The 56,288-nt window shown below is 62.8% G+C and carries 51 protein-coding genes (2 of these 51 running past the window's edge); 37 read left to right on the top strand and 14 right to left on the bottom strand.

Annotated features, from left to right (window positions below; genetic code table 11):
• The 24 genes from FSY59_RS13175 to FSY59_RS13065 all read left to right on the top strand — a co-directional run.
• On the top strand, positions 1 to 700 hold the 3' portion of the coding sequence (locus FSY59_RS13175; RefSeq protein ID WP_043375167.1) for a GTP-binding protein. 422 nt of this gene lie to the left of the window's left edge; 700 of the gene's 1,122 nt are visible here — the last part of the coding sequence; the start codon falls outside the window, past its left edge; it ends in the stop codon at positions 698 to 700.
• A gap of 254 nt (positions 701 to 954) precedes the next feature.
• Positions 955 to 1,698, top strand: coding sequence for an RNA polymerase-binding protein DksA (dksA, locus tag FSY59_RS27370; protein WP_003051237.1), 744 nt, complete (start codon positions 955 to 957; stop codon positions 1,696 to 1,698).
• A 46-nt stretch (positions 1,699 to 1,744) separates the two neighbouring features.
• Positions 1,745 to 3,472: an STAS domain-containing protein gene (locus tag FSY59_RS13165; protein ID WP_148729094.1), complete on the top strand. Its 1,728-nt coding sequence runs from the start codon at positions 1,745 to 1,747 to the stop codon at positions 3,470 to 3,472.
• Positions 3,473 to 3,571: 99 nt separating this feature from the next.
• Positions 3,572 to 4,117, top strand: a complete 546-nt coding sequence (gene hslV, locus FSY59_RS13160; protein WP_003051248.1) for an ATP-dependent protease subunit HslV — start codon at positions 3,572 to 3,574, stop codon at positions 4,115 to 4,117.
• A 77-nt stretch (positions 4,118 to 4,194) separates the two neighbouring features.
• The gene (hslU, locus tag FSY59_RS13155; RefSeq protein WP_003051251.1) at positions 4,195 to 5,514 is read left to right on the top strand and encodes an ATP-dependent protease ATPase subunit HslU; all 1,320 of its coding nucleotides are present in this window, start codon (positions 4,195 to 4,197) and stop codon (positions 5,512 to 5,514) included.
• 354 nt (positions 5,515 to 5,868) lie between these two features.
• Positions 5,869 to 6,297 carry a division/cell wall cluster transcriptional repressor MraZ gene (gene mraZ / locus FSY59_RS13150; RefSeq protein ID WP_003051254.1) on the top strand — a complete coding sequence of 143 codons (429 nt, stop codon included), beginning with the start codon at positions 5,869 to 5,871 and terminating at the stop codon, positions 6,295 to 6,297.
• Between the two features lie 9 nt (positions 6,298 to 6,306).
• Positions 6,307 to 7,236 (top strand): 16S rRNA (cytosine(1402)-N(4))-methyltransferase RsmH, encoded by a 930-nt coding sequence (rsmH, locus tag FSY59_RS13145; protein WP_003051257.1) that lies wholly within the window; start codon positions 6,307 to 6,309, stop codon positions 7,234 to 7,236.
• 43 nt (positions 7,237 to 7,279) lie between these two features.
• Positions 7,280 to 7,561, top strand: coding sequence for a cell division protein FtsL (gene ftsL / locus FSY59_RS13140; RefSeq protein ID WP_003051263.1), 282 nt, complete (start codon positions 7,280 to 7,282; stop codon positions 7,559 to 7,561).
• The gene (locus FSY59_RS13135; RefSeq protein ID WP_003051266.1) at positions 7,558 to 9,306 is read left to right on the top strand and encodes a penicillin-binding protein 2; all 1,749 of its coding nucleotides are present in this window, start codon (positions 7,558 to 7,560) and stop codon (positions 9,304 to 9,306) included. The genes ftsL and FSY59_RS13135 overlap by 4 nt, the downstream gene beginning before the upstream one ends.
• Complete coding sequence (locus FSY59_RS13130) at positions 9,303 to 10,808, top strand: UDP-N-acetylmuramoyl-L-alanyl-D-glutamate--2,6-diaminopimelate ligase (protein WP_148729093.1); 1,506 nt, start codon at positions 9,303 to 9,305, stop codon at positions 10,806 to 10,808. The genes FSY59_RS13135 and FSY59_RS13130 overlap by 4 nt, the downstream gene beginning before the upstream one ends.
• Entirely contained in the window at positions 10,805 to 12,232 is a 1,428-nt protein-coding gene (murF, locus tag FSY59_RS13125) for a UDP-N-acetylmuramoyl-tripeptide--D-alanyl-D-alanine ligase (RefSeq protein WP_050873880.1), read from the top strand. Before FSY59_RS13130 ends, murF begins: the two co-directional genes overlap by 4 nt.
• Entirely contained in the window at positions 12,223 to 13,401 is a 1,179-nt protein-coding gene (gene mraY / locus FSY59_RS13120; RefSeq protein ID WP_043006060.1) for a phospho-N-acetylmuramoyl-pentapeptide-transferase, read from the top strand. Before murF ends, mraY begins: the two co-directional genes overlap by 10 nt.
• Before the next feature lie 5 nt (positions 13,402 to 13,406).
• Entirely contained in the window at positions 13,407 to 15,305 is a 1,899-nt protein-coding gene (gene murD, locus FSY59_RS13115; RefSeq protein WP_148729092.1) for a UDP-N-acetylmuramoyl-L-alanine--D-glutamate ligase, read from the top strand.
• The gene (gene ftsW / locus FSY59_RS13110; protein WP_003051279.1) at positions 15,302 to 16,573 is read left to right on the top strand and encodes a putative lipid II flippase FtsW; all 1,272 of its coding nucleotides are present in this window, start codon (positions 15,302 to 15,304) and stop codon (positions 16,571 to 16,573) included. The genes murD and ftsW overlap by 4 nt, the downstream gene beginning before the upstream one ends.
• On the top strand, positions 16,570 to 17,655 hold the full coding sequence (murG, locus tag FSY59_RS13105) for an undecaprenyldiphospho-muramoylpentapeptide beta-N-acetylglucosaminyltransferase (protein WP_148729091.1): 1,086 nt from the start codon (positions 16,570 to 16,572) through the stop codon (positions 17,653 to 17,655). The genes ftsW and murG overlap by 4 nt, the downstream gene beginning before the upstream one ends.
• Positions 17,652 to 19,085: a UDP-N-acetylmuramate--L-alanine ligase gene (gene murC / locus FSY59_RS13100; protein ID WP_148729090.1), complete on the top strand. Its 1,434-nt coding sequence runs from the start codon at positions 17,652 to 17,654 to the stop codon at positions 19,083 to 19,085. Before murG ends, murC begins: the two co-directional genes overlap by 4 nt.
• On the top strand, positions 19,082 to 20,053 hold the full coding sequence (locus FSY59_RS13095; RefSeq protein WP_003051287.1) for a D-alanine--D-alanine ligase: 972 nt from the start codon (positions 19,082 to 19,084) through the stop codon (positions 20,051 to 20,053). The genes murC and FSY59_RS13095 overlap by 4 nt, the downstream gene beginning before the upstream one ends.
• Positions 20,050 to 20,859 carry a cell division protein FtsQ/DivIB gene (locus FSY59_RS13090; protein WP_003051290.1) on the top strand — a complete coding sequence of 270 codons (810 nt, stop codon included), beginning with the start codon at positions 20,050 to 20,052 and terminating at the stop codon, positions 20,857 to 20,859. The genes FSY59_RS13095 and FSY59_RS13090 overlap by 4 nt, the downstream gene beginning before the upstream one ends.
• Positions 20,860 to 20,931: 72 nt before the next feature.
• The gene (gene ftsA / locus FSY59_RS13085) at positions 20,932 to 22,161 is read left to right on the top strand and encodes a cell division protein FtsA (protein ID WP_003051293.1); all 1,230 of its coding nucleotides are present in this window, start codon (positions 20,932 to 20,934) and stop codon (positions 22,159 to 22,161) included.
• 146 nt (positions 22,162 to 22,307) lie between these two features.
• Entirely contained in the window at positions 22,308 to 23,501 is a 1,194-nt protein-coding gene (gene ftsZ, locus FSY59_RS13080) for a cell division protein FtsZ (RefSeq protein ID WP_003051295.1), read from the top strand.
• 261 nt (positions 23,502 to 23,762) lie between these two features.
• Positions 23,763 to 24,686, top strand: a complete 924-nt coding sequence (gene lpxC / locus FSY59_RS13075; RefSeq protein WP_003051298.1) for a UDP-3-O-acyl-N-acetylglucosamine deacetylase — start codon at positions 23,763 to 23,765, stop codon at positions 24,684 to 24,686.
• 10 nt (positions 24,687 to 24,696) lie between these two features.
• Positions 24,697 to 24,873 (top strand): hypothetical protein, encoded by a 177-nt coding sequence (locus FSY59_RS27365; protein ID WP_003051301.1) that lies wholly within the window; start codon positions 24,697 to 24,699, stop codon positions 24,871 to 24,873.
• A gap of 202 nt (positions 24,874 to 25,075) precedes the next feature.
• Positions 25,076 to 25,504, top strand: coding sequence for an RcnB family protein (locus tag FSY59_RS13070; RefSeq protein ID WP_003051303.1), 429 nt, complete (start codon positions 25,076 to 25,078; stop codon positions 25,502 to 25,504).
• Between the two features lie 170 nt (positions 25,505 to 25,674).
• On the top strand, positions 25,675 to 26,526 hold the full coding sequence (locus tag FSY59_RS13065; RefSeq protein WP_148729089.1) for an alpha/beta fold hydrolase: 852 nt from the start codon (positions 25,675 to 25,677) through the stop codon (positions 26,524 to 26,526).
• On the opposite strand, the gene ruvC is transcribed toward FSY59_RS13065, so the two are convergent.
• The 6 genes from ruvC to FSY59_RS13035 form a co-directional block, all read right to left on the bottom strand.
• Positions 26,520 to 27,068, bottom strand: coding sequence for a crossover junction endodeoxyribonuclease RuvC (gene ruvC, locus FSY59_RS13060; protein ID WP_003051309.1), 549 nt, complete (start codon positions 27,066 to 27,068; stop codon positions 26,520 to 26,522). The genes FSY59_RS13065 and ruvC overlap by 7 nt on opposite strands.
• A 111-nt stretch (positions 27,069 to 27,179) precedes the next feature.
• A complete protein-coding gene (mtgA, locus tag FSY59_RS13055) occupies positions 27,180 to 27,893 on the bottom strand; it encodes a monofunctional biosynthetic peptidoglycan transglycosylase (protein ID WP_148729088.1) in 714 nt (237 codons plus the stop codon).
• Positions 27,890 to 28,759 carry a shikimate dehydrogenase gene (gene aroE, locus FSY59_RS13050; protein ID WP_148729087.1) on the bottom strand — a complete coding sequence of 290 codons (870 nt, stop codon included), beginning with the start codon at positions 28,757 to 28,759 and terminating at the stop codon, positions 27,890 to 27,892. The genes mtgA and aroE overlap by 4 nt, the downstream gene beginning before the upstream one ends.
• A gap of 165 nt (positions 28,760 to 28,924) precedes the next feature.
• Entirely contained in the window at positions 28,925 to 29,785 is an 861-nt protein-coding gene (locus tag FSY59_RS13045; protein WP_003051317.1) for an energy transducer TonB, read from the bottom strand.
• Positions 29,786 to 29,814: 29 nt separating this feature from the next.
• The gene (locus FSY59_RS13040) at positions 29,815 to 31,884 is read right to left on the bottom strand and encodes a ribonuclease catalytic domain-containing protein (protein ID WP_043375147.1); all 2,070 of its coding nucleotides are present in this window, start codon (positions 31,882 to 31,884) and stop codon (positions 29,815 to 29,817) included.
• A 159-nt stretch (positions 31,885 to 32,043) separates the two neighbouring features.
• Positions 32,044 to 32,628 (bottom strand): YqiA/YcfP family alpha/beta fold hydrolase, encoded by a 585-nt coding sequence (locus FSY59_RS13035; protein ID WP_003051324.1) that lies wholly within the window; start codon positions 32,626 to 32,628, stop codon positions 32,044 to 32,046.
• A 178-nt stretch (positions 32,629 to 32,806) separates the two neighbouring features.
• On the opposite strand from FSY59_RS13035, the gene rodA reads away from it, so the two are divergent.
• The 3 genes from rodA to FSY59_RS13020 all read left to right on the top strand — a co-directional run bounded on the left by rodA (position 32,807) and on the right by FSY59_RS13020 (position 37,528).
• Positions 32,807 to 33,988: a rod shape-determining protein RodA gene (gene rodA, locus FSY59_RS13030; protein ID WP_003051327.1), complete on the top strand. Its 1,182-nt coding sequence runs from the start codon at positions 32,807 to 32,809 to the stop codon at positions 33,986 to 33,988.
• 383 nt (positions 33,989 to 34,371) lie between these two features.
• Positions 34,372 to 35,832 (top strand): metalloprotease TldD, encoded by a 1,461-nt coding sequence (gene tldD, locus FSY59_RS13025; protein ID WP_003051333.1) that lies wholly within the window; start codon positions 34,372 to 34,374, stop codon positions 35,830 to 35,832.
• Positions 35,833 to 36,367: 535 nt separating this feature from the next.
• The gene (locus FSY59_RS13020; protein ID WP_148729086.1) at positions 36,368 to 37,528 is read left to right on the top strand and encodes a 3-deoxy-7-phosphoheptulonate synthase; all 1,161 of its coding nucleotides are present in this window, start codon (positions 36,368 to 36,370) and stop codon (positions 37,526 to 37,528) included.
• A 94-nt stretch (positions 37,529 to 37,622) separates the two neighbouring features.
• On the opposite strand, the gene FSY59_RS13015 is transcribed toward FSY59_RS13020, so the two are convergent.
• Entirely contained in the window at positions 37,623 to 37,994 is a 372-nt protein-coding gene (locus FSY59_RS13015) for a YqcC family protein (protein ID WP_003051340.1), read from the bottom strand.
• Positions 37,995 to 38,392: 398 nt separating this feature from the next.
• Between FSY59_RS13015 and FSY59_RS13010 the strand changes: the two genes are divergently transcribed.
• Positions 38,393 to 38,710 carry a hypothetical protein gene (locus FSY59_RS13010; protein WP_003051343.1) on the top strand — a complete coding sequence of 106 codons (318 nt, stop codon included), beginning with the start codon at positions 38,393 to 38,395 and terminating at the stop codon, positions 38,708 to 38,710.
• A gap of 143 nt (positions 38,711 to 38,853) precedes the next feature.
• On the opposite strand, the gene mpl is transcribed toward FSY59_RS13010, so the two are convergent.
• Entirely contained in the window at positions 38,854 to 40,272 is a 1,419-nt protein-coding gene (mpl, locus tag FSY59_RS13005; RefSeq protein ID WP_043376917.1) for a UDP-N-acetylmuramate:L-alanyl-gamma-D-glutamyl-meso-diaminopimelate ligase, read from the bottom strand.
• Positions 40,273 to 40,315: 43 nt separating this feature from the next.
• On the opposite strand from mpl, the gene FSY59_RS13000 reads away from it, so the two are divergent.
• From FSY59_RS13000 to FSY59_RS12965, 8 genes are all read left to right on the top strand, one after another.
• Positions 40,316 to 40,501: a hypothetical protein gene (locus FSY59_RS13000; protein ID WP_148729085.1), complete on the top strand. Its 186-nt coding sequence runs from the start codon at positions 40,316 to 40,318 to the stop codon at positions 40,499 to 40,501.
• Between the two features lie 44 nt (positions 40,502 to 40,545).
• Positions 40,546 to 41,148, top strand: coding sequence for a hypothetical protein (locus FSY59_RS12995; RefSeq protein WP_019043383.1), 603 nt, complete (start codon positions 40,546 to 40,548; stop codon positions 41,146 to 41,148).
• A complete protein-coding gene (locus FSY59_RS12990) occupies positions 41,141 to 41,692 on the top strand; it encodes a TlpA disulfide reductase family protein (RefSeq protein ID WP_003051354.1) in 552 nt (183 codons plus the stop codon). Before FSY59_RS12995 ends, FSY59_RS12990 begins: the two co-directional genes overlap by 8 nt.
• 147 nt (positions 41,693 to 41,839) lie before the next feature.
• The gene (gene accB, locus FSY59_RS12985; protein ID WP_003051356.1) at positions 41,840 to 42,289 is read left to right on the top strand and encodes an acetyl-CoA carboxylase biotin carboxyl carrier protein; all 450 of its coding nucleotides are present in this window, start codon (positions 41,840 to 41,842) and stop codon (positions 42,287 to 42,289) included.
• Positions 42,290 to 42,413: 124 nt separating this feature from the next.
• The gene (gene accC, locus FSY59_RS12980) at positions 42,414 to 43,772 is read left to right on the top strand and encodes an acetyl-CoA carboxylase biotin carboxylase subunit (RefSeq protein WP_003051359.1); all 1,359 of its coding nucleotides are present in this window, start codon (positions 42,414 to 42,416) and stop codon (positions 43,770 to 43,772) included.
• A gap of 144 nt (positions 43,773 to 43,916) precedes the next feature.
• Positions 43,917 to 44,807, top strand: a complete 891-nt coding sequence (gene prmA / locus FSY59_RS12975) for a 50S ribosomal protein L11 methyltransferase (RefSeq protein ID WP_003051362.1) — start codon at positions 43,917 to 43,919, stop codon at positions 44,805 to 44,807.
• 61 nt (positions 44,808 to 44,868) lie between these two features.
• Entirely contained in the window at positions 44,869 to 46,134 is a 1,266-nt protein-coding gene (locus FSY59_RS12970) for a zinc-ribbon and DUF3426 domain-containing protein (RefSeq protein ID WP_148729084.1), read from the top strand.
• 111 nt (positions 46,135 to 46,245) lie between these two features.
• Entirely contained in the window at positions 46,246 to 47,145 is a 900-nt protein-coding gene (locus FSY59_RS12965; RefSeq protein WP_003051368.1) for a carbohydrate kinase family protein, read from the top strand.
• A gap of 104 nt (positions 47,146 to 47,249) precedes the next feature.
• Here FSY59_RS12965 and FSY59_RS12960 read toward each other — a convergent pair whose 3' ends face one another.
• The 3 genes from FSY59_RS12960 to FSY59_RS12950 form a co-directional block, all read right to left on the bottom strand.
• Positions 47,250 to 48,029 carry a hypothetical protein gene (locus FSY59_RS12960; RefSeq protein WP_148729254.1) on the bottom strand — a complete coding sequence of 260 codons (780 nt, stop codon included), beginning with the start codon at positions 48,027 to 48,029 and terminating at the stop codon, positions 47,250 to 47,252.
• Positions 48,030 to 48,207: 178 nt separating this feature from the next.
• Complete coding sequence (locus FSY59_RS12955; protein WP_003051372.1) at positions 48,208 to 49,299, bottom strand: ribonucleotide-diphosphate reductase subunit beta; 1,092 nt, start codon at positions 49,297 to 49,299, stop codon at positions 48,208 to 48,210.
• Positions 49,300 to 49,514: 215 nt separating this feature from the next.
• A complete protein-coding gene (locus tag FSY59_RS12950; RefSeq protein WP_003051374.1) occupies positions 49,515 to 52,424 on the bottom strand; it encodes a ribonucleoside-diphosphate reductase subunit alpha in 2,910 nt (969 codons plus the stop codon).
• 243 nt (positions 52,425 to 52,667) lie between these two features.
• On the opposite strand from FSY59_RS12950, the gene FSY59_RS12945 reads away from it, so the two are divergent.
• A complete protein-coding gene (locus FSY59_RS12945) occupies positions 52,668 to 52,880 on the top strand; it encodes a hypothetical protein (RefSeq protein WP_148729083.1) in 213 nt (70 codons plus the stop codon).
• 47 nt (positions 52,881 to 52,927) lie between these two features.
• Here the strand turns inward: FSY59_RS12945 and ampD are convergent, their stop codons facing one another.
• The 3 genes in view from ampD to FSY59_RS12930 are tightly spaced (at most 47 nt apart) and all read right to left on the bottom strand, a layout consistent with a single transcriptional unit that may run on beyond the window.
• On the bottom strand, positions 52,928 to 53,557 hold the full coding sequence (ampD, locus tag FSY59_RS12940; RefSeq protein ID WP_003051377.1) for a 1,6-anhydro-N-acetylmuramyl-L-alanine amidase AmpD: 630 nt from the start codon (positions 53,555 to 53,557) through the stop codon (positions 52,928 to 52,930).
• Complete coding sequence (locus FSY59_RS12935; protein ID WP_187427924.1) at positions 53,550 to 55,007, bottom strand: sigma-54 dependent transcriptional regulator; 1,458 nt, start codon at positions 55,005 to 55,007, stop codon at positions 53,550 to 53,552. Before FSY59_RS12935 ends, ampD begins: the two co-directional genes overlap by 8 nt.
• 47 nt (positions 55,008 to 55,054) lie before the next feature.
• Positions 55,055 to 56,288, bottom strand: partial view of a PAS domain-containing sensor histidine kinase gene (locus FSY59_RS12930; RefSeq protein ID WP_003051382.1) — the 3' portion only. The gene runs 572 nt beyond the window's last position; the window shows 1,234 of its 1,806 coding nt (coding positions 573–1,806); its start codon lies off the right edge, out of view; the stop codon is at positions 55,055 to 55,057.

The raw sequence follows: 56,288 nt of genomic DNA, 5'->3' as shown, positions 1-56,288 counted from the left end.
CGATCGTCAGGAAGCGCGCCGCCAGGTGGGCTTTGCCGACCAGATGTTCCTGTCCAAGACCGATCTGGTGACGGACGCGGAAAAAGAGGCTCTGATCCATCGCCTCAAGCACATGAACCCGCGTGCGCCTATTCGCGCCGTACATTTTGGCGATGTGCCCCTGAGCGAAGTGTTCGACCTGCGTGGCTTCAACCTGAACGCCAAGCTGGATATCGACCCCGACTTTCTCAAGGAAGAGGGTCACGAGCACGATCATCATGACCACAGTGCCTGCGACCATGACCATGGCCAATGCGAGCACGATCACGACCATGGACACCAGCATGACGAGCATTGCGGCCACGACCACCATGACCACGAACATGGCGAACACTGCAATCACCCGCACCACCATCACCACGACGATGATGTGAAGAGCTTCGTCTACCGCGCCGATCGCGCGTTCGACCCCGCCAAGCTGGAAGACTTCCTGGGCGCCATCGTCAATATCTACGGCCCCAAGATGCTGCGCTACAAGGGCGTGCTTGACATGAAGGGCACCAGCCGCAAGGTCATCTTCCAGGGCGTGCACCAGCTCATGGGCAGCGATCTGGGCCCGGAGTGGGAAGCCGACGAAAAGCGTGTAAGCAAAATGGTCTTCATCGGTATCGATCTACCCCAGGACATCCTCCGCCAGGGACTGGACCAATGTCTGGTGTAAACCCTGAGTTTGCCTGCCGTTTTGGCGAAAGCTAACGGTTTGCTGACAATCACTGACGGCCTGCCAAGCAGGCCGTTTTTTTTGTCTGTTATTTCTCGCAAACTGCTCGAAACAGGCGCAGGCTTTGTTGCAAATTGTGGGGTATGTGCAACGGAGACGGGCAGGGGTGACTTGCGTGGCTACAATGCCGCCCCTAAAGAGGGTGTTGGAGCAATCCGGCCCGGCAAGGGCTCTGTACTGTAAGGAGACAGGACGTGACCGCTGTGAAAAGTAAACCGCCCAAGGCTGCAGTCAGGACTGCGGCAGAGGCTGTGCACACCCGCAGCGTCGAGACCTCTTTGGTGGACGCCGCGTTGGACAACCCGGTGCTGGCACCTGCAGCAACGGAAAACTCTTCCAAATCGTCCAGATCCAAGCGTTCTGCATCGCCTCCTGCGCGGCAGCCTGAAACAGATGTTCCGCTCGTGGCCGCTTCGGCAGCCAAGGCAGCGGCAACCATGAGAGATACGAAAGCAATGACCAACACAAAGCAAGCTGTGCCCAAGAAAGACCCCAAGCTGGCCAACGCCTGGAAGACCAAGTCGGTAGAGGAGCTGACCGATGCTGAAGTGCTGGCCATGTCCGATGACGATTACATGAACGACGCACAGCTGGCGTACTTCCGTCGCAAGCTGGTCGCGCTCAAGAACGACATGCATGTGAATGCCGGTGAAACCGCAGAAAACCTGCGTGAAGACACCGTGGTGGTGCCCGATCCCGCCGATCGCGCCACCATCGAGGAAGAGCATGCTCTCGAGCTGCGCACCCGCGACCGCGAGCGCAAGCTGCTCAAGAAGATCGACCAGTCCATCGCCCGCATTGATGCCGGCGACTACGGCTACTGCGATGAAACCGGCGAGCCCATCGGCGTCGGTCGACTGCTGGCGCGTCCCACGGCTACACTGTCGCTGGAAGCCCAGCAGCGCCGTGAGCTCAAGCAGAAGATGTACGGCGATTGATCTGCGTCAGGTGTTGGTGGGGCAGCAGGCAGCAAACTAGAGGACCATGGTGAAAGAAGAAAACAAATCGGGAGGGCTGCTGTCCAAGGTGGCGCGTTTTGTGCGTCACCCGACCGTGAACTGGTCCGATTTGGAGAATCTCAACCAGGACAGCGAGGAAAGCCAGTACAGCAAGCAGGCGCTCAAGGAAATGCTGGAGCGCAAGCGCCAGAACGACTTTGTGCGCAAGCGCGAGTTTGAGCAGCTGCGCAAGCTGCGTCAGGCCCAGTTGTCCAAGGCGGCGCTGAGCGCCAGGGCTCCCCTCGATACGCCCACGCCGCTGGCGGCGTCCTCTTTTTTGCATACTGCCCAAAGCTCCGTCCCCGGCGAGCGCGCGGAGACCATCAAGAAGATCGACGAGATCGAAGCGCAGATGGCCCAGCAATGGTGGCGCGGCAAGCAGGCTGCCGATGCCGCGACCATGCCGTTGCAGCTGCCCGAGGAGGGGAACACCATGCCTTCGGTGTTCAAAACCCAGCCGCCTTCGATCAGCACCCTGCCTTTGCTGCAGGATGTGTTGCCCAGCGACATCAAGCTGCCGCCGTCGGGCGGGCAGGGCCATCCGGTGGGCATGCCTGGCCTGCGTGGCGAGACGGATTTTTCCCCGGGGTTTGCGACGACCGAGGTTTCAGCCCCGACCGATATCAATATGGTGCCGCCATCCTTTGCGCGCTTCGAGCACGACGCCGCGCTGGAGGATGCCGCGATTGTGTTTGCCAGCGGTGATAACGCTGCGGCAGAGGCCTGTCTCAAGGCCTTGATTGCCGAGCGCGCCCAGGATACGCCAGCGCAGTTGCAGGTCTGGCTGGCCTTGCTGGATATGTACCGTGCGGCTGGCATGCAGGCCCATTTCGAAGACGCGGCCATGGACTTCGTGGCGCGCTTCGGGCGCTCGGCCCCGCAGTGGTTTGTGATGCCGCAGCAGGCCGGCCGACTCAGCGAAACCCCGTCGGATGCCGCTGCAGCGTCGACAGGCCTGCGCTGGCAGGCGCCGGTGCAGCTGGATGAATCCGGCTTCAAGGCCTTGCTGGCCAACAAGGCGCGCAGCGTCGGCGGTGCAGTCATGGACTGGAGCGCTCTGGAAGGCTTTGGCTCCGGCGTCCAGAAACCGCTGCTGGATGCGGCGCAGCGCTGGGCTGGCGAAAAAGGATCTCTGGTTTTTGCCGGTCACGAGAGATTGCTGGCGGTGCTCAGCAAGCACACCCCGTCCGGTGACCGCTCTGTCGATCAGGACTGGTGGTATTTGCGTCTGGCCATGCAGCGCCTGATGCATCTGCAGGACGAATTTGAGCTGACGGCGCTTGACTACTGCGTGACCTACGAGTTGTCGCCCCCCTCATGGGAAGATCCGCTGTGCGCGTATGCGAATGAAGGGCAGGCGCAGAACCAGCGCCCGCAGGACAGCCGGCTTCTGGGGCCGGATACGCTTCAGCCCGGCATGCTGTGGAAAGAGCACAAGCCACGTTTTGCGCTGCAGGGCGTGATCGACGGCGACGCCTTGCCCTGGCTGGCCGAAGTGCAGGAGAAGGCCAAGCTTGGCGAAGCCATCGCGATTGACTGTATGCGTCTGGTGCGCATGGACTTTGCGGCAGCCGGCTCGGTGCTGAACTGGTCGGCTCAGATGCAGGAGCTGGGTCATGTGCTGCAGTTCAGCCAGCTGCATCAGCTGCTGGCGGTGTTCTTCAATGTCGTGGGCATTCAGGAGCACGCCCAGGTACTTCCAAGGCGGGATTAGTCGGCTTGAGCCGCCTTGCAGCGCTCCGTGCTTGCGCGCCCTGCAATTTCTTTTGCTGACGCTCTTGAGGTTGCCGCAGGCAGCCCCCAACTGCGGCGGATGGAACAGTTTCACGGCACCACCATTTTGAGCGTGCGCCGCCAGACTCCCGAGGGCGTGCAAGTCGCCATCGGCGGTGATGGTCAGGTCACATTGGGCAACATCGTCATCAAGGGCACGGCGCGCAAGGTGCGCAAGCTCTATCACGGCAAGGTGCTGGCGGGTTTTGCGGGGGCCACCGCAGATGCCTTCACGCTGTTCGAGCGCTTCGAGGCCAAGCTGGAAAAGCACCAGGGCAATCTGACCCGCGCCGCGATCGAGCTGACCAAGGAGTGGCGTACCGACCGTGTGCTGCGCAAGCTAGAAGCCATGCTGGCAGTGGCCGATGCAACGACCTCGCTCATCATCACCGGCAATGGCGACGTTCTGGAGCCCGAGCAGGGCATCGTGGCCATCGGCTCCGGCGGTGCCTATGCGCATTCCGCCGCCAAGGCCTTGCTGAACAATACCGAGCTGTCGGCTGAGGATGTGGTGCGCAAATCCCTGGCGATTGCCGGCGAGCTGTGCATCTACACCAATATGAATCACACGATCGAGACGCTGTAAGCACCTCGACTATCCGAATTGATAGCTGCTGGCGCTTTATGGATGGGCGCTAGAGGCATATTTGACTGAGAATTCACATGTCTTCTGCCATGACTCCCCAGGAGATCGTCTCCGAGCTGGACAAGCACATCGTCGGCCAGCACGGTGCCAAGCGCGCGGTGTCGATTGCCTTGCGCAATCGCTGGCGCCGCCAGCAGGTGCCCGAGGGCCTGCGCCAGGAAATCACGCCCAAGAACATTCTGATGATCGGCCCCACGGGCGTCGGCAAGACGGAGATCGCCCGCCGCCTTGCAAAGCTCGCCGATGCGCCCTTCATCAAGGTCGAAGCAACCAAGTTCACCGAGGTGGGCTATGTGGGCAAGGATGTGGACGCGATCATCCGTGATCTGGCCGAGGTTGCCGTCAAGCAGACGCGCGAGTCGGACATGAAGAAGATGCGTGCCCGCGCTGAGGATGCCGCCGAGGAGCGCATTCTCGATGTGCTGATCCCGCAGGCCCGCACCGGCGAAGTGCCGGCCGACAACACGGCGCGCCAGGTTTTCCGCAAGAAGCTGCGCGAAGGTCAGCTTGACGACAAGGAAATCGAGATCGACATCGCCGAGCAGATGCCCCAGGTTCAGATCATGGGACCCCAGGGCATGGAGGAGATGGCCGAGCAGTTGCGCGGCATGTTCAGCCATATGGGCCAGGAAAAGCGCAAGACGCGCAAGCTCAAGATCGCCGAGGCCTTGAAGCTGCTGACCGATGAGGAGGCGGCCAAGATGGTCAACGAGGAAGACGTCAAGACCCGTGCCATCGCCAATGCCGAGCAAAACGGCATCGTCTTCATCGATGAAATCGACAAGGTGGCGACGCGCCAGGAAACCAGCGGCTCCGACGTCTCGCGCCAGGGCGTGCAGCGCGACCTGCTGCCGCTGGTCGAGGGCACCAGCGTCTCGACCAAGTACGGGGTGGTCAAGACAGACCACATTCTGTTCATCGCTTCGGGCGCTTTCCATCTGTCCAAGCCCAGCGACCTGATTCCCGAGCTGCAGGGACGCTTTCCCATTCGCGTGGAACTGGAATCTCTGTCGGTTCAGGACTTCGAGGCGATTCTCATGCAGACTCACGCCTCCCTGGTCAAGCAATACCAGGCGCTGCTGGCGACCGAAGGCGTGACCCTGGAGTTCAAGCCCGAGGGCATTACGCGTCTGGCGACGATTGCCTTTGACGTCAACGAGAGTACCGAGAACATCGGTGCGCGGCGCCTGTCGACCGTGATGGAGCGTCTGCTTGACGAAGTCAGCTTCGATGCGGCCAAGCTTTCGGGCCAGACCGTGGTCATCGATGCGGCCTATGTCGATCAGCGCCTGCAGGTGCTGAGCAAGGATGAGGATCTGTCGCGCTTCATTCTTTGAGGAGCGCAGCGCTTGAAACCAGCTGCCCGCCTGTGCGGGCAGTTTGCATTTGTAGGAGAAGGTCGAGACTTCAATCAGTTCTTTCCATTGAATTGAATGGTTGCAATTGACGCCACCTAATGAGAGTCCACTTGCATTGACTTTGCTAAGTGCTTGTAAAGGAAAGGTATTTTCGGAATAAGGCTTTTCTTTTTCTCTCTAAGTGCTTGATTTCATTGCAAATAATTGTTCCTCCGGGTTTGGAATCACCTGAAATTGCTGCTACAGTGCAAAAAAGTGCAATTAAGTGGTGAAAGCTGCCCTCGCGCCCTATTTTGGGGAGTGAGTGGCTCCAGATGACCGGAGTAACCAGCCGTGTTTCAAGGGGCGTCTTCGCTGAATCTCGATGGAAAGGGGCGGCTTTCAGTGCCGACCCGGCATCGTGACGCCCTTTTGTCCTTGGCTGAGGGGCAGGTCACTTTCACCAAGCATCCCGATGGCTGTCTGTTGCTGTTTCCGCGCCCCGAGTGGCTGCAGTTTCGCGAGCGTGTCGCGCAACTGCCCATTACGGCTCAGTGGTGGAAGCGGATTTTTCTGGGCAATGCCATGGATGCGGAGATGGATGCAACCGGTCGGCTGCTGATTTCGCCCGAGTTGCGTGAGGCCACAGGTCTGACCAAAGAGGTCTTGATGCTGGGCATGGGGGCGCATTTCGAGGTCTGGGACAAGGCCACTTATGAAATGCGCGAAGCGGAAGCGCGCCAGCAACCGATGCCGGCGGCTTTCCAGGATTTTGTTTTGTAGGAAGTGCTTGTGAATCAGCCGTTGCAACATATCACCGTCTTGCTGGACGAGGCCGTGGACGCCCTGCTGGGTGGTGCCGCTGAGCCGCCTGCCGGCCAGTGGGTCGATGCGACGTTCGGTCGGGGCGGTCATTCTCGGCTCATTTTGCGAAGGCTGGGGCCGGACGGGCGTCTGATTGCGTTCGACAAAGACCCGGACGCAATTGCTGAGGCGGCGCGCATCACCGATGCGCGTTTTTCGATTCGGCATGAAGGATTTCGCCATCTGAGCGAGCTGCCCGAAGGCAGTGTGCAAGGGGTGTTGATGGACCTGGGCGTGAGCTCGCCCCAGATCGACAACCCGGACCGGGGCTTCAGCTTCCGCTTTGATGGCCCCCTCGACATGCGCATGGACACCACGCGTGGTCAAAGCGTTGCCGAGTGGCTTGAAGACGCGGAAGTGCAGCAGATTGCGGAGGTGATACGTGACTACGGCGAAGAACGGTTTGCTGGCCCCATTGCAAAGGCGATTGTTGCTAGGCGCGAAAGCCAGGGCCCATTACGCACCACTGCCGAGCTGGCCCAACTCGTGGCTGGCGCGGTCAAGACCCGCGAGGCTGGGCAGAACCCGGCAACACGGACCTTCCAGGCTCTTCGGATTTTCATCAATGCCGAACTTCAGGAGCTTGAGCAGGCGCTAGAAGCCAGTCTGCGCGTGCTGGCGCCAGGCGGACGCTTGGCCGTGATCAGCTTCCACTCGCTGGAAGATCGCATCGTCAAGCAGTTCATTGCCAAGCATTCCAAGGAAGTCTACGACCGCCGTGCGCCGTTTGCTCCCCCTACACCGATGCGGCTGAAGGCGCTGGAGCGCATCAAGCCCAGTGCTGCCGAGGTGGCTGCCAATCCGCGCTCGCGCTCTGCTGTGATGCGCGTTGCCGAGCGCACCGAGGTGCCTGCATGATGCATCGCCATGCCGCCTCGAGCATGGCTGCGGGAGGGCTGCCATGCTGCGCATAAACCTGCTGCTGCTGCTGGCGGTCATGACCAGCGCCATTTTTCTGGTGCATACCCAGTATGAGTCGCGTCGCCTGTTCACCGAGCTGGACCGCGCCGAGGCAGAGGCGCGTCGTCTGGCGACCGACCAACTGCGCCTGCAGGTGGAAAAGCGTGCTCAGGCCACGCCTCAGCGCATCGAGACCTTGGCGCGCGAAAAGCTGCAGATGAAGCCCGCTTCGCCCGCGATCACCCAGTATGTGCAGGAATCTGCTGCGGGAGCGGCGCGATGACACGCAGCGTGCTCTACACCACCAGTCCACTGCTGGCCTCCAAGACGCCGCTGTGGCGCAGCAAGTTCATCGTGGCTGCGCTGGCGCTGGGCTTTGTGGGCCTGGGCGCGCGTGCCGCCTATGTGCAGGTGTTCGGCAACGACTTCTTCAAGCGCCAGGGTCTGGTGCGCTTTGCGCGTACCCTGGAGCTGCCGGCCAACCGTGGCCGTTTGCTGGATCGCAACGGCCTGATCCTGGCATCCAGCGTGCCGGCGGCCAGCATCTGGGCCATTCCGGAAGATGTGGATCTGAAGGATCCCGACGTGCAGCAAAAGCTCAAGGAGGTGGCGCGTCTCATGGACATGCCGCTGCGCTCCCTGATGGAGAAGCTGGATGTCGAGGACAAGACCTTCGTCTGGGTCAAGCGTCAGCTGGACTGGGACGTGGGCCAGAAGATCGTGGCGCTCAATATCAAGGGCATCTACAACCGCAAGGAATACAAGCGCCAGTATCCCGAAGGAGAGTCGGCTGCGCATATCGTGGGCTTCACCAATGTGGAAGACCATGGTCAGGAAGGCATGGAGCTGGCCTTTGACAAGGAACTGGCGGGGCGGCCCGGTTCGCGTCGCGTGATCAAGGACCGCCTGGGCCGTGTGGTCGAAGGCGTGGGCGAGGAGGTGCCGCCCCAGGATGGCCAGGACATTCAGCTGTCCATCGACAGCAAGGTGCAGTACTACGCCTACCAGAAGCTCAAGCAGCAGGTGGAGTCGCAAAAAGCCAAGGCTGGCAGCGTCGTGGTGATGGATGCGCACACCGGCGAGCTGCTGGCCCTGGCGAACTATCCCAGCTATGACCCCGGCCACCGCAAGAACCTGACGGGCGAGCAGCTGCGCAATCGCGCGCTGACCGACACCTTCGAGCCTGGCTCGACCATGAAGCCCATCACCATTGCCACGGCACTGGAGCTCAGGCGCGTCAAGCCGTCCACCATCATCGATACCTCACCCGGCCGCTATACGGTGACGGGTTCCACCATCACCGACACGCACAACTACGGCGCGCTGACGGTGGAGGGCGTGATCCAGAAGTCCAGCAACGTGGGTGCAACCAAGGTCGCGCAAAGGCTGTCGCCCCAGGAGATGTGGGAGTACTTCAGCGCTCTGGGCTTTGGCCAGAAGCCGCAGATTCAGTTTCCGGGCGCGGTCTCGGGGCGTCTGCGTGCCTGGAAGACCTGGAAGCCCATCGAGCAGGCCACCATGTCCTATGGCTATGGCCTGTCGGCCTCGCTGTTCCAGATGGCGCGCTCCTATACCGTGTTCTCCAACGAGGGCAATGTCATTCCCTCGACGATTCTGAAAACGACCGAGCCTCCCGTGGGCGTGCGCGTGATCTCCAAGGAAAACGCCGAGGCGGTGCTGCACATGCTGCGCATGGCTGCAGGCCCTGGCGGTACCGGCCAGAAGGCCCAGGCCGAGGGCTACACCATCGGCGGCAAATCGGGCACTGCCCGCAAGCAGGTCGGCAAGAGCTATGCCGCGGGCAAGTACCGCGCCTGGTTCACGGGCATCGCCCCCATCGACAAGCCGCGCATCATCGTGGCCGTGATGGTGGACGAGCCTACGGCCGGTTCCTACTACGGCGGCACGGTGGCCGGTCCCGTGTTTGCGGACGTAGTCCAGCAGACATTGCGTTTCATGGGCGTTCAGCCCGACAAGGAAGTCAAGCCTCAGATCGTGGCTGCACCCGCTGAGGAGCCTGTGCTATGAGCACCCCCATTCAAATCCTGAACAATGCAGCCGAGGCCGTCGCCTGGCTGCGCAGCCGCGTGCAGGGTGAGCTGCAGACCGATAGCCGCAAGGTCAAGGCCGGCGATGCCTTTGTCGCCTGGCCCGGTGCTGCCACCGATGGCCGGGCCTATGTGGGCCAGGCCCTGGCCCAGGGCGCCGCTGCCGTGCTGGTGGAGGCCGATGGCCTGCAGGCCTTTGATCTGAGTGGCGACCGCATTGCCTCGCTCAAGGGGCTGAAGGCCGCCACGGGCCTGATTGCCGACCAATGGTTTGCGCATCCCAGTGGCGAGCTCGACGTGCTGGCCGTGACCGGCACCAATGGCAAGACCACCACTGCCTGGTGGCTGGCACATGCGCTCTCGAAAGTGACGTTGAACACGCGCACCGGTTGTGCGTTGGTCGGCACCCTGGGTGTGGGCGTGCCGCCTGCATTGGAGTCGACGGGCATGACCACGCCGGATCCGGTGCTGCTGCAGCGCGTGTTCCGCAGCTACGCCGACCAGGGCCTCGCGGCCTGCGCCATCGAGGCTTCGTCCATCGGCATCGTCGAGCACCGCCTGGACGGCAGCAAGATTCGCGTGGCGCTGTTCACCAATTTCACGCAGGACCACCTGGACTACCACGGCAGCATGGATGCCTACTGGCAGGCCAAGGCCCAGCTGTTCGACTGGCCCGGCCTGCCGACGGCCGTGGTCAACATCGATGACGCACACGGTGCCAGGCTCTGGGCCAGGCTGCAAGGCCGCGCAATGGATGTGTGGAGTGTCTCCATCCAGGGGCCGGCGCGCCTGCAGGCCAAGGACATCGGTCTGGGCGACGAGGGTCTGAGCTTTACCGTGCTGGAAGCCGGGCACAGCCTGCGCATGAATACGCGTCTGGTCGGCCAGTACAACGTCTCCAACCTGCTCGGGGTACTGGCCGCCCTGCGTTGCCTGGGCCTGACGCTGGAAGAGGCTGTGGCTGCCTGCGCCCATCTGGAGCCCGTGCCCGGTCGCATGCAGCAGATCGTCAAGCCCGGCCAGCCTCTGGTGGCCGTGGACTATGCCCATACTCCCGATGCACTGGAGAAGGCCTTGCGCGCCCTGCAGCCCGCCGCCCGGCAGCGCCAGGGCAAGCTGTGGTGCGTGTTCGGCTGCGGCGGTGACAGGGACAACAGCAAGCGCCCGTTGATGGGACAAGCCGCCCAGGCGAATGCCGACGGCGTTTTCGTCACCAGCGACAACCCGCGCAGTGAAGTGCCCGAAAGCATCATCGACCAGATTCTGGCCGGCATGCAGGCGGGCGAGACATTGCATGTTCAGGCCGACCGCGCGGCGGCCATTGCCCAAGCCATTGCCCATGCCGATGCGCGCGATGTGGTGCTGATTGCCGGCAAGGGACATGAGGACTATCAGGAGACGAAGGGCGTGCGCCATCCGTTCTCCGACATGGCTGAGGCGCACAAGGCGCTCGCAGCCCGCGAAGGAAAGATTCGGTCATGATGACCCTGGCAAAAGCGCTGGAGCTGATCCAGACGCATATCCCCCAAGCCCGCCTGGTCGGCAACGGCCAGCTGGAGCTGGCACGCGTGCACACCGATACGCGCACGCTGCAGGACGGGGACTTGTTCGTGGCACTGAAGGGCGAGCGTTTTGACGCCCATGATTTTTTGTCCCAGGCGCAGGCCGCAGGTGCCGTGGCTGCTGTTGCCAGCCACGGACTGGAGACCGCAGGCATGGCCGGCATCGAAGTGCCGGACACCCTGCTGGCGCTGGGTGCGCTGGCGCGGGCCTGGCGTGCGCAGTTCGATCTGCCGCTGATTGCCGTGACCGGCAGCAATGGCAAGACCACGGTCACGCAGATGATTGCCTCCGTCCTGCGCGCGCACGTGGGCGCGCAGGGCGAGGCAGCGCTGGCCACGCGCGGCAATTTCAACAACTCCATCGGCATGCCGCTGAACCTGCTGCGCATGACGGGCGCGCATCGTATTGCGGTGCTGGAGATGGGCATGAACCACCCCGGTGAGATTGCCGAGCTGGCCGCCATCGGCCAGCCCACGGTGGCCCTGGTCAACAATGCCCAGCGCGAACACCAGGAGTTCATGGGTACGGTGGAAGCCGTGGCGCGTGAAAACGGCTCGGTGCTGGGCTTTCTGCCCCGGGACGGCGTGGCCATCTTTCCCGCTGGCGATACGTACACCCCGCTGTGGACGGAGCTGGCCGCCGGCCGCTCCTGCCTGATGTTTGGCGAGGCCGTTGCCGGTGCCCAGGTTTTTGCCAGCGATGTGGTCTGGGCCGACGGCGCCTGGAGCTTTGCACTGAACACGCCGCAAGGCGTGGCAGCCGTGCAGCTGCATATTGCCGGCCGCCACAACGTGCGCAACGCACTGGCCGCGGCTGCCTGCGCCCATGCCGCCGGTGTGTCTCTGGCGGCCATTGCGAAGGGACTGTCCGGCTTCGAGCCCGTGACCGGCCGTTCGCGCGCGCTGGCCGTGCAGGTCAATGGCCAAGGCGTCACGGTGGTTGATGACAGCTACAACGCCAACCCCGATTCGGTGGCCGCCGCCATTGCCGTGCTCGCCGAGCTGCCTGCGCCGCAGTTGCTGGTGCTGGGCGATATGGGCGAGGTCGGCGACAACGGCCCGCAGTTCCATGCCGAAGCCGGTGCACTGGCGCGGCAGTCCGGGATTGCCCAGGTCTTTGCTCTGGGCGAGCAAAGCGCGTTTGCGGCCTCTGCCTTCGGCAGTGGTGCTAGGCATTTTGATAGCATGGCCGCCCTTGAGCAGGCGGTGTGCGCAGTTTTACCCAAGGTAGGTAGCGTTTTGGTCAAGGGTTCGCGGTTCATGAAGATGGAGCAAGTGGTGCAGAGCATTGAAGCCTGCGCAGACAACAAGCAGGGCAACTGCGGGGAGGCCGCATGCTGCTGATGCTGGCTCAATGGCTGCAAGGGCTTTCGCCGGATTTCGGCTTTCTGCGCGTCTTTCAATACCTGACGCTGCGTGCCGTGCTGGCCGCCGTCACCGCCTTGCTGATCGGCCTGATCGTCGGCCCCAGGGCGATTCGCATGCTGACCGCACTCAAGATCGGTCAGCCCGTGCGCGGCTACGGCATGGAGACCCATCTGGTCAAAAGCGGCACGCCCACCATGGGCGGCGTGCTGATTCTGTTCTCGATTGCCGTTTCCACCCTGCTGTGGTTTGACCTGTCCAACCGCTTTGTCTGGATCGTGCTGCTGGTCACGCTGGGCTTCGGTGCGATTGGCTGGGTGGACGACTGGCGCAAGGTCGTCAACAAGGACCCCGAGGGCATGCGCTCGGGCGAGAAGTATTTCTGGCAGTCCGTCATCGGCCTGCTGGCCGCTCTGTATCTGGTGTTCTGCATTTCCGAGAACAACAACGCCGAGGTTTTCGGCCTGTTCATCTCCTGGGTGCAGTCTGGCTTTTCCATGGACCTGCCGCCCAAGGCCGGCCTGATGGTGCCCTTCTTCAAGGAGGTCAGCTACCCGCTGGGCGTGCTGGGCTTCATCGTCATGACCTATCTGGTCATCGTGGGCGCCAGCAATGCCGTGAACCTGACCGACGGCCTCGATGGCCTGGCCATCATGCCCGTCATCATGGTCGGCACGGCCCTGGGCATCTTTGCCTATGTGACCGGCAATGCCACCTATGCGCGCTATCTGCTGTTTCCCAGTATCCCCGGAACGGGCGAGCTGATGGTGTTCTGCGGCGCCATGGCGGGCGCCGGTCTGGCTTTTCTCTGGTTCAACGCACACCCTGCCCAGGTCTTCATGGGCGACGTGGGCGCGCTGGCGCTGGGCGCCGCACTGGGCACGATTGCCGTGATCGTGCGCCAGGAAATCGTGCTGGCCGTGATGGGCGGCATCTTTGTGGCGGAAGCCATCTCGGTGATGCTGCAGGTGACTTACTTCAAGTACACGAAGAAGCGCTATGGTGAGGGCCGTCGCCTGCTGAAGATGGCTCCGCTGCACCACCACTTTGAAAAGAGCGGCTGGAAGGAGACCCAGGTCGTGATCCGTTTCTGGATCATCACCATGCTGCTGTGCCTGCTGGGCCTGTCCACCCTGAAGCTGAGGTAGTCGCCATGCAAGACGAAGACCTCAAGCTCGACGATCAGGCTCTGCAGCCGGATGTGGATGCTATGCAAACGCAAGCGCCTATCGTTGATCTGCAAAGCATTTCAGATGAAAATATGTCTGAAATGATTCAGGAGCAAGCGCAAGAAGCTCCTGAAATAGAAGCGCCTGCCATCATCGCCAAGACGCTGGATGCCGAGCCGGTGCCCGATATCTCCACCTTGACGGCCGCCAGGGATGCGGCCGCCTTTGTGGCACAGATCTTTGCCGATCCCAGCATCTCCGACGCGGCCGACGCCGAAGTGACTGCCGCCGAGCCGCAGCCCGAAGCCGAGCAGCAGGAGGCGGTGGAACTGCCGCCTGTCCCCGTGCATTGGCCGCAAGGCGCGGCCCAGCATCTGCAGGGTCAGCGCGTGCTGATTCTGGGTCTGGGCATCTCGGGTATTGCGATGGCCCGCTGGTGCGTGCGTGCCGGTGCCGACGTCACGGTGGCAGACACGCGCGAAGTCCCGCCTTATCTGTCTGCGCTGCAGACCGAGCTGCCCGGCGTGCGCTTTGTCGCCGGCGCATTCACGGCGGCCCTGGTCGATGGCCAGAGCCTGAGCTCCGTCTATCGTTCGCCGGGCCTGAGCCCGGCCAGCGTGGCGCCGGTCTTCAATGCCGCGCGCAGCATCGGCCTGCCCACGGGCGGCGAACTCGATCTGTTTGCCTTTGCGCTCAAGGGCCTGCGCGAAGCCCATGGCTATGCGCCCAAGTTGCTGGGCATTACCGGCACCAACGGCAAGACCACGGTCACCTCGCTGACCGGTCAGCTGCTGGAGCATGGCGGATTGAGCGTGGGCGTGGCCGGAAATATCGGTCCCACGCTGCTCGACACCCTGTCCGGGCGCATCGATGCCGAGACGCTGCCCCAGGCCTGGGTGCTGGAGCTGTCCAGCTTCCAGCTCGATGACTGCCGCGGCTTCGAGCCCACGGCGGCCACGGTGCTCAATATCACCCAGGACCATCTCGACTGGCATGGAGGCATGCAGGCCTATGCCGACGCCAAGGCCCATGTCTTTGGCGAGCAGGCTCTGATGGTCCTCAACCGTGAAGATCCCGTCGTCATGGCCATGCTGCCCGCGCCTGTGGCGGTGCCCGGCAAGCGCGGCAAGACTTTCCAGCGCGCCCATGTCACCTTTGGCGGCGACATGCCGCGCCGCCCTGGCGACTTCGGTCTGGAGGTGGTCAACGGCATGACCTGGCTGGTGCGCGCCCACGAGGCCGACGAAACCAGCAAGGGCAAGAACGTCGACGATCTGCACATCGTGCGCCTGATGCCCGCCGATGCGCTGCGCATCCGCGGCCGCCACAACGCCATCAATGCGCTGTCGGCCCTGGCGCTGGCGACCGGCGCGGGATGCACGCTGGCACCGCTGCTCTACGGCCTGCGCGAATACCGGGGCGAGCCGCACCGCGTACAGCCCGTGGGCCGGGTGGGCGATGTCGAATACTTTGACGACAGCAAGGGCACGAATGTGGGTGCCACCGTGGCCGCCCTCATGGGCCTGGGGCCGGACCACCGCATCGTGGTGATTCTGGGCGGTCTGGGCAAGGGCCAGGACTTCACGCCGCTGGCTGCTCCCGTTTCGCGCTATGTGCGCGCGGCCGTGCTGATCGGCCAGGACGCGCCGCAGATTCGCGAGGCCCTGGGCGACACCGGCGTGACCCTGGTCGATGCCGCCACCATGCAGGACGCAGTGCAGCAGGCCGCGCGTCTGGCCCATGCGGGCGATGCAGTGCTGCTCTCGCCGGCCTGCGCAAGCATGGACATGTTCAAGGACTACGCGGACCGCGCCCACCAGTTTGTGGAAGCGGTGCGCGAGCTGGCGCTGGAAGCCGGCCAGCAACTGGAGGACGGCGCATGACAGCCGCCTTCATGACCAGCCTCTCCGGCCGCATGCGTTCGTGGTTTCGTACGGTCGGGGACAAGCCCATCGACGTGCTGCCGGTGCGCGTGGGCGGGCCCGTGTACGACCGTCCGACCCGCACGCCCGCCAGCGTCCTGGGGCTGGACCAGGCTCTGATCTGGGTCGTCATCGCCTTGCTGTCCTGGAGTCTGGTCATGGTGTATTCGGCATCGATTGCGATGCCCGACAACCCGCGCTTCGGCAAGATCGAGCCCTATCACTTCCTGCTGCGCCACACCATGTCGATAGGCATGGCCTTTGTGGCCGCGCTGCTGGCCTTCCAGGTACCCATGAATGTCTGGGAGAAGGTGGCACGCAAGCTGTTCCTGATCTCCATCGTGCTGCTGGTGGCGGTGCTGATTCCGCATGTGGGCACGGTGGTCAACGGCGCGCGGCGCTGGTTGTCGCTGGGCATCATGAACTTCCAGCCTTCGGAGCTCGCCAAGTTCTCCATCCTGATCTATGCGGCCGACTACATGGTGCGCAAGATGGAGGTCAAGGAGCGCTTCTTCCGCGCCGTGCTGCCCATGGGGCTGGCCGTGGTCGTGGTGGGTGTGCTGCTGCTGGCCGAGCCCGACATGGGGGCCTTCATGGTGATCGTCGTGATCTCCATGGGCATTCTGTTCCTGGGCGGCGTGAATGCGCGCATGTTCTTCATCATCGCGCTGCTGGTGGTGCTGGCCTTCGGCATGATCATCGCCACCTCGGAGTGGCGACGCGAACGTATTTTTGCCTACCTTGATCCCTGGGATGAAAAGCATGCGCTGGGCAAGGGCTATCAGCTCTCGCATGCGCTGATCGCCATCGGGCGGGGCGAGATCTTTGGCGTGGGCCTGGGCCGCAGCGTGGAAAAGCTGCACTGGCTGCCCGAAGCGCATACCGACTTCCTGCTGGCCGTGATCGGCGAGGAATTCGGTCTGGTCGGTCTGCTGCTGATTGCGGCAGTCTTCTTCTGGCTCACCCGCCGCATCATGCTGATCGGCCGTCAGGCCATCGCGCTGGACCGTGTCTTTGCCGGCCTTGTGGCGGAGGGCGTGGCGATCTGGATGGGCTTCCAGGCCTTTATCAACATGGGTGTGAATCTGGGCGCCCTGCCAACCAAAGGCCTGACTCTGCCGTTGATGAGTTTTGGCGGTTCGGCCATTTTGATGAATTTGATTGCGATAGCTGTGGTGCTCCGAGTCGATTACGAAAACAAGCTGCTGATGAAGGGAGGTCACGCATGACGCTTCCCGTTCAGCAAAACAGGCAGCGCACCGCGCTGGTGATCGCCGGTGGAACCGGCGGCCATATCTTCCCCGGGCTGGCCGTGGCGCAGGAACTGCGCGCACGCGGCTGGAATGTGCACTGGCTGGGCGCGCCGGGCTCCATGGAGTCGCGCATCGTGCCGCCGCAGGGCTTTGCACTCGAGACCATCGAGTTCGGCGGCGTGCGCGGCAAGGGCGTCAAGACTTTGCTGCAGCTGCCCTTCAAGCTGAGCAAGGCCTTTGCACAGGCGCGCAGCGTCATCAGGCGCGTGCAGCCCGATGTGGTCATCGGCCTGGGCGGTTATCTCACCGTGCCCGCAGGCCTGATGGCCGCGCTGTCCGGCGTGCCCGTGGTGCTGCACGAGCAGAACTCCGTGGCCGGCATGGCCAACAAGGTCGTGGCCAAGGTGGCCAGGCGCGTGTTCACGGCTTTCCCCAAGGTGTTTGCCAAGGGCGAATGGGTGGGCAACCCGCTGCGTCAGGCTTTTCTGGAGCAGGCCGAGCCGGCCCAGCGCTTTGCCGGTCGCAGCGGCCCGCTGAAGCTGCTCGTCGTGGGCGGCAGCCTGGGAGCCAGGGCGCTCAATGAGATCGTGCCCCAGGCTCTGGCCCTGATGCCTGCCGATCAGCGCCCCGTGGTGCTGCACCAAAGCGGTACGGCCCAGATCGATGCGCTGCGTGCCAACTATCAGGCTGCCGGCGTGCAGGCCGAGCTGACTCCTTTCATCGACGACACGGCCAAGGCTTTTGCCGATGCCGATCTCGTGGTCTGCCGTGCCGGTGCCAGCACCGTGACCGAGATCGCTGCCGTAGGGGCTGCAGCGGTCTATGTGCCCTTCCCGGCGGCGGTGGATGACCACCAGACCAGCAATGCCCGCTTCCTGGTGGATGCCGGTGGCGGTTGGTTACAGCCTCAAAGTACTTTGAGCGCCCAAGGGTTGGCGGAAATGCTACAAAATATGCAGCGTGCGACGCTGTTGGAGCGCGCTGAACTCGCGAAGAAAATGCAAAAGACTGATGCCACCGCGAAGGTGGTCGCCGCTTGTGAGGAGTTGGCAGCATGAAACACGCCATTCATCACATTCACTTTGTCGGTATTGGCGGCGCCGGCATGAGCGGTATTGCAGAGGTTCTGCACAACCTGGGTTACGCCATTTCAGGTTCCGACCTGGCTGACAGCGCCACGCTGCGCCGCCTGGCCGGCCTGGGCATCAAGACCTTTGTCGGTCATGCGGCCGAGAACGTCGCCGGCACCGATGCCGTGGTGACCTCCACGGCCGTGCAGGGCGACAACCCCGAGGTTCTGGCGGCCCGCGAGAAAAAGATTCCGGTGGTTCCCCGTGCCCTGATGCTGGCCGAGCTGATGCGCTTCAAGCAGGGCATCGCCATTGCCGGCGCGCATGGCAAGACCACCACCACCAGCCTGGTGACCAGCGTGCTGGCCGAGGCCGGCCTGGACCCTACTTTCGTGATTGGCGGCAAGCTCAACAGCGCTGGCGCGAATGCCAAGCTGGGTCACGGCGACTACATCGTGGTCGAGGCCGACGAGTCCGATGCTTCCTTCCTGAACCTGCTGCCCGTGATGGCCGTCGTCACCAATATCGACGCCGACCACATGGAAACCTACGGCCATGACTTTGGCCGTCTCAAGCAGGCCTTTGTCGACTTTCTGCACCGCATGCCGTTTTACGGCCGTGCCATTCTCTGCGTCGACAGTCCTGCCGTGCGCGAGATATTGCCCAGGCTGGCCCGCCCGGTCACGACCTACGGCTTTGCCGAAGATGCCCAGGTGCGTGCCGTGAACGTGCGTGCCGAAGCCGGTCGCATGCGCTTTACCGTGCGACGCCAGAACGGACAGAGCTACCCCGACCTCGAAGTCGTTCTGAGTCTGCCCGGCGAGCACAACGTGCTCAACGCCCTGTCTGCCGTGGCGGTCGCCATGGAGCTCGAGATTTCCGATGAAGCGCTGCTGCGTGCCCTGGAAGGCTTCAAGGGCGTGGGACGGCGCTTCCAGCGCTATGGCGAGCTGCCGGCTGCCGATGGCGGCATGTTCACCGTCATCGACGACTACGGTCACCACCCTGTGGAAATGGCCGCCACGCTGGCTGCAGCACGCGGCGCCTTCCCGGGCCAGCGCCTGGTGCTGGCCTTTCAGCCGCATCGCTACAGCCGCACACGCGACTGTTTCGAGGACTTCGTGAAAGTCATAGGCAGCGCCGATTCCGTGCTGCTGGCCGAGGTCTATGCCGCAGGCGAGGCTCCCATCGTGGCCGCCGACGGTCGCTCCCTGGCCCGCGCTTTGCGCGTGGCCGGCAAAGTCGAGCCTGTATTTGTGGAAAACATTGCCGATATGCCGGCAGCCATCGCCGCCAATGCGCAAGCAGGTGATGTATTGCTGTGCATGGGAGCGGGATCGATTGGTGCCGTGCCCGGGAAACTGGTTGAAATGCTTCAGAAACAAGAGCTGGCTGCGCCCGCAGGGAGCGCGCAATGAGCATGTTTGGTACCAATATCGACGTGAAGGCACTGGGCAAGGTCGCAGTGCTGATGGGGGGGCGCTCGTCCGAGCGCGAGGTCTCGCTGATGTCCGGCACCGGCGTGCTGGCAGCGCTGCAGTCCAAGGGCGTCGATGCCCACAAGTTCGACCCCGCCGAGCAGGGCCTGGACCAGCTCAAGGCGCAAGGCTTTGACCGCTGCTTCATCGCGCTGCATGGCCGCTATGGCGAGGACGGCACGGTGCAGGGCGCGCTGGAGTTGCTGGACATCCCCTACACGGGTTCGGGTGTGATGGCTTCCAGCATAGCCATGGACAAGATCATGACCAAGCGCATCTGGCGCTTTGAAGGTCTGCCCACGCCGGACTGGCGTATGGTCGATTCGGCCGAAGCTACCCGCGCCGCATTGCAGGCCCTGGGTGCTCCCATGATCGTCAAGCCTGCACGCGACGGCTCCAGCATCGGCCTGACCAAGGTGATGGATGCCGACGAATGCGCCAGGGCCTACGAGCTGGCGGCCCAGTACGACGCAGAAGTGCTGTGCGAGCAGTTCATTGCCGGCGACGAGACCACCTGCCCCGTGCTGGGCACGGGAGCGAAGGCCGCTGCGCTGCCGGTGATCCGCATCGTGGCGCCCGAAGGCAACTACGACTATCAGAACAAGTACTTCACCGATACGACGCAGTACCACTGCCCGAGCGGCCTGCCGGCTGCCGAGGAAGCCGAGATCCAGCGCATCGTGGAGAAAGCCTTCCGCACCCTGGGCTGCCGCGGCTGGGCGCGTGCCGACATCATGATCCGCGCCAGCGACCGCAAGCCTTTCTTGCTGGAGATCAACACCTCGCCTGGCATGACCGGGCATTCTCTGGTCCCCATGGCGGCGCGCGCCTCCGGCGTGAGCTACGAAAACCTGTGCCTTGGCATCCTGGCCATGAGCACGCTGGATGGAGAAGCGGAGCAGCCATGAACCGCAGCCAGCCCACAGCCGTCGTCCCGTTCGACGTCAAGCTCATGAACATCACTGCCACGGTGATGTTCATGGGGTGCTTGACGGCGTGCGTGATGGCCGTGGGATGGTGGTTGATGCGAACTCCGGCCTTCAATATCGGCCGCATCGTGGTGGAAGGCGAGCTGGTGCATAACAACGCCGTGACGCTGCGTGCCAATGTGGCACCGGTGCTCAAGGGCAATTTCTTCACGGTGGACCTGAAGGCGGCGCAGCACGCATTCGAGCAGGTGCCCTGGGTACAGGAGGCGCAGGTGCGCCGCGAGTATCCGAACGGCTTGCGCGTGGCGCTCAAGGAGCATGTGGCCGAGGCCTTCTGGGGCCCCGAGACCGGCACCGGCCTGGTCAACAAGGCCGGCGAAGTGTTCGAAGCCAATCTGGGCGAGCTGGACCGCGAAGGACTGCCGCGTCTGCAAGGCCCCGAGGGCTCGGCTCCGCGTGTGCTGCGGATGTATCACGCACTGGCGCCGGCGCTGAAGCCACTCGATGTGGAGCTGGACAGCCTGACCCTGGATGCGCGTGGCAGCTGGGAACTCGTGCTGGACAACGATGCACTGCTGACACTGGGCGGTGGCACCACCGAAGACATATTGCAGCGTGTGCAGCGCTTTGTGCGCACGCTGCCTCAGATCACCTCTCAATACAAGCGCTCGGCTGCAGCAGTGGAGTCTGCAGACCTGCGTTACGAAGACGGCTATGCCTTGCGACTCAAGGGCGTGACCACTGGAACCTCCGCGCCGGCAGCTGCTGCCAGGGCCAGACGATGAGCGGGAGCAGGGGAACAGACATGCAAGGCGCACACAAAGACAAGACAGAACCTACCGGGGGCGGAAGCTGATATGGCAAGAGAATACAAGGATGTGATTGTTGGGCTGGATATCGGCACGGCCAAGGTCATGGCGGTGGTGGCCGAGGTCATGTCCAATGGCGAGCTGAAGCTGGCGGGCCTGGGCGTTGCCCCCAGCAACGGCTTGAAGCGTGGCGTGGTCGTGAACATCGATGCGACCGTGCAGAGCATCCAGCAGGCGCTCAAGGAGGCCGAGCTGATGGCCGACTGCAAGATTCAGCGCGTGTGCACCGGCATTACCGGCAGCCATATCCGCGGCCTGAATTCCAGCGGCATGGTGGCCATCAAGGACAAGGAGGTCTCGTCCACCGATATGGCGCGCGTGATGGAAACCGCCAAGGCCATCAATATCTCGTCGGACCAGCGCCTGCTGCTGGTCGAGGCGCAGGAGTTCGTCATCGACGGCCACGAGGTGCGCGAGCCCATCGGCATGAGCGGCATTCGCCTTGAAGCCAAGATCCATATCGTCACCGGTGCCCAGAGCGCGGCCGAGAACATCATCAAATGCGTGCGCCGCTGCGGCCTGGAGGTCGAGCAGCTGCTGCTCAACCCGCTGGCATCGGCCCAGGCCGTGCTGACCGACGACGAGCGCGAGCTGGGCGTGGCCGTGGTGGATATCGGCGCGGGCGCGACCGATGTGGCCATCTTCACCGGCGGTGCGATTCGCCACACGGCCGTGATCCCGATTGCCGGCGACCTGATCACCAGCGACATCGCGATGGCCCTGCGCACTCCCACCAAGGATGCCGAGGACATCAAGGTCGAGAGCGGCTACGCCAAGCAGCTGCTGGCCGACCCCGATGCCCAGGTCGAAGTGCCGGGCCTGGGTGACCGCAGCCCGCGCATGATCAGCAAGCAGGCCCTGGCCGGCGTGATCGAGCCCCGCGTGGAAGAGATCTTCTCGCTGGTGCAGCAGGTCATCCGCGAGTCGGGCTACGAAGAAGTGCTGTCCTCGGGCATCGTGCTCACGGGCGGCAGCGCCGTCATGCCCGGAATGATCGAGCTGGGCGAGGACATCTTCCTCAAGCCCGTGCGCCGCGGTCTTCCCAAATATTCCGGTGCGCTGGCCGACATGGTCGCCCAGCCCCGTGCCGCCACCGTGATGGGCCTGCTCGATGAAGCGCGCCTGGCACGTCTGCGTGGCTACAAGGTGGCCCAGAAGAGCGGTTCCATGAAGACCGCCTTCGGCCGGTTCAAGGACTTCATCGTGGGGAACTTCTGATATGAGCACCTATCGCATGTTCATCACCGGACCACCAACGATGGATTTTTCGCGGCATCGACGACGAAGACCGCGAAGACCTCAAGAGTTCGAAATTTCTTTTCCACAGCAGCGACAAACCACCACTAGAGAACAGGAGCACCACCATGCCTATCGACATGATTGAAACCGAAGAATTCAACCAAGGCACGCAGATCAAGGTGATCGGCGTCGGCGGTGGCGGCGGCAATGCCGTCGACCACATGATCGAACGCAGCGTGCAGGGCGTCGAATTCATTACGGCCAATACCGATGCTCAAGCTCTGTTGCGCAGCCGTGCTCACCGCACCATCCATCTGGGTGGCAGCGGCCTGGGTGCCGGCAGCAAGCCCGACAAGGGTCGCGACGCTGCGGAAGCTGCTGTGGAAGATATTCGCGCTGCCATCGAAGGCGCGCACATGCTCTTCATTACGGCAGGCATGGGTGGTGGTACGGGTACCGGTGCATCGCCTGTGATCGCACGAGTGGCCAAGGAAATGGGCATTCTGACGGTGGGTGTGGTGACCAAGCCTTTCGAGTGGGAAGGCGGTCGCCGCATGCAGAACGCTGACGCCGGCCTGGCCGAGCTGGAAGCGAATGTGGACTCGCTGATCGTTGTGCTCAACGAAAAGCTGCTCGATGTGCTGGGTGACGATATCTCCCAGGACGAGGCTTTTGCCCATGCCAACGATGTTCTGAAGAACGCCGTGGGCGGCATTGCTGAAATCATCAACGAGTACGGCCATGTGAACGTCGACTTCGAAGACGTGCGCACCGTGATGGGCGAGCCCGGCAAGGCCATGATGGGCACGGCCAAGGCAGCCGGTCCCGACCGTGCCCGCATCGCAGCCGAGCAGGCCGTGGCCTGCCCGCTGCTGGAAGGCATCGACCTGTCCGGCGCCAAGGGCGTGCTGGTGCTGGTGACGGCCGCCAAGGGCAGTCTGAAGCTGTCCGAGTCGCGTCTGGCCATGTCCACCATCAACGCCTACGCGTCTCCCGATGCGCATGTGATCTATGGCGCCGCCTATGACGACTCGCTGGGCGACGAGATCCGTGTGACCGTGGTGGCCACCGGCCTGTCGCGTCCCAATGTGCGTCGCCAGAACATCCAGGTGGTGCAAGGCGGCCTGCGTACCGGTACCGACAACGTGGCCGTGGGCCTGCCTCCCCTGGGCGGCATGGAATACGGCACGGCCAACACCAATGTGCCCAGCGTCTGGCGCACCAACCGCACCCAGGCTTCCGAGCGTGTGAGCGCGCTGGCCTCTGGCGGCATGGACGATGTGGAGATCCCGGCCTTCCTGCGCAAGCAGGCTGATTGAGCTCCCCCTGAGCGGCTTTGCCGCGTCCCTCTCTCTGGCGCTTTGCGCCGGAGGGGGACGACCCCTCGGTGCGGGGCGGCGGGGCCGCCCAGGCCCTTCCTCGGTGTCGCTGCTTCCGAGTACGCCAGGGCTTGATCGTCAGCCGCAAAGGCCTTTGGTTCGTTAAGGACTGAAGGCCCATCAGTTCGCTGTATCGCAGCGATTAAGACAACCCTGGGTTGGTGTAAGCCGGCTCGGGGTTGTCCCATTTAAAATACAGAGATGCTTCAGCAACGTACCATCAAGACCATTTCCCGTGCCGTAGGCGTGGGCCTGCACAGCGGCCAGCGTGTCGAGTTGACGCTGCGCCCTGCCCAGCCTGATACCGGCATCGTGTTCCGTCGCGTGGACTTGCCCGAGCCTGTGGATATCCCCATTTCCGCCGAGGCCGTGACCGATACGCGCATGGCCTCCACCATCGGCAGCGGCGGTGCCAAGGTGCATACGGTCGAGCACCTGATGTCGGCCATCGCCGGCCTGGGAATCGACAACCTCTATGTGGACATCACGGCCGAAGAGGTGCCGATCCTCGATGGCTCCTCGTCCTCGTTCGTGTTCCTGCTGCAAAGCGCCGGAATCGAGCTGCAAAAGGCCCCCAAGCGCTTCATCCGTATCAAGAGCCCGATCGAGGTGCGTGAAGGCGAAGGCCATAACCTCAAATGGGCGCGCTTTGATCCCTACCATGGCTTCAAGCTGCGCTTCGAGATCGACTTCGCTCACCCCGCCGTGGACTCCACGGGGCAGTGCGTGGAGTTCGACATGGGTCTGGACAACTACACACGCGATATCGCCCGCGCGCGCACCTTCGGCTTCACCAAGGATGTGGAAATGCTGCGCAACAACGGCCTGGCACTGGGCGGCGGGCTGGACAACGCCATCGTCATGGATGACTACAAGGTCCTGAACAGCGACGGTCTGCGCTATGACGACGAGTTTGCCAAGCACAAGATCCTCGATGCGATCGGCGATCTGTATCTGATCGGCAGGCCCATTCTCGGAGCCTACAGTGCCTTTCGTTCGGGCCACGGCCTCAACAACAAGCTGCTGCGCGCCATGGTGGCGCAGCCCGAGACCTGGGAGATGGTGACCTTCGAGAGCGAGCGCCAGGCTCCTCAGGGCTTTGCCATGCCTGCCCAGGCCTGGTGAGCGGAGCTCCATGCTGATCTTTCGCTGGCTGGCCAGCCTGCTGATTCTGGCTTCGGCGCTGAGCTTTGCCTTCTATCTGGGAACCGGCAAGGCCCAGTACAAGCGTCTGGGTTTCCTGCTGTTCAAGTGGACGGTGATCGCCGGTCTGGCCTTTTTTGCCGTGATGCTGGTGGGGCGCATTGTCTGAGAAGCTAGTCATATTGATAGCTGCTTGCGCAAGCCGGACAGGCGTTTCATTGGTTTCTGCTTTGTAAATGTCCGGCAAAAAGTGGTAAATCGGCATTTGCTCACGTCAGGCACTGCCGAAATGGGGCGAAGATGGAATGCCTGCGGTCGCCATGGCGTGCCGCACCGCTTGCTGACCGAAACGATTCGACAAAGGAGTATCCATGTCCCGTTTGACTACCCGCATTCTTTCCGCCTCGGTTGCCGCCTGTCTGGGTCTGGGCAGTCTGGCCGTACAGGCGCAGCCCGGCCCACCTCCGGGCCGTGGCAACGGTCATGGGCCGCAGGACATGCGCCATGGCGGTCGTCATGATGACCGTGGCCGGCATGAGCAGCGTTATGACCGGCGCGATGACCGACGTGCCGAGCGCCACGACAACGGCCGCCGTGGCGGCGGTCCCGACCATAACTGGTACAAGGGCAGCCGCGTGCCGCCCCAATACCGCAGCCAGCACTATGTGGTGAATGACTGGCGCGGCCACCGCCTGTCGGCCCCGCCGCGCGGCTATCACTGGATCCAGAACGGCGGCGACTATCTGCTGGTCGCCATTGCCACCGGTGTGATCGCTTCCATGGTGCTGGGCAATTACTAAGCCCTGACACCCCTCGAAAAGCCGTGGCCTGCCGCGGCTGTTTTGTATGGAAGTCCTGTAAAGCAGGCTCAGTTTGGGTCATGCAATTGACCATCTCCAGAATCTGGCCGAACATTCTGCGGACGCACTGCAATGCAGACCGGGAGCGGATCACGGAGGGTTGACTTTATATGCGAAGAGTCGAGGTGCCGACCAGGGATGGGCATTCCATCGTGCTGACACGCATCGGCCCCGCGGGGGGGGCTGTGGTGGTCTTGACGCACGGCACGTTTTCCAGCGCCTCTTCATGCCAGAGGCTGGGTCGATTTCTCGCCGCGCAGGGTTTTGGCGTCTGGCTTTTCGATTGGCGAGGACATGGACTGAATCAGTCAGTCAGCCACGATTACGACCTTGAAACCGTGGCCGAGCAGGATGTTGACAGCGCTCTTCAAGAGATTCTCCGCCAGGAGCAAGGTCGGTCCATGGTATTCATCGGGCATAGTAGTGGAGGCATTGCCGCGGCCATCTGGGCAGCGCGCCAGCCCGAGCGTGCGCAGGCGCATCTGGCCGGTCTCGTGTTGCTGGCCGCCCAGACGACCCATGCAGCTGCCACCTTTTCAGCGCGGATCGCAATCCACGGGTACAGGGCCTGGATAGGTCGTAGGCAATGGCTGGCCGCAAGCTCCATGGTGGGGCCCGAGAGGGAAAGCGCCCGCCTGATGCGACAGTGGTGCCATTGGAACCTGCGCCGCAGCTTTGTCGGCAAGGACGGCATGGATTACCCGAGCAGCCTGGCCCAGGTTCGGATTCCCGTTCTGGCACTTGCAGGATCTGCGGACCGTGTGATCGCTCCCTGGCGGGGCTGCGAAGCCCTGGCCAGGACCTTCGGTGGGGCAGATGTGGAGTTTGTGCTGTGTGGCAGGGCTGCTGGCTTTGCGGAGGACTATAGCCACAGTCGGTTGCTGATGTCCGGCAATGCGCAATCCGATGTGTTTCCCAGGATCGCGCAGTGGATCAGGCTCAGGTCCGCACTGGCTCAATAAACCCGTCCACCCCGGTACATGGCATGTTGCTTGCGGCGCAGATCGGTGGACTTGGCCATCAGTCCCATGGCGGCCGCCGCATGGGCATGGGTGATGGCCAGTCCCAGCGCATCGGCGGCATCGGTGCCGGGCAGGCCGGGCAGCTGCAGCAGGCGCTTGACCATTTCCTGAATCTGATTCTTGGCCGCGCGACCATGGCCGGTCACGGCTTTTTTCATCTGCAGTGCGGTGTACTCGGAAACCGCGAGATTGGCGTTGACCAGGGCCGTCAGCGCCGCGCCTCGGGCCTGGCCCAGCAGCAGCGTGGACTGTGGGTTGACGTTGACGAAGACGATTTCCACGGCAGCCACCTCGGGCTGGTAGCGCGAGGCGACTTCGGAGATGCCGTCAAACAGCACCTTGAGACGGCCCGGCAGGTCGCCGAGTTCCATCTTGTTGGTGCGTATGGTGCCGCTGGCCACATAGGACAGCCGTTGACCGTCCATGTCGATGACGCCAAAACCCGTGGTCTGCAGACCGGGGTCGATTCCGAGAATTCGCATGGCTGTCGATTATCCACGTACAAAACCCTCACGCTCCATGCGGGTGGCATCAAGCAAGAGCCGCCTCGTGGCGATGCTGCCGAAGGCGCGGGGCCGCCCAGGCGAAGCGCCTCAGGGGGCTGTCACCATCGGTATATAGCGTGCAATTGTGCGGCTGCGCTGCGCCAGATAACGCGATTGCGGCATTTTCTCGAAGCGCTTGGGCGCCGGAAGCATGGCGGCCAGTCTGGCCGCCTCAGCTGCATTGAGCTGGGCCGCACTCTTGCGGAAGTAGTGCCGGGCGGCGGCTTCGGCACCGAACACGCCCTGGCCCCATTCCACATTGTTGAGGTAGATCTCAAGAATGCGCTGCTTGCTCAGCATCAGCTCCAGCAATTGCGCCAGCACCAGCTCCTGGCCCTTGCGCAGAAAGTTGCGCTCGCCCGACAGCAGCAGGTTCTTGGCCAACTGCTGGGTGATGGTGGAGCCGCCATAGATCTTGGCGGGCTTGCTGTGGCTTCCGGCGGCTCTGGACTCGGCTTTGGCATTGCGCTGCCAGGCCTTCTGAACAGCATCCCATTCCACGCCATGATGCTCCATGAAGCCGGCGTCTTCGGAAGCAATCACCGCACGCTTGAGGTTGCCGGAGATCTGGTCGTAGTTCACCCATTGCTGGCGCCAGCGCAGGCCCTCGCTGCTGTGCGCAAGCTGCCAGGCTTCGGAGCGCTGATAGCTGGTGGAGTCAGGATCCAGCCAGGCCATGACTGCGATGCGTGCCACAAAAAACAATTGCAGCAGCAAGGTGGCGCAAAGCACCAGCAATAGCAGTCGGCCGAGAGCTTTCATGGTGGCGTGGCTTCGGCGTGCAGCAGAGCGCGCAGCTCGGCCAAGACTTGTGCCGACGGCGGACGCACGCCGCGCCAGAGCGTAAAGGACTCGGCGGCCTGCTCCACCAGCATGCCCAGGCCATCACGCGCCAGCGCGCCATGGCTGCCGGCCCAGTTCAGAAAATTCTGGGCGGCGGGGCCGTACATCATGTCGTAGGCCAGACTGCGTGCGTGCAGAACGCTGGCGGGGGCGGGCACATCAGCCCCGGCCAGGCTGCTGGCCGTGGCGTTGATGACGATGTCGAAATTCTGGGTCAAATCGGTTTCAAGCACTTGTCTTTCAAGTGCTGCCAGCTCTACTTTATGTAGTGCGGCAATGGCCGCGTGCTGCTCAATCAGCGCCACGGCCTTGGCCTGTGTGCGGTTGGTGACGACGATGCGCTGCGGCTGTTGCTCGATCAGCGAACCGAGTGCCCCGGCTGCTGCGCCACCCGCACCCAGCAGCAGCACATTGCGCCCGGTGATGGGCACGCCGGCATTGCGGGTGATGTCGGCCACGATGCCCAGACCGTCGGTGTTGTCGGCATGAATGCCGTTGCTGCCGAATACCAGGGTATTGGCGGCACCGGCCAGACGCACGCGTTCGCTGGCGCTGGTGGCCAGCTCGGCTGCCTGCAGCTTGAAGGGAACGGTCACATTGCAGCCCTTGCCGCCGCGCGCGGCAAACTCGCGCACAAAATCGGCAAAGCCATCCAGCGGCACCAGAGCGCGCTCGTAGCTGACGGGCTGGCCGGTCAGCTCGGCAAAGCGGGCATGGATCCAGGGGGAGCGGCTATGGGCAACGGGGTTGCCCATGACGCAGTAGGCATCAAGCGTATTTGTCATACAAAGGCTGAAAGAAATCGCTCAACAGAGTGGGGTGCGCTTGGGGGCAGTGGCCTGCGAAACCGACGCAGTCTAAGCCAAGGCAGCCGTGCAAGAGCCGTCCCGGCGCACTGGCTGCGCTCCCCGCGCGAGAGCGGGGAAAGACGTCGAAGGGGGTACAGGGGGTCACCTTATGTCTGTTTCCAGTGTCTGCTCGCGTGTGAACCTGAAGCGCGAGACGACGGCGATCTGATCGGCCTTGGTGCGCATGGCCGGGCCGAAGTGGCCGTAGGGGCCGGCGGCCCGGGCGATGGCCTCGGCACGGGTATCGAGCATGCGGTTGCCCGAACCCTGCACGACCTCGGTGGAGAGCACGCGGCCGTCATGGTTCACGGTCAGGATCATGACCAGCTCGCCATACAGCTTCTTGCCCTTGTTTTCGGGAAAGTTTTCCGTGCCTTTGTCTTCCACCTTGCGGCGCAGCGCGTCGTAGTAGACGGCGTAGACGGCCTCCTTGGTGGCTGGGCTGATATAGCGCTTCTTGGGCCGCGCGTTTTCTTCGTTGATGCGCTTTTCAATCTCGGCCAGCAGCTTGATGAGCTGCAGGCGCTTTTCTTCCTGGGCTTCCAGGGCCTTGTTGTCGGCGCTCAGGCGAGGATCGATGGGTGGCAGCGCGGCCACCTGCTGGCGCAGCTGCGTCAGCAGCTGGTGCTGCTGCTCCTGCATGGCATCGAGCTGGCGCTGCTTTTCCTCGAAGTCGTCGCCCACGGCCGTCAGGGCCGAGTAGGGCATGGGGCTGGTGGCCCGGCCCTGGTCCGCATCGCCGCCTCCGGCCAGCGAGGTCTGGGCGATGGCCTGCGCCTTGTCCGGCACCTCGTTGGCGCGGGCGTTGACCAGAATCACTTCCAGCGGTGTGTCCTGAAACACGCGCTCGAAGCTTTCCGGATCCACGAACCGGATGGTCAGCAACACGGCATGGACGGCGATGGACACGCCCAGCGCCAGCTGCAGCGTGCTCAGTCGTTGAAGAGAGGTGGGCAGTTTCACGGCAGCGTCAGGGCGATGAGGTGTGGAGATCAGGACTTTGGCTGGTCTGCAGCGGGATCGGCGTCGTTCATGTCCACCGCAATGGAGATGGGGCCGGCCACGGTGTCGTCATCGTCCTCGCCGCTGTCCTCGCTGTCGTTCCCGGCCTCGGCATCTGCATCCAGGCGCTCGATCAGCGTGCCCGAGATGTCCAGCGAGATCTCGTCGATCTCGCCGAGCCTGACGCGTACATGGGCTGCGCGCGGGAGATTCTGCGCACCCAGCACGGGCAGCACCAGCGGCAGATTGTCGGCGCGCACCAGGAAGGAGCCGTTGGGGCCTTCCTTGAAGACGCTGGCCGTGAGCTCGGTAATGCCGTTTTGCTCCAGATACTTGAGCGTCCAGAAGCGCTCCATGCCGGCCTGATAGCCGTTGTAGGCGCTGTAGGCGCCGTCAAAGCTGCTGATGATGCCGAACAGCTCGGCATCCTTGGGCTTGAACGGGGCGGCCAGGGCCGCCGTCTTGCCGTGGCGGGCACAGGCAATGATCTGCCACTGATTGACCAGATCCACATAGCGGCGCAGCGGGGAGGTGGCCCAGGAGTAGGCCTTCACGCCTATGCCTGCATGCGGCAAGGCCTTGGTGCTCATGCGCACCTTGACGCCGGGTGCCAGGCTGGCCTGGCTGCGGTAGATGCCGGGCACACCGTGCTCGGCCAGCATCAGGCCCCAGGTGCTGTTGGCCACGATGGCGGCCTCGGCCACGATCAGGTCCAGCGGTGCGCCGCGCTTGCGCACGGTGATCTGCACCTGCTCGCTGCCGTTGGGCTCGGCGCCGTCGTTGCCGACGAGGCGGAAGTTGTAGTCCGGGCGGTTGAAGTTCTCGGGCTTGCCGCGCACCACTTCGCGATTGGCCTTGAGGAATTTGGACCAGCGCTGCAAAAAGGTGAGCTCCTTGCGCTTTCCCTGCAAGGAGTCAGGCGTGTTTTCAACCTGGATTGAGGAGTCGGTCAGCCATTCCTCGGTGACGATGTGATCGAGTTTGTCGTAGCGGAAGTTGACTTCCACGGGCACGCGCTCGAGACGGGTTTCGCTGGAGACGGTCTCCAGCGTTTCCTCGTTGATCTGCACATAGAGCGAGACCGCTGGGTTGGAGCGGCCCTCGTCCAGCGTGTAGATATGCACCACGTCGTCGGGCAGCATGGTGATCTTGTAGCCGGGCATGTAGACCGTGGACAGGCGGGCGCGGCCCAGCTTGTCGAGCTCGCCGCCGGGCGTGATGGCCAGACCGGGAGCGGCAATGTGGATGCCCACGGTGACGGTGCCCGTGCCCAGGCCCGTGACGGACAGCGCATCGTCGATTTCGGTGGTGGCCGAGTCGTCGATGGAGAAAGCCTGCACATTGGCCACGGGCAGATCGGCCGGCGGCTGGGGAGCCTGCACGGCGGGGAAGCCCGTGCCCTTGGGGAAGTTGTCGAACAGGAAGCGCTTCCAGTGGAACTGGTAGGAAGAGTCGATGGCGCCTGCGCGGTGCAGCAGCTCCAGCGGGGCCAGCTTGGTGGCGCGGCTGGCGTCGACCACGGCCTTGTATTCGGGAGCGTTCTTGTCGGGCTTGAACAGAATCTTGTAGAGCTGCTCGCGAATCGCCTGCGGGCACTCGCAGCGGCCCAGCTCCTCGGCCCAGGTATCGATCTGCGCCTGGATCTGCTTTTTCTTCTCGATGGCAGCCAGGGCTTGCTGCAGGATTTCCGCAGGGGCCTTCTTGAAGCGGCCCTTGCCTGCACGACGGAAATAATGCGGTGCGTCGTACAGCCGGAACAGCGCGCCGGCCTGCTGGGCCAGCGTCGCGGATTCGGAAAAATAATCACGCGCCAGGTCGGCGAAGCCGAACTCTTCCTCGGGCGCAAATTCCCAGGCCAGATCCAGATCGATCTCGGCGGCCTGGGCCTGGCCCTGAGCGATCAGCTCGGCAGGCGCCGGCTTCTCGAATTTGAGCAGGATATTGGCGGCCTTGACCTTGACCCGCTTGCCCGAGTCCAGTTCGACTTGGGCCGAGGATTCGGCTTCGGAGAGGATGCGCCCGGCCAGAAATTTGCCGGCTTCTTCAAACAGTGCGTGCATAACCGCGCATTTTCCCACGAGCCGAACATTTGGCGCTCGGAAGTGATTCAGTTCATGCTTGAGATCGGTCAATATCCAAGGCGGGCGCTGCGAACAAAGCGGCGATCTGCAGTGTGGCAGCTGCTGCCGGGAGGGCGGCGCATGGCGGCCAGAAGGGGATCAGGCCAGGGCCAGAAACTCGTCGATCCGGTCCAGATACTCGGCAAAGTTGCTCAGGGCATGGTCGCCGCCTTCCTGCACCAGTTGCAGCGCGTGAGGGTAGCGCTCGCTCATTTCGTTCCAGTCCAGCACCTCGTCGCCCTGGGCGATCAACACCATCTCGGGCGCTGCCGGCGTCATGGCGCGGGTGTCGAGCTGGCGCAGTTCCTCTATGTATTCGGGGCGAAAGAAGAAGGTTTCCTCGGGGTCATGCCAGCTGGACTGCTCGCCGATGTATTTTTCCAGGTCGCGGGCCGGGTTTACGGCGGGATTGATCATCACGCTCTTGCAGCGCGCCAGCTGGGCCACCCAGCTGGCGTAGTAGCCGCCTAGCGACGAGCCCATGACGGCCATGTTCTGGCGCGGCCAGTTGGCGATGCCCTCGACGATCACGGCTGCCGCTTCGCGCGGCGAGGGCGGTAGCTGCGGGCACCACCAGCGTACCTTGGAATGCCTGGCGCCCACATAGTCCGCCATGATGCGTGCCTTGTTGGACTGGGGGGAGGAGCGAAAGCCGTGCAGGTACAGCAGGTGGGTGGTTGTCATGGTGGCAATCTCCTCTTGTGAATGCGCTTTGGTCCCGGCCATTGTGGACTGTCTGCCTCAAGACTATCAGGGGGGCAAGGCCTATGACAGGGTGAATGGGGTCAGGCAGTGCTGAGCCGTCAGCAAAGCTCAACCCTGCAGACTGCACGGCAGCCGGCTCCCCCGATAATTGCGGCCCATGTCCGCCATCGAATTCGATAAGCCCTCGCTGCTGCAACGCATTGTTCCGCTGTTTCGCGGCTTTGACTTCCTGTTGCTTCTCTTCATCGCCATGCTGGCGGGTGCGGGGCTGCTGGCCATGTATTCGGCGGGTTTCGATCACGGCACGCGCTTTGTGGATCATGGACGCAATATGCTGATTGCGGCGGGTCTGCTGTTCGTGCTGGCCCAGATATCCCCCCAGCAATTGATGAAGGTGGCCGTGCCGCTGTACACCCTGGGCGTGGTGCTGCTGGTGGCGGTGGCCTTGTTCGGCATCACCAAGAAGGGGGCCACACGCTGGGTGAACGTGGGGGTGGTGATTCAGCCCTCGGAGCTTTTGAAGATCGCCACGCCGCTGATGCTGGCCTGGTGGTTCCAGCGCCGCGAGGGCAATCTGCGCGCCTCGGACTTTGTCATCGCCTTTGTGCTGCTGATGGTGCCCGTGGGCCTGATCATGAAGCAGCCCGATCTGGGCACCTCGCTGCTGGTGATGGCTGCCGGCCTGTCCGTGATCTTTTTTGCCGGCCTGCCCTGGAAGCTCATCGTGCCGCCCGTGCTGCTGGCCGTGGTCGGCATTTTCCTCATCGTCTGGTTCGAGCCCCAGCTCTGCGCCGATGGCGTGAGCTGGTATTTTCTGCATGACTATCAGCGCACGCGCGTGTGCACCCTGCTGGATCCCACGCGCGATCCCCTGGGCAAGGGATTCCACATCATTCAGGGCATGATCGCCATCGGTTCGGGCGGCGTCTGGGGAAAGGGCTTCATGGCCGGCACGCAGACCCACCTGGAATTCATTCCCGAGCGCACCACCGACTTCATCTTTGCTGCCTATTCCGAAGAGTTCGGCCTGATAGGCAATCTGTTCATCATCGTCGGCTTCTTGCTGCTGGTCTGGCGAGGGCTGGCCATTTCCATGAACGCCAACTCGCTGTTCGGCCGACTGATGGCGGCTGCCGTGGCCATGATCTTTTTCACCTATGCGTTCGTGAACATGGGCATGGTCAGCGGCATCCTGCCGGTGGTGGGCGTGCCCCTGCCTTTCATCAGCTATGGCGGCACGGCCATGGTCACGCTGGGGCTGGCGCTGGGCGTTTTGATGTCGGTGTCGCGGGCACAGCGGCAACTGCCCGGTGGTGATGGGCATATTCCCCATGCGTGAAGACCCGTGATCGGGCTGCTGTGCTCTTAAAAAAAGAGCTGCTATCTCATGTTTTGCAAGCTTTGAGTAATGGTTTTATAGGAAAGTGCGCGGCGGGGTGGCAGGCTTAGATCGTTGAAAAATGTCAGTAGTTCCGTCCAAGGCCTTGCCTGGACTGTAAACAGCGTTTACAAACGGTTCTGGGGGTCAAAAGACCGATCAAGCGGGAGCGGCAAAGACCCAGGTGGGGTTCTGCCATGCAAAGCGGGCAGGGCGGAACCCGGCAAGTGTGAAGCTAAGTGAATGGAGCGGAATGTTGTTCAGCCTGGTGGGGCAGCATTCCGCTCTTTTTTATGCGCAGCCCGAGACAAGTCAGGACTTGCAGCTGTCTCTACAATGCTCTCATGATTTCCCGCGAACCCACCATCGAACGCTTGGCCACGGCCCGTCAGTTGCTGCTTGAGCCCTTCGGCCTGGACGAAACCCATCTTGCGCGCGCGCTTGCCGAAATTCGCTCGCACCAGGTGGATGATGCCGATCTCTACTTCCAGTACACCCGCGCCGAAGGCTGGAGTCTGGAAGAAGGCATCGTCAAGACCGGCTCCTTCTCAATCGATCAGGGCGTCGGTGTTCGCGCGGTCAGCGGCGAGAAGACGGCGTTTGCCTATTCCGACGACATTTCCGAAGCCTCGCTGCTGGATGCTGCACGCACCGTGCGCTCCATCTCCAGCGCGACCCAGACGCGCCGCGTCAAGGCAGGGGCTCAGAAGATTGCGCAAAGCCGCTCCCTGTATCCTGAGCTGGACCCTATCAGCACGCTGGACAGCACGGCCAAGGTCGAACTGCTGGGCAAGGTGGAAAAGCTGGCCCGCGCCAAGGATCCGCGCGTGGTGCAGGTCATGGCCGGCCTTGCGAGTGAATACGATGTGGTGCTGGTGGCCCGCGCAGACGGCACGCTGGCGGCCGACGTGCGTCCGCTGGTGCGCCTGTCGGTGACGGTGATCGCCGAGCAGAAGGGCCGCCGCGAGGTGGGCTCCTCCGGCGGTGGCGGTCGCTTCGGTCTGGCCTATTTCAGCGACGAACAGATCAGCCAGTATGTGGACGAGGCCGTGCACGCGGCCCTGGTCAACCTCGAATCGCGTCCCGCACCGGCAGGCGTGATGACGGTGGTGCTGGGCTCGGGCTGGCCCGGCGTGCTGTTCCACGAGGCCGTGGGCCACGGCCTGGAAGGCGACTTCAACCGCAAGGGCTCCAGCGCCTTCAGCGGTCGCATCGGTCAGCGCGTGGCCGCCAAGGGCGTGACCGTGCTGGACGACGGCACGATTGCCGATCGCCGCGGCTCCTTGAACGTGGACGACGAAGGCCATGTCAGCCAGAGCAATGTGCTGATCGAGGACGGTATTCTCAAGGGCTATATCCAGGACTCGATGAATGCGCGCCTGATGGGCGTCAAGCCCACGGGCAATGGCCGTCGCGAAAGCTACGCCCACATCCCCATGCCACGCATGACCAACACCTATATGCTGGGTGGCGACAAGGATCCGCAGGAGATCATCGGCTCCATCAAGAAGGGCTTGTACGCCACCAACTTCGGCGGCGGTCAGGTGGACATCACCAGCGGCAAGTTCGTGTTCTCCGCCAGCGAAGCCTACTGGGTGGAAAACGGCAAGATCCAGTACCCCGTCAAGGGAGCGACCATCATCGGCAGCGGCCCGGAGTCACTCAAGCACATCAGCATGATAGGCAACGACATGCGCCTGGACTCGGGCGTGGGCACCTGCGGCAAGGAAGGTCAGAGCGTGCCTGTGGGCGTGGGCCAGCCCACGCTGCGCATCGACGGCCTGACGGTCGGCGGCACGGCCTGACGGAGATTCCCCCCGGCGGGTCTTCCCGCCGAAAGCAAGACCCCGCTCTGCATGGCAGACCGGGGTCTTGTCGTTTCCGAGAGCGGCAATCGCCTGCCAGCAGGGTCTTTCAAGGGTGTTTTGATGTCTGAGCGCGAATATTGTCGATTCGCTGAAAAATTGCATTCAATATGGGTATATGGAAATTTATATCAATAAAATTCTGAAAATATAGAAAAAACACAAAAAACCTGCATGAAAGAAAATTGTGAAAAATGCGCCATGTCAGAGGGGAAACCTGTTTTTGACAGAACTGCCGCGCCGGCCGCGGATGTTGCAATGCAAAAGAGCTGTGCTACATTGAAAGACATGCAAACGCAACGCGCTTATTTCTTTTACTTTTGGTTCTCGCCCCCGGCGGCTGAGAGGTAAACGCGCGCACCCTGCAAACACCTCCCAAAGAACCGCCGAAGCTGCAAAGCCCGGCGGTTTTTTTTCACCCCTACGTTTCAGCACCCCCGGTTTTCAACGATCAAACACCTCACGAAAGATAGCCATGACTGCTCTGAACACTTCATCCACCGATTCCTGGTATCGCGCCGGCTCTCCCAAGACAGGCCAGACCGACGACGCACGTATCAAGGAAATCACAGTGTTACCTCCTCCAGAGCACCTCATCCGCTTCTTCCCCATTCGCGGCACCGCCGTGGAAACGCTGATCAGCGACACCCGCCGCAGCATCCACAACATCATGCGTGCGCAGGATGACCGTCTGCTGGTCATCGTCGGTCCTTGCTCGATTCACGATCCGGCCGCTGCCCTGGACTACGCCCGCCGCCTGGCCGTCGTGCGCGAGCAGTACAAGGACACGCTGGAAGTGGTGATGCGCGTCTACTTCGAGAAGCCCCGCACCACCGTGGGCTGGAAGGGACTGATCAACGACCCCTACCTGGATCAGAGCTACCGCATCGACGAAGGCCTGCGCATCGCGCGCCAGTTGCTGATCGACATCAACCGCCTGGGTGTGCCTGCGGCCAGCGAGTTCCTGGACGTGATCTCGCCCCAGTACATCGGCGATCTGATCAGCTGGGGTGCCATCGGTGCCCGCACCACGGAAAGCCAGGTGCACCGTGAACTGGCCTCGGGCATCTCGGCGCCGATCGGCTTCAAGAACGGCACTGACGGCAATATCCGCATTGCCACCGATGCGATTCAGTCGGCCAGCCGCGGTCACCACTTCCTGTCGGTGCACAAGAACGGCCAGGTCGCCATCGTGCACACGGGAGGCAACCAGGACTGCCACGTGATTCTGCGCGGCGGCAAGACCCCCAACTACGATGCCGAGCATGTGGCGGCGGCCTGCCGGGATCTGGAGGCAGCAGGCCTCACGCCTTCGCTGATGGTGGACTGCAGCCATGCCAACAGCAACAAGCAGCATGAGCGCCAGAAGGATGTGGCCCGCGATATCGCGGCGCAGATCGCCGGTGGCTCCAGCAGCGTGTTCGGCGTGATGGTCGAAGGTCATCTGGTCGGCGGTGCCCAGAAGTTCACTCCCGGCAAGGACGAGGTCTGCGATCTGACCTACGGCCAGAGCATTACCGATGCCTGCCTGGGCTGGGACGATTCCCTGGCAACGCTGCAGGAGCTGTCGCAGGCCGTGAGCCAGCGCCGAGCGGCGGCTGCAGCCTGCAAGCAGGAAGCTGAAGTACCGGCCTGATCGACAGAACGGGCATAAACGACACAGGCCACAGGGAGTGTTCCCTGTGGCCTGTTTGCCTTTCGAGATGGAATGGAGCGGACTGTCTGGAGGCTCAGTGCTTGGTGTCCGGTCCCGGCTCAGGTGTCATATCGCAGCCGTTGAGCGTGGCATCGATGCGGTTGAGAAGGCGCAGCAGATGCTGCTTGTCAAAGTCGGTGCGCTGCTGCCACTCGTGATCGGCCAGCGGATAGACATGGCTTTGGTGGGGCAGGCTGCCCTTGGCATCGATCACGGCGCGCAGTCGCGGGATGAACACCCACTGCAGCCATTCGTGCAGCTTGAGCGTGTCGTACATGAAGGGCGTGGTGGATTCCAGTGCCTTGGGGTCCGGGGCAACGGCAGACCAGAGCTTCTGGACTTGAAGTTCGGCCTCCAGCTGTAGCAGATGCTCGCGTATTTCTTGATGGATGTTTTCAGCGGTCATGGTGAGGGTTCCTGAAGGCATTGCAACGGCCTTGCAAACTGGCATTCGTCAAAGAGCTGCCCAATATCTGAGTCCTCTCATCGTGTTTTCAAGATAGCGAACGGCCTGGAGATAACCAGCGAGTTACGAGGTCGCAAGAGCACTTGAAAAAGATAGTTTTGCCCTTATATTGATGCCAAGTATGTGAGTAATGCTATGAAATTTACTGTGTTTTGCATTGCTTTGCACACCATGTTCCCGTAACCGCTGTGATGCTTGAGGCACGCTTTCAGGCCTTGCATGGGTTGCCGCAGCTGTTTGCAAGCCGTCAGCTTGCAGCGTCTTCAGCACCGCGGCCACACATTAAGCTGTGGCCACGACAACGAATGGTGCAAGAGTCACCAGGTCAGAGGAGATTTATGCGTAGTGAAGTAATCGTGGTTTTGGATGGCGACCGTGAATACCGGGTCGATACCCAGTCGCTGTCCCCTGTGAGTTCGGACGAAGGCCGACGCTGGCTGGACCAGCAGTTTGTCTCGCTCGAATGCGAGCCTTTGCGGGCTACCGGCAAGGTGTTGCTGGCCGACAAGCTGGTGGTGGTGGCGCGTGAGGCGCGCAACCGTCCCGAGCTGTTTGACAACCAGGACTGGCGCAACAGCTATGCCCTGGCTGCCCATGCCGTGCTGGCCAAGCCCCTGATCCGGGTGGATGTGCCGGCGATGTCGATTAGTTACTGATCCCCCTGAGCCGCTTTGCGGCTTCCCCCCCCGGGGGACGACGCCTTTGCTGCAGGGCGGCACTTACTTGGCGTCTCTGGCCTGGTCTGTGCCCGAGCAATGAAAAATGCCCGCGTAGAGCGGGCATTGGCTTTTATCCGGGCTTATTTCAGCGCTTGCAGCAGCTTGGCGTGGATGCCGCCAAAGCCGCCGTTGCTCATGCAGACGATATGGTCGCCGGGGCGTGCGACCGCGGTGATCTGCGCTATCAGGGTCTCGATATCTCCGGCGACCTGAGCGCGCTGGCTGGGGCCTACGCCCATGGATTCCAGCGCTTCGGCGGCATCCCAGTCCAGGCCCGCCGTGTGGCAGAAGACCAGATCGGCGCTTTCCAGCGACCAGGGCAGCTGGCTTTTCATGGTGCCCAGCTTCATGGTGTTGCTGCGTGGCTCGAACACCGCCAGGATGCGGGCCTGTGCACCCAGCTTGCGGCGCAGGCCGTCCAGGGTGGTGCGGATGGCTGTGGGGTGGTGCGCGAAGTCGTCATAGACATCGATGCCGTTGACGGTGCCGCGCAGCTCCATGCGGCGCTTGACGTTCTGAAAGCGCGACAGGGCTTCGCAGGCCAGCTCGGCGCTGACGCCCAGATGGTCGGCGGCGGCGATGGCGGCCAGCGCATTGAGCTGGTTGTGCACGCCGGTCAGGCTCCAGCGCAGCTGCGCCACTTTTTGGCCACGCTGCAGCACGGCAAAGTCGCCGGGATCGCCATCGGCACTGAAATCGCTGACAGTTGCGCCAAAGCTGCGCACTTCGCTCCAGCAGCCCTGGGCCAGCACGCGGCTCAGGCTTTCTTCCAGACCATTGCTCACCACGCGCCCGGTCGATGGCACGGTGCGCACCAGATGGTGGAACTGGCGCTCGATGGCAGCCAGATCGTCGAAGATGTCGGCGTGATCGAACTCCAGGTTGTTGAGCACGGCCGTACGAGGGCGGTAGTGCACGAACTTGCTGCGCTTGTCGAAGAATGCGGTGTCGTATTCATCGGCCTCGATCACGAACACGGGCTGATCGCCCACGGGGCCGGGGCCGGTGACGGGGCGTCTGGCAGCGCCGAGGCGGGCGGAGACGCCGAAGTCCAGCGGCACGCCGCCGACCAGAAAACCGGGCTGCAGACCCGCGCACTCCAGCACCCAGGTCAGCATGGAGGTGGTGGTGGTCTTGCCGTGGGTGCCGGCCACGGCCAGCACATGGCGACCGTGCAGCACATGCTCGGCCAGCCATTGCGGACCGCTGGTATAGGCGGCGCCGGTGTCCAGAATCGCTTCCATCAGCGCAAACTTGGGCGAGCCATCGGCCAGGCGCTTGCGGCTGACCACGTTGCCGACCACATACATATCGGGCTTGAGCGCGATCTGGTCGGCGCCATAGCCCTCGATCAGCTCGATGCCCAGCTGGCGCAGCTGATCGCTCATCGGCGGGTAAACGCCGGAATCGCAGCCCGTCACCTTGTGACCGGCTTCTCGTGCCAAGGCGGCCAGGCCTCCCATGAAGGTGCCGCAAATGCCCAGAATATGTATGTGCATGGCCGGGGATTCTACGTTTGCCGACATGACCTGGCGGCGAGCCATGACCCGCCTGGGTACTGGCGGTAACCTTTCTTATCAAATTGATAGCTTGTTGCGCATGATCTATATAGATCTAAATGTGTTTTTACTTTCAGTTCCATACAAAGAGGGTGCCAGCAGCTATCAAAACATTGGCCTCTACGGGCCAGGTCAAAGTGCGGTCATTCATCTGGGTCACAATGCGTAAATGACCTGCTGCGCTTGCTGCGGTGGGCGTGATGAAATGGCGCTATGAGTTTGGATAACGTGACTGCTGAAATCGCTCAGGCAGCGGCTCGTCTGGTGGTGGAGGAAGGCCTGGAATGGGGTCCTGCCAAGCAGCGGGCCGTGCGCCAGCTCGGTCTGCCCGGCCGCTCGGCGTTGCCCGATAACGACCAGCTTGAAGAGGCCGTGCGCGAATATATAGAGCTGTTCTGCGGCGACACGCAGCCGCAGGAGCTTCAGGCGCTGCGCGAGCTGGCCCTGGTCTGGATGGACAGGCTGCAGGAGTTTCGCCCGCATCTGGCTGGAGCCGTCTGGCGCGGTACGGCCACGCGGCTGTCGGACATCTATCTGCAGCTGTTCTGCGATGATCCCAAGTCGGCCGAAATAGCGCTCATCAATAATCATGTGCAGTACGAGCCGAGCACGGTCACCGGCTTTCAGGGCAAGCCGGTCGAGGCGCTTTCGGTTCACGCACTGTGCAAGCCGATCAACGAAACCGTGGGCGTGCACCTGTTGGTCTACGACCATGACGATATGCGCGGCGCCATGAAGCCCGACAGCCATGGCCGCAGCCCGCGTGGCGATGCCAAGGCCTTGCGCAAGCTGCTGCAGGAGAGCCGCGATGAGTGAAAACACCCCTGAGAACAAGTCGACCAATGGCTCGCGCCGTCTGTGGCTGACCGGCGCGGTGGCCGCAGTGGCGGCCGGGGGGGGCGCCGGTGTGGCCTGGTGGCGCAGCCAGCCGCAGGCCATGGGCCCTGGCGTCGAGGCACAGCTATGGAGTCAGACGTTTGAAACTCCCGATGGCAAGCCTTTTGCCATGGCTGGTTTACAGGGCCGTCCCCTGCTGGTGAACTTCTGGGCCACCTGGTGTCCCCCCTGTGTCAAGGAGCTGCCCATGCTCAGCGAGTTTGCGGCGCAGCAGGGCGCAAAAGGCATTCAGGTCGTGGGGTTAGCGGTCGACAAATCCGAAGCAGTGATGCGTTTTTTGCAGCGCCAACCCGTGCAATTTCCGGTAGCCATTGCCATGCAAGGGGGATTGGGGCTGACCCGTAGCCTCGGTAACTTGCAGGGTGGCCTGCCATTCACGGTTCTTTTTGACGCCAAGGGGCAAGTGCGACAACGTAAAATAGGCGAGCTTTCCCGCGAAGATCTGACAGATTGGAGCAAATAGAGCGAACGAACATTGCTCTTGTCGTCAGAAAAGTGTAGGTAACTAAATTCCATGGCGACGTTAGTGAAAAATATCTGCCAATGCACGCAGAAGGCCGAATTTGAGGTAAATTCGCGCCCTGTTTAGAATTACGTCGCTGGAGCTCCCATGGATTTGCGAAAACTCAAGACCCTTATTGATCTGGTGTCCGAATCGAATGTGTCGGAACTGGAGATCACCGAAGCAGAGGGCAAGGTCCGTATCGTCAAGAGCGAAGGTGTGGTCCACCAATACGTCGCTGCCCCCGTGCAAGCTGCTCCCATGATGGCCGCCCCCGTGGCTGCCGCAGCCGCCACGCCGGTGGCCGCCCCGGCCGTTGCAGAAGGTCACGTGGTCAAGTCGCCCATGGTCGGTACTTTCTACCGTGCCTCCAGCCCTGGCGCCAAGGCCTTTGTGGATGTGGGCAGCCAGGTCAAGGAAGGCGACACGATCTGCATCGTTGAAGCCATGAAGATCCTCAACGAAATCGAAGCCGACAAGACCGGCACCATCGTTCGCGTTCTGGGTGAAAACGGCCAGGCTGTGGAATACGGCCAGCCTCTGTTCGTGATCGAGTGATAGATCATGAGGCGTTGCATGCAGTTCGCATTGCAGCGCCGAGGTGCGCTAGCCACTGGCTGCGCGACTGAGTCATTGGCAGTGGTCTGTGCTGCGGCACAGGCACCAAGCTGCGAGGAACTTCATGTTTAAGAAAATTTTGGTTGCCAACCGGGGCGAGATCGCCCTGCGCATCCAGCGCGCTTGCCGTGAGCTGGGTATCAAGGCGGTGATGGTGTATTCCGAAGCCGACCGTGATGCCAAGTACGTCAAGCTGGCCGATGAGGCCGTGTGTATCGGTCCGGCTCCTTCCCCGCTGTCCTACCTCAACATGCCGGCCATCATTTCGGCTGCCGAGGTGACCGATGCGGAAGCCATCCACCCCGGCTACGGCTTCCTGTCCGAGAACGCCGACTTTGCCGAGCGCGTGGAAAAGAGCGGTTTCACCTTTATCGGCCCGACGCCCGAGAACATCCGCACCATGGGTGACAAGGTGTCGGCCAAGCAAGCCATGATCAAGGCCGGCGTGCCTTGCGTGCCCGGCTCGGACGGCGAACTGCCCGACGATCCCGCACTCATCAAGCGCATTGCCAAGACCATCGGTTATCCCGTGATCATCAAGGCCTCGGGCGGCGGCGGCGGTCGCGGCATGCGTGTGGTGCACACCGAAGCTGCACTGATCAATGCCGTGCAGATGACCAAGGCCGAGGCCGGCGCTGCTTTCGGCAATCCTGCCGTCTACATGGAAAAGTACCTGCAGAACCCACGTCACGTGGAAATCCAGGTGCTGGCCGATACGCACAAGAACGCCGTGTATCTGGGCGAGCGCGATTGCTCCATGCAGCGTCGCCACCAGAAGGTGATCGAGGAAGCTCCGGCTCCCGGCATTCCCCGCCGTCTGATCGAGAAGATCGGCGAGCGCTGCGCCGCGGCCTGCAAGAAGATCGGCTATCGCGGTGCGGGTACCTTCGAGTTCCTGTACGAGAACGGCGAGTTCTACTTCATCGAGATGAACACCCGCGTGCAGGTGGAGCATCCCATCACCGAGCTGATCACGGGCATCGACATCGTGCGCACCCAGATCATGATCGCGGCCGGCGAGAAGATGCCTTTCACGCAGCGCCAGATCGAGTTCAAGGGCCACGCCATCGAGTGCCGCGTGAACGCGGAAGATCCGTACAAGTTCATCCCCTCGCCCGGTCGCATCTCCATGTGGCATGCTCCCGGCGGCCCTGGCGTGCGTGTGGACACCCATGTGTACAACAACTACTTCGTGCCGCCCAACTACGACTCCATGATCGGCAAGATCATTACCTATGGCGATACCCGCGAGCAGGCCATGGCCCGCATGCGTACCGCCTTGCTGGAGACCGTGGTGGAAGGCATCAACACCAATATCCCGCTGCACCAGGATTTGATGGTCGACTCCAAGTTCATGGAAGGCGGCACCAACATCCACTACCTGGAAGAGTGGCTGACGCATCGCACGCCCAACAAGCGATGAGATCAGGAGCCTTGCAGCTCTGAGTTCCCATGCTGGCCTCTGGCAACGGAGGCCAGCATTTTCGTTTTTCAGGAAAGTACAACTTGCGTTCTCGTCTTCGGCCCCGGCCTGACATGAATGACGCGGTTGCTAGAAAGGATGGCCATGTTCGAGCTGAGCCTGCTGTGCCCCGAAGATCGGGTCGAAACCATTAGCGAAGCGCTGGATGCACTCGATGCATTGAGCGTGTCCGTCGAAGATGCCGATGCGCAGACCGAGGCCGAGCAGGCGCTGTTCGGCGAGCCCGGCATGCCCGCGCCCAAGGAGGGCTGGAACCGCAGCCGCGTGATCGCCCTCTATCCCAGCGAAGCTGCGGCTACCGAGGCGCGTGATCTGCTGCTGCCGCAGGACTTTTTCGAAGGCTGCAAGATTCTGGCCGTCAAGCCCGTGCCCGAGCAGGACTGGGTGCGCCTGACGCAGTCGCAGTTCGAGCCCGTGGACATCACGCCCGAGTTCTGGATCGTGCCCACCTGGCATGAGCTGCCCGAGCAGGCCAAGGTCAGCATCCGTCTGGACCCCGGTCTGGCTTTCGGTACCGGCACCCATCCCACCACCCGCATGTGCCTGCGCTGGATTGCGCGCCAGCCCCAGGCGACGCTGGGACGCACGCTGGACTACGGCTGCGGCTCGGGCATCCTGGCCATTGGTGCCGCCAAGTTCGGCGCGACCGATGTGGATGCGGTGGACATCGATCCCGCTGCCGTGGAGTCGACCAACTACAACAGCAGCGCCAACCATGTGGAGGTCAAGGCCGGTCTGCCCGATGCGGCCGACGGCGAGTACCAGACCGTGCTGGCCAATATTCTGGCCACTCCGCTCAAGGTGCTGGCTCCGCTGCTGTGCGGCCGTGTGCAGGCCGGTGGCCATCTGGTGCTGGCCGGCATTCTGGAGCGCCAGGCCGACGAGCTGAAAGAGGCTTATGCGCCTTATCTCAAGCTCGAGGTGGCCGATAGCGAGGACGGCTGGATTCTCATGACCGCCCGGCGCGCGGCCTGATCGCGAGACAGACCCGCCGCCAGCAGGTGTGCGGGTGGTTGCTGCCTACAATGACATCTTGATGAGCCAAGTCACCCGTTGCCCTTCCTGTGGAACCCGCTTCAAAGTGGTTGCCGACCAGCTGCGTATCTCGCAGGGCTGGGTGCGCTGCGGGATGTGCCAAAGCGTCTTTGATGCCTCGCAGGATTTGCAGTCCGTGCCCGACGAGCTGCTGCAGCCGGAAGCTGCTGATGCGCCGCAGAAGCCGGCCGAGCAGGAGGTGCGGCAGACGGAAGCCGGCGAACAGCAGATGCCGGCTTGGCCGCAGCAGGATGTCGCGGATGTTCCCGGCTTCGATGTGCAGAAGGCCGAGGCTCTGCAGGATTCGGCTTCGGATTCGGTAGACGCGGCAGCGACTGCTGCTCAGACCGCAGAAGCCGCGCCGGCAGCGGAGTCTGCCGATGCGGTTTCCGAACCAGAGCCTTGCGGGTCCATGCCCGGGATGGCGGATGGGCAGCCCTCGTTTGTCGATCAGGCGCGTCCTCTGACTGAAGAGGATGCAGAGGCTGCCCTGCATGAGCCTCATCCCGAGGTGAGGGAGCCGCAAGACAGGCTGGAAACCAGTGATATTCCCGCTCCCGCCGAGCCGGAGCCGGAGCTGCTGGTGCCGCCAAGCGAAGTCCTGATGCCCGAGGCCGAGCATGGCCTCGAGGATAAAGCCCGGAGCGAGGCGCCGCCGCACGCCGATATCGGCGCTATACAACCCGCCAGGGACCGGGCGCAGGGCGTCACGGATGCGGATCAGGATGAGGTTGGTGCCATCGCTGGCAATGAGCCTGGCTTTGTGCGCCAGGCCCGTCGGCAGGCCTTCTGGCACTCGGCAGGAATGCGCGTGGCGCTGGTGCTGGGTTCGCTGCTGGCTGCTGCCGGTGTCGTCGGACAGCATGCCTGGCAGCAGCGCGATGTGCTGGCAGCGCAGTATCCGGCACTGGCTCCCGTGCTGGCCAAGGCCTGCAGTCTGGCAGGCTGCGAGCTGCAGGCCCGCCGCGCGATTGCCGATGTGGTGATCAGTGGCTCGGGCTTCAAGCAGCTTGCCGATGCCCGTCAGTACCAGTGGAGCCTGACCCTGGAGAATCGCTCCGATGTGCCGGTGGCCATGCCCATGGCCGAGCTGACCCTGACCGATGCACAGGACAGACCTTTGCTGCGCCGAGTCATCGACCTGAAGCCTCTTGGTGCCCCGGAGCAGCTGCAAGCCCGCCAGGAGTGGAGCGTCAACTTGCCTGTGCAAGTGCAGGATCTTGGCGCTGCCGTGGCGGGTTACCGGGCGCTGGTTTTTTACCCCTAATACGGCTTGTGCCAATTCGGATCAGGCAGGGTGTCTCGTCAATAGAAATGCCCGTTGTACATCCTTGTTGGCGCAAGCCCCCCTTCATTCATTTCTGAAAGAGAACGCACCATGGCCGCTTTGATCTGCGGGTCGCTGGCATTCGACAACATCATGACCTTTGAAGGTCGTTTTGCCGACCAGATTCTTCCCGACCAGCTCCACATCCTCAATGTGTCGTTTCTGGTGCCCACGCTGCGCCGCGATTTTGGCGGTTGCGCCGGCAATATTGCCTATAGCCTGAGGCTGCTCGGTGGTGATGCTCACCCCATGGCCATGGTGGGTAGCGACGGCGTGGACTATGTGCAGCGCTTCAGGGACCTGGGCATCGAAACCCGCCATGTGGGCCAGCTGCAGAGCACCCACACGGCGCAGTGCATGATCATGACCGATCGTGACAACAACCAGATCACGGCCTTCCATCCCGGAGCCATGATGCAGGCGCACGAGAACCGGATCACGGCCGATATGGCCGCCGAGGTCAAGGTCGGCATCATTGCTCCCGATGGCCGCCAGGCCATGATCGACCACGCCGCCCAGTTCAAGGCTGCAGGCATTCCTTTCGTGTTCGATCCGGGTCAGGGCCTGCCCATGTTCAACGGCGATGAACTCAAGGCCTTTATCGAGCAGGCCGACTGGGTGGCAGTGAACGACTATGAAGGCAAGATGCTCAGCGAGCGCACGGGCCTGAGCTTTGACGAGATCTCGCGCAAGGTGCGCGGTCTGGTCGTGACCCTGGGTGCCGAAGGCTGCGAAGTCTGGCAGCAGGGTGAGAAGACCCTGGTGGCGCCGGTGAAGCCCGCCGCTGTGGTCGACCCCACGGGTTGTGGCGATGCCTGGCGCGGTGCTTTCCTGTTTGGTCTGGAGCGTGGCTGGGATCTGCTGCGCTGCGCCGAACTGGGCAACCGCTTGGGGGCGCTGAAGATTGCGCAACGCGGCCCGCAGAACTATCAGCTGGACTTCCAGCCCTGATGCGATGTCAGTGCCCTGAGGGTACTGATCGCGGCGCATGTAAAAAAGCCCGGCTCTCGCAAGAGAGCTCGGGCTTTTTTATGGCGTGCAGGTCAGCGAACCGATCAGGGCTTGTTGCCTGTGGGGAAGGGCCAGGCGGCTTGAGGTGCCAGGCGGGTCTGCGCCACGGGTGCGGTGGTTTCGGTCACGGCGGCAGGTGCAGGTGTGGCAGCCTTCTTGGGAGCAGCCTTGGCACCATTTGCAGCCTTCTTGGAGGCAGCCTTCGCTGGTGCAGCGGCCTTGGAAGCAGTTGCAGCCTTCTTGGGGGCGGCTGCCTTGGCAGCTACAGCCTTCTTGGGAGCGGCAGCCTTGGCGGGAGCAGCAGCCTTGGCAGTTGCAGCCTTCTTGGGGGCGGCAGCCTTGGCAGGAGCAGCGGCCTTGGCAGCAGTTGCAGCCTTCTTGGAGGCAGCCTTCGCCGGAGCAGCGGCCTTGGCAGCAGTTGCAGCCTTCTTGGGGGCAGCCTTCGCTGGAGCAGCGGCCTTGGCAGCAGTTGCAGCCTTCTTGGGGGCAGCCTTCGCTGGAGCAGCGGCCTTGGCAGTTGTTGCAGCCTTCTTGGGGGCAGCCTTTGCTGGAGCAGCAGCCTTGGCAGTCGTTGCAGCCTTCTTGGGGGCAGCCTTCGCTGGAGCAGCGGCCTTGGCGGTTGTTGCAGCCTTCTTGGGGGCAGCCGCCTTGGCAGCAGTTGCAGCCTTCTTCGGTGCAGCCTTTGCAGGAGCAGCAGCCTTGGGAGCAGCAGTCTTGGTTGCAGCTGTTTTCTTCACAGCTTCAGCCTTGGGCGCGGCCGCCTTTTTGGCAGGTGTCTTTTTCTCGGTTGTGGCCTTGGCGGCCGTCTTCTTCGCAGTTGCCATCATTTTCTCCTTCGTTGATTTGCATAAGACGTCCGGCTCTTTGCAGTGCCGGACGATTCAAAGCGATGTGGAGTTACGCATCGCTAGGAACACAAATTTGCTTCACGCCAAAATCTCAGTTTTTTGTAGCAATGAAGTGAAGCAAGTCATGACTCGCATTGTGCCTGCTTAGAAGCAATTAATCCCAAGAAAGTGCGCCTCCGGTCTGATACTCGATCACTCGTGTCTCAAAGAAGTTACGTTCTTTCTTCAAATCGATCATTTCGCTCATCCAGGGGAAGGGATTTTCTTCACCGGGGAACAGCTCTTCGAGACCGATCTGCGTGGCACGACGGTTGGCGATGTAGCGCAGATAGCCCTTGAACATGGATGCATTCATGCCCAGCACGCCGCGCGGCATGGTGTCTTCGGCGTAGCGATATTCGAGCTCCACGGCCCTCTGGAACAGCTCCGTGATTTCCTGCTTGAACTCGGCCGTCCACAGATGGGGGTTCTCGAGCTTGAGCTGGTTGATCAGATCGATGCCGAAGTTGCAGTGCATGGACTCGTCGCGCAGGATGTACTGGTACTGCTCGGCAGCGCCCGTCATCTTGTTCTGGCGGCCCAGAGCCAGGATCTGCGTGAAGCCGACGTAGAAGAACAGACCTTCCATCAGGCAGGCAAAAACGATCAGCGACTTCAGCAGAGTCTGGTCGGTCTCGGGCGTGCCGGTGTGGAAGTTGGGGTCCATGATCGCTTCGATGAAGGGGATCAGGAACTCGTCCTTGTCGCGGATGGATTGGACTTCGTTGTAGGCGTTGAAGATTTCCGATTCATCCAGACCCAGCGATTCCACGATGTACTGGTAGGCATGGGTGTGGATGGCTTCCTCGAAGGCCTGGCGCAGCAGGAACTGGCGGCATTCGGGCGCCGTGATGTGGCGGTAGGTGCCCAGCACGATGTTGTTGGCGGCCAGCGAATCGGCCGTCACAAAGAAGCCCAGGTTGCGCTTGACGATGCGGCGCTCGTCTTCGGTCAGGCCGTTGGGGTCCTTCCACAGTGCGATGTCGCGCGTCATGTTCACTTCCTGCGGCATCCAGTGGTTGGCGCAGGTGGCCAGATACTTTTCCCAGGCCCACTTGTACTTGAAGGGAACCAGCTGGTTCACGTCGGTCTTGGCGTTGATGATGCGCTTGTCTGCGGCATTCACCCGCTTGTGGGTGCTGGTGGACGCGCCAGCTTCTGCGCTGGTGGCGGAAGAGGCAAAGGTGTCGTCGTCAAAGCTCAGCATGAGTTATTCCTTTAGGGAAAAAGCTGGGCGCAGTGCAATCGACATCCAGCTTTTCAATCATTTATTGATGGAGTGGCGCCACTCAGATACTGGCGCACTCTAAAGCGAGAGACACCGAGGAAGCGCCGCTGCGCACCGAGGGTGTCGTCCCCCTCCCGCGTAGCGAGAGAGGGGGAAGGCGCGGGGCCGCCTAGGCCAAGCGCCTCAGGGGGAGCTTATTGGCAAGCCTCGCAACCAGGATCGTCAATCGCGCAGAACTTGATGTCCGTGGCGGGTGCCTGGGCACGGGCAGCGGCGGCAGCCGCTTCCAGTGCGCTGACCGCAGGCTTGGCCGCAGGGGCCGCCGAAGCGGCAGGAGCACCGGAGGACACGGCGTTCAGCACACGGCTTTGCACGGTGGACTTCTCGATATTGGTCGCGCTGGTGGTGCGCAGGTAGTAGGTGGTCTTCAGACCGCGCAGCCAGGCCAGCATGTAGGTGTCGTGCAGCTTCTTGCCCGATGCACCGGCCATGTAGATGTTCAGGCTCTGGGCCTGGTCGATCCACTTCTGGCGGCGCGAGGCGGCTTCCACCAGCCATTCGGGCGAGACTTCGAACGCGGTGGCGTAGAGGTTCTTGATCTCTTGCGGCACGCGGTCGATGGCGCGCAGCGAGCCGTCGAAATGCTTGAGATCCATGACCATCACGTCGTCCCACAGGCCCAGGCGCTTGAGGTCGCGCACCAGGTACTGGTTGATGACGGTGAATTCGCCCGACAGATTGGACTTCACGGACAGGTTGCCGAACGAAGGCTCGATCGAGGCATCCACACCCACGATGTTGGAGATGGTGGCGGTGGGGGCGATGGCCACGCAGTTGGAGTTGCGCATGCCGTCCTTGGCGATCTTGGCGCGCAGGGCGTCCCAGTCCAGCTTGGCGGAGCGATCCACTTCCACATAGCCGCCGCGGGCCTTTTCCAGCAGCTTCAGGGTGTCGGGGGGCAGGATGCCCTGATCCCACAGCGATCCCTTGAAGGTGGAGTAGGTGCCACGTTCCTTGGACAGCTCGGTCGATGCCCAGTAAGCGTAGTAGCAGATGGCTTCCATGGCTTCGTCGGCAAACTCGACTGCGCCCTGGCTGGCGTAGGCGGTGCGCATTTCATACAGCGCATCCTGGAAACCCATCAGGCCCATGCCCACAGGGCGATGGCGCAGATTGGAGTCCTTGGCCTTTTGCACGGCGTAGTAGTTGATGTCGATCACGTTGTCCAGCATGCGCATGGCCGTGTTCACGGTCTTGCGCAGCTTGTCGTGGTCGATCTTGCCGTCCTTGATGTGCTGGACCAGGTTCACCGAGCCCAGGTTGCAGACAGCGGTTTCGGTGTCGCTGGTGTTGAGCGTGATCTCGGTGCACAGATTGGACGAGTGCACCACACCCACGTGCTGCTGGGGCGAGCGGATGTTGCAAGGGTCCTTGAAGGTGATCCAGGGATGGCCGGTCTCGAACAGCATCGAGAGCATCTTGCGCCACAGATCCACGGCAGGCACGCGCTTGAACAGCTTGAGCTCGCCGCTGTCGGTCTTGGCTTCATAGGCGGTGTAGGCCTTCTCGAAGGCTTCGCCGTACAGATCGTGCAGATCGGGAGCGTCGGCGGGCGAGAACAGGGTCCACTGGCCTGCTTCCATCACGCGCTTCATGAACAGGTCGGGAATCCAGTTCGCCGTGTTCATGTCGTGGGTGCGGCGGCGGTCGTCGCCGGTGTTCTTGCGCAGCTCCAGGAATTCTTCGATGTCCAGGTGCCAGGATTCCAGATAGGTACAGACCGCGCCCTTGCGCTTGCCACCCTGGTTCACGGCAACGGCTGTGTCGTTGACCACCTTGAGGAAGGGAACCACGCCTTGCGATTCGCCGTTGGTGCCCTTGATGCGCGAGCCCAGGGCACGCACACGGGTCCAGTCATTGCCCAGGCCGCCAGCAAACTTGGACAGCAGCGCATTTTCCTTGATGGATTCGTAGATGCCGTCCAGGTCGTCGGGCACGGTGGTCAGGTAGCAGGACGACAGCTGCGAACGCAGCGTGCCGCTGTTGAACAGCGTGGGAGTGGACGACATGAAGTCGAAGGACGACAGCAGTTCGTAGAACTCGATGGCACGGGCGTTGCGGTCGGGCTCGTTCAGTGCCAGGCCCATGGCCACGCGCATGAAGAAGGACTGGGGCAGCTCGATGCGGGTCTTGCGCACGTGCAGGAAGTAGCGGTCGTACAGGGTCTGCAGACCCAGGTAGTCGAACTGTTCGTCGCGCTCGGCCTTCAGGGCCTTGGCCAGACGGGGCAGGTCGTAGTTCAGCAGCTCGGGGTTGAGCAGCTCGTTGTCCACGCCTTTTTGCACAAAGCCGGGGAAGTAGTCGGCATAGGCGGCCTGCATTTCTGCGGGCTGCACGTCGCGGCCCATGACTTCGCGCACGATGGTGTGCAGCAGCAGGCGGGCGGTGACGTAGGTGTAGTCGGGGTCTTTTTCGATCAGCGTACGTGCGGCCAGGATGGACGCCTTGTAGACCTCGGCCAGAGGCACGCCGTCATACAGATTGCGCAGGGTTTCGGCCACGATGGGGGCGGACTGGATGTCGGCATTCAGATTGCCGCAGGAAGCGACGATCAGGGCTTCCAGGCGCTCCTGGTTCAGCGGCACGCGCTGGCCGTTGTCGGTCACATGCAGCACGGGCTTGGTGGCGGCAGCGGCTGCCACTTCGGCGACCTTCTTCTGCTCGGCACGTTCCTGGTTGCGGCGCTCGCGGTACAGCACATAGGCGCGGGCCACGTCCTGGTGACCGGCGCGCATCAGGCCCAGCTCGACCTGGTCCTGCACATCTTCGATATGGAAGGTTCCGCCATCGGGACGCGAACGCACCAGGGCGCGCACCACGCCGTCGGTGAGCTCGTTGACGGTGTCACGCACGCTGGCGGAAGCCGCGCCCTGCGCGCCGCGCACGGCCAGGAAAGCCTTGGTCAGGGCCACGGCAATCTTCTGGGGTGCGAAAGCCACCACATCGCCGCTGCGGCGGATGATCTGGTAGCTGTCATTGGGGGAGGAAGAATTGGCTGCACCGGCAGGTGCGGCAGAAGGCAGTGAGTTCAACGCTTCTTGCATAAGTTCCTCTGAGTCAGTATGTGGATAGGCAGACAAAGGCCTGCACTGTGGGCAGGCCATCAAAAACACGATTCGGCGCCTTGGTCTACACATGGTTTGCACAGGGTGTGCACAGCTTGTAAACACTAGATATGGGGTCTGAGGCGCCCTTAAACACTACCGGTAGTGTATCGCGCTTAAAACTGGCTGACCTGATGAAACTACTGAATCTGACATTTCGGCCACCGCTTGACAGCTGAAAAAATGACTTCATCCCGCATGAATAAAGGCCTGTGGCGCGGTTGCGCGCGGCGGGAGAGCGGACCGGAAATATGTAAAAAATTTGCGTGTTTGATGCAGGCGACAGTTGTTGCGCGCGCCATTGACATGCCGCTTACAGGTGCGGAAGCGATGGATGATGCGGGCCTACAAAAAGAGGAGCGTCTGACACCTGTCATCAGGCGACTTCAGTGCTGAATCACCAGAAATTCAAGATATGGAGAGTGGAAGGTGCTATGAAAAAATCAGGCCGGCTGTGAAGCGCGTGGCGGAAATTCCCATGACCGGGTGCCGTCCGCGCTGCCCAGCTGCTGCTGCAGGCGCTGCCAGTCAAAGCCAGGGCCGGGATCCTGCTTGCGTCCGGGTGCGATGTGCTCGTGCCCGGCGATGTAGTGCACCGGGTATTGCGCGGCGATGGCGCTGCAAAGCTGCTGCAGGGCCTGGTACTGGGGGGCTTCGAAGCTCAGGCCTTCCAGGCCTTCCAGCTCTATGCCAATGGAGTCGTCGTTGCAGCGATCGCGCCCGCGCCACTGGCTTACGCCGGCATGCCAGGCACGGTCGTCGCAGCTGACGAACTGCCAGATCTCGCCCTGGCGCGTGACAAAGAAATGGGACGAGACTTCGAGGCCGCGAATGCCCTGGTAATAAGGATGGGCGTCCCAGTCCAGCTGATTGGTGAACAGTTGCTGGACCGCGCCCGTGCCGTACTGGCCCGGAGGCAGGCTGATGGAATGGATAACGACGAGGTCGATCCTTGCCTGCTCGGGGCGCGGGCCGAAATTGGGCGAGGCCAGGTGGCGCGCTGCGCCATACCAGCCGGCCTGCCACGCCGGCTGCTGCGGCAGGTTTTGGGCAAGGGGGGCGGTATCAGACATTGTCGCTCTGGTGTGGCAGGTCGATGCCCAGCCGGTCGATGCGGTAGCGGATCTGGCGCAGGCTGATGCCCAGCCTGGCCGCCGTGGCCGTGCGGTTGAAGCCGTTGTCCTGCAGGGCTCTGACCAGAATGCTGCGCTCCTGCTCGTCGAGCCAGCCTTGCAGATCCTCGGGCAGCGTGGCCGGACTGCCCGCGTGCTGAGGCGCCGGTGCGCCGGTCTCCGATGCCTGAGTGCCTGAGACCGGGGCTGGCATCGCTGCCGAAGCACCGGCGCCGGGGCCGGGGCCGGATTCGGGCAGGCGCAGCGGGCCTTCATCGCCCAGTGCAATGGCGCGGTGCAGCACGTTTTCCAGCTCGCGCACATTGCCGGGCAGCGGCAGCCCGGCGATCTGGCGGAGGCTGATCTCGTCCAGCTCCGGCGTGGGCAGGCCGGACTCGCGGGCCAGCTTTTGCAGCAAAGCCTGGCAGAGCTGGCCCAGGTCTTCGCGGCGCTCGCGCAGCGCGGGCAGCTCGATTTCGATGACGTTGAGCCGATAGAACAGATCCTGGCGGAAATTGCCGGACTGCACTTGCGCGCTCAGGTCGCGGTGGGTGGCGCTGAGGATGCGCACATCGACGGCTTCTTCCTGGGTGCTGCCCAGCGGGCGGATCTTGCGCTCCTGGATGGCGCGCAGCAGCTTGGCCTGCATGGCCAGGGGCAGGTCGCCGATCTCGTCGAGAAACAGGGTGCCGCCCTGAGCGGCCTGAAAGTAGCCTGGCCTGTCCTGCGTGGCTCCGGTATAGGAGCCCTTGCGGGCGCCGAAGAACTCGGCTTCGAGCAGGTTTTCCGGGATGGCGCCGCAGTTGACGGCGACCATGGGGCCTTCGGCCCGCTGGCTGCAGGCATGCAGGGCGCGCGCCACCAGCTCCTTGCCCGTGCCGGATTCACCGTGGATCAGCACGGGAGCCATGCCCTTGGCGACCTTGGCGATGCGCTGCTTGACGCGTTGCATGGCCTGAGAGTTGCCCACCAGCGCTTCCAGCGCGCCAGGCTGGGCTGCCGGCCCCGCTCCATGGGCCGGTGCGCTTTCGCCGGCCTGCTGGCTGCCGGGCTTGGGCACTGCGCCCATGCCTTGTACGGCTGAGGCCACGACCTGGCGGAACTGGCGCAGGTCCACGGGCTTGGTCAGATAGTCGAAGGCGCCGGCGCGCAAGGCTTCCACGGCATTCTCGGCCGAGCCGTAGGCCGTCATGACGATGCAGCGCTCGCTGCGCGACGGATCGCGCAGCTGCAGCAATAGCTCCATGCCGATCCCGTCGGGCAGGCGCATATCGGTAATCACGACATCGAAATGGCGCTTCTGCAACTGGGCCCTGCCTTCCTGGACCGAGCCTGCGGTTTCCACGCGGTAGCCTTCGCGCAGCAGCGTCAGCTCGTAGAGCGTGCGCAGATCGGGTTCATCGTCGACCACGAGAATGCTGGCTGCTGCGGAGGAGTGAGGCGAGGATGTCACTGGGCTTACACCATGATCGAGTCAAACAGGGTGTGGCTTGCGAGCGAGGCAGGGCCGCTGCGCAGAGTCACGATAAAGGCGTTGCCGTCCACATTGCCTTGCGGCGTGTGCAGGCTCAGGCGCTGATAGCTGATGGAGGCATCGTAGCGCTGGCAGAGCTCTCGGCAGATATAGAGTCCAAGGCCGCTGGAGCGGCTCTGGGAGGAGAAGAAGGGCTCGAACAGATGGCGCTCGACGCTGGAATCCAGCGGCGCCCCGTCACTCCAGACCATGAACCAGCAGATGTCGTCCTGCGGCGCGAGACCCTGGAGCTGGCCGTTCAGAGGCCCATGGCCGCTGATCAGCCGCAGGCCCGTCTCATCGCCGGCGTTGCTGCGGTGGCGCTGGGCATTGTCCAGCAGGTTGATCAGCACGCGGCGCAGATGCTCTTCATCGAACAGGATATGGCGAGCCGTTGCATTGAGCCGCAGCAATAGCTGGCGGGATGGCGTGGCCTGCATGCGCCATTCATGGCTGATCTGGGCCAGCAGATTGTCCAGCGGCAGCGACTGACCCTGATGGGTTTCCGAGTCCTGTTGCACGCGCGCCAGATTGAGGATCTCCTCGGCAATGCGGGCCAGCCGGTCGGCGTTCTGGCCCACGATGCGGCATAGCTGCTGGGGGCCCGGCTGGCTGCTCAGGTCCTCGGCCAGCAGTGCATTGGCCTGGGTGATGGCGGCCAGAGGATTGCGTATCTCATGCGCCACGGCGGCCGACATGCGGCCCATGGAGGCCAGCTTTTCAGTGCGCAGCTGCGCCTCCATCTCGCGCAGGTCGTGAAGAAACATGACGCACAGCGAGTGGCTGGCTTGCGCCTGCGGACCTTCGTCCAGATAGGGCGCCGAAACCTCGGTGATGCGTGTGCGCACATGGATGCCCGTGGCGCCGTGCCGCTCATGGGCCTGCAGATGGATCGTGGCGGACAGCGGGCGGGCATGGGCAAAGCTGGCCTGTGTTGCATGCGCCAGAGGCTCCCACCAGTTGTGGGCCTGCAGGGAAAAAGGCTGGGGGTGATCCATGGTCAGGCCCAGCAGCTGCAGCGCGGCGGGGTTGGCCTGCAGCACCTGCAGGCTGGAGTCGACCACCAGCACCCCGTCGGAGAAGTGGTTGATCACCAGGCTGTTGACCTGCTCCTGGGTCTGGGTGCGCAAGCGGTCGAACAAGGCCTGGGAGCGCTCGCGCCGGACACGCTTGGCCAGC

This window comes from Comamonas sp. Z3 (assembly GCF_008121565.1).
Classification (GTDB): Bacteria; Pseudomonadota; Gammaproteobacteria; order Burkholderiales; family Burkholderiaceae_C; genus Comamonas; species Comamonas brasiliensis.
The sequence above is the reverse complement of the archived record's forward strand: the minus strand, read 5'-3'. Positions and strand labels throughout refer to the sequence as shown.

What these genes read in the sequence shown, in the direction of transcription:
- FSY59_RS12960 (WP_148729254.1), bottom strand. Translation starts at nt 48,029, where the DNA reads ATGGCAACTGCGAAGAAGACGGCCGCCAAGGCCACAACCGAGAAAAAG.
- FSY59_RS13040 (WP_043375147.1), bottom strand. Translation starts at nt 31,884, where the DNA reads ATGCACGCACTGTTTGAAGAAGCCGGCAAATTTCTGGCCGGGCGCATC.
- FSY59_RS12945 (WP_148729083.1), top strand. Translation starts at nt 52,668, where the DNA reads ATGACTTCATCCCGCATGAATAAAGGCCTGTGGCGCGGTTGCGCGCGG.
- FSY59_RS13010 (WP_003051343.1), top strand. Translation starts at nt 38,393, where the DNA reads ATGCGTAGTGAAGTAATCGTGGTTTTGGATGGCGACCGTGAATACCGG.
- mtgA (WP_148729088.1), bottom strand. Translation starts at nt 27,893, where the DNA reads ATGAAAGCTCTCGGCCGACTGCTATTGCTGGTGCTTTGCGCCACCTTG.
- hslU (WP_003051251.1), top strand. Translation starts at nt 4,195, where the DNA reads ATGTCTTCTGCCATGACTCCCCAGGAGATCGTCTCCGAGCTGGACAAG.
- lpxC (WP_003051298.1), top strand. Translation starts at nt 23,763, where the DNA reads ATGCTTCAGCAACGTACCATCAAGACCATTTCCCGTGCCGTAGGCGTG.
- FSY59_RS13020 (WP_148729086.1), top strand. Translation starts at nt 36,368, where the DNA reads ATGACTGCTCTGAACACTTCATCCACCGATTCCTGGTATCGCGCCGGC.
- rodA (WP_003051327.1), top strand. Translation starts at nt 32,807, where the DNA reads ATGTCCGCCATCGAATTCGATAAGCCCTCGCTGCTGCAACGCATTGTT.
- ruvC (WP_003051309.1), bottom strand. Translation starts at nt 27,068, where the DNA reads ATGCGAATTCTCGGAATCGACCCCGGTCTGCAGACCACGGGTTTTGGC.
- FSY59_RS13070 (WP_003051303.1), top strand. Translation starts at nt 25,076, where the DNA reads ATGTCCCGTTTGACTACCCGCATTCTTTCCGCCTCGGTTGCCGCCTGT.
- FSY59_RS12990 (WP_003051354.1), top strand. Translation starts at nt 41,141, where the DNA reads ATGAGTGAAAACACCCCTGAGAACAAGTCGACCAATGGCTCGCGCCGT.
- mraY (WP_043006060.1), top strand. Translation starts at nt 12,223, where the DNA reads ATGCTGCTGATGCTGGCTCAATGGCTGCAAGGGCTTTCGCCGGATTTC.
- FSY59_RS13090 (WP_003051290.1), top strand. Translation starts at nt 20,050, where the DNA reads ATGAACCGCAGCCAGCCCACAGCCGTCGTCCCGTTCGACGTCAAGCTC.
- ftsA (WP_003051293.1), top strand. Translation starts at nt 20,932, where the DNA reads ATGGCAAGAGAATACAAGGATGTGATTGTTGGGCTGGATATCGGCACG.
- aroE (WP_148729087.1), bottom strand. Translation starts at nt 28,759, where the DNA reads ATGACAAATACGCTTGATGCCTACTGCGTCATGGGCAACCCCGTTGCC.
- murC (WP_148729090.1), top strand. Translation starts at nt 17,652, where the DNA reads ATGAAACACGCCATTCATCACATTCACTTTGTCGGTATTGGCGGCGCC.
- murD (WP_148729092.1), top strand. Translation starts at nt 13,407, where the DNA reads ATGCAAGACGAAGACCTCAAGCTCGACGATCAGGCTCTGCAGCCGGAT.
- tldD (WP_003051333.1), top strand. Translation starts at nt 34,372, where the DNA reads ATGATTTCCCGCGAACCCACCATCGAACGCTTGGCCACGGCCCGTCAG.
- ftsW (WP_003051279.1), top strand. Translation starts at nt 15,302, where the DNA reads ATGACAGCCGCCTTCATGACCAGCCTCTCCGGCCGCATGCGTTCGTGG.
- accC (WP_003051359.1), top strand. Translation starts at nt 42,414, where the DNA reads ATGTTTAAGAAAATTTTGGTTGCCAACCGGGGCGAGATCGCCCTGCGC.
- ftsL (WP_003051263.1), top strand. Translation starts at nt 7,280, where the DNA reads ATGCTGCGCATAAACCTGCTGCTGCTGCTGGCGGTCATGACCAGCGCC.
- FSY59_RS13035 (WP_003051324.1), bottom strand. Translation starts at nt 32,628, where the DNA reads ATGACAACCACCCACCTGCTGTACCTGCACGGCTTTCGCTCCTCCCCC.
- FSY59_RS27365 (WP_003051301.1), top strand. Translation starts at nt 24,697, where the DNA reads ATGCTGATCTTTCGCTGGCTGGCCAGCCTGCTGATTCTGGCTTCGGCG.
- FSY59_RS13000 (WP_148729085.1), top strand. Translation starts at nt 40,316, where the DNA reads ATGACCCGCCTGGGTACTGGCGGTAACCTTTCTTATCAAATTGATAGC.
- murF (WP_050873880.1), top strand. Translation starts at nt 10,805, where the DNA reads ATGATGACCCTGGCAAAAGCGCTGGAGCTGATCCAGACGCATATCCCC.
- mpl (WP_043376917.1), bottom strand. Translation starts at nt 40,272, where the DNA reads ATGCACATACATATTCTGGGCATTTGCGGCACCTTCATGGGAGGCCTG.
- prmA (WP_003051362.1), top strand. Translation starts at nt 43,917, where the DNA reads ATGTTCGAGCTGAGCCTGCTGTGCCCCGAAGATCGGGTCGAAACCATT.
- FSY59_RS13130 (WP_148729093.1), top strand. Translation starts at nt 9,303, where the DNA reads ATGAGCACCCCCATTCAAATCCTGAACAATGCAGCCGAGGCCGTCGCC.
- FSY59_RS12995 (WP_019043383.1), top strand. Translation starts at nt 40,546, where the DNA reads ATGAGTTTGGATAACGTGACTGCTGAAATCGCTCAGGCAGCGGCTCGT.
- FSY59_RS13135 (WP_003051266.1), top strand. Translation starts at nt 7,558, where the DNA reads ATGACACGCAGCGTGCTCTACACCACCAGTCCACTGCTGGCCTCCAAG.
- FSY59_RS12965 (WP_003051368.1), top strand. Translation starts at nt 46,246, where the DNA reads ATGGCCGCTTTGATCTGCGGGTCGCTGGCATTCGACAACATCATGACC.
- ftsZ (WP_003051295.1), top strand. Translation starts at nt 22,308, where the DNA reads ATGCCTATCGACATGATTGAAACCGAAGAATTCAACCAAGGCACGCAG.
- FSY59_RS13065 (WP_148729089.1), top strand. Translation starts at nt 25,675, where the DNA reads ATGCGAAGAGTCGAGGTGCCGACCAGGGATGGGCATTCCATCGTGCTG.
- FSY59_RS12970 (WP_148729084.1), top strand. Translation starts at nt 44,869, where the DNA reads ATGAGCCAAGTCACCCGTTGCCCTTCCTGTGGAACCCGCTTCAAAGTG.
- FSY59_RS13015 (WP_003051340.1), bottom strand. Translation starts at nt 37,994, where the DNA reads ATGACCGCTGAAAACATCCATCAAGAAATACGCGAGCATCTGCTACAG.
- FSY59_RS13095 (WP_003051287.1), top strand. Translation starts at nt 19,082, where the DNA reads ATGAGCATGTTTGGTACCAATATCGACGTGAAGGCACTGGGCAAGGTC.
- FSY59_RS12955 (WP_003051372.1), bottom strand. Translation starts at nt 49,299, where the DNA reads ATGCTGAGCTTTGACGACGACACCTTTGCCTCTTCCGCCACCAGCGCA.
- hslV (WP_003051248.1), top strand. Translation starts at nt 3,572, where the DNA reads ATGGAACAGTTTCACGGCACCACCATTTTGAGCGTGCGCCGCCAGACT.
- murG (WP_148729091.1), top strand. Translation starts at nt 16,570, where the DNA reads ATGACGCTTCCCGTTCAGCAAAACAGGCAGCGCACCGCGCTGGTGATC.
- FSY59_RS12950 (WP_003051374.1), bottom strand. Translation starts at nt 52,424, where the DNA reads ATGCAAGAAGCGTTGAACTCACTGCCTTCTGCCGCACCTGCCGGTGCA.
- accB (WP_003051356.1), top strand. Translation starts at nt 41,840, where the DNA reads ATGGATTTGCGAAAACTCAAGACCCTTATTGATCTGGTGTCCGAATCG.
- FSY59_RS13165 (WP_148729094.1), top strand. Translation starts at nt 1,745, where the DNA reads ATGGTGAAAGAAGAAAACAAATCGGGAGGGCTGCTGTCCAAGGTGGCG.
- ampD (WP_003051377.1), bottom strand. Translation starts at nt 53,557, where the DNA reads ATGTCTGATACCGCCCCCCTTGCCCAAAACCTGCCGCAGCAGCCGGCG.